The organism is Anaerococcus groningensis (assembly GCF_046365465.1).
Taxonomy (GTDB): Bacteria; Bacillota; Clostridia; order Tissierellales; family Peptoniphilaceae; genus Anaerococcus; species Anaerococcus groningensis.
The window spans coordinates 173,015-230,685 of record NZ_JBGMEG010000003.1; the positions used below are offsets into that span (position 1 = coordinate 173,015).

Annotated in this window: 55 protein-coding genes (2 of these 55 running past the window's edge); 18 read left to right on the forward strand and 37 right to left on the reverse strand. The window is 33.2% G+C overall.

Annotated features, from left to right (window positions below; translation table 11 throughout):
- Positions 1-84: the 3' portion of a DUF3021 family protein gene (locus tag AB9Q04_RS02445; protein ID WP_410023794.1), read on the forward strand. Its footprint begins 381 nt before the window's first position; the window shows 84 of its 465 coding nt (coding positions 382-465); its start codon lies off the left edge, out of view; it ends in the stop codon at positions 82-84.
- Positions 85-96: 12 nt separating this feature from the next.
- Here AB9Q04_RS02445 and AB9Q04_RS02450 read toward each other — a convergent pair whose 3' ends face one another.
- The 5 genes from AB9Q04_RS02450 to AB9Q04_RS02470 form a co-directional block, all read right to left on the reverse strand.
- Entirely contained in the window at positions 97-1,644 is a 1,548-nt protein-coding gene (locus tag AB9Q04_RS02450) for an AbgT family transporter (RefSeq protein WP_410023795.1), read from the reverse strand.
- Positions 1,645-1,816: 172 nt separating this feature from the next.
- Complete coding sequence (locus tag AB9Q04_RS02455; protein ID WP_410023796.1) at positions 1,817-3,364, reverse strand: AbgT family transporter; 1,548 nt, start codon at positions 3,362-3,364, stop codon at positions 1,817-1,819.
- Positions 3,365-3,507: 143 nt separating this feature from the next.
- Positions 3,508-4,140, reverse strand: coding sequence for a CpXC domain-containing protein (locus AB9Q04_RS02460; protein ID WP_410023797.1), 633 nt, complete (start codon positions 4,138-4,140; stop codon positions 3,508-3,510).
- A 7-nt stretch (positions 4,141-4,147) separates the two neighbouring features.
- Positions 4,148-4,567 (reverse strand): PPC domain-containing DNA-binding protein, encoded by a 420-nt coding sequence (locus AB9Q04_RS02465; protein ID WP_410023798.1) that lies wholly within the window; start codon positions 4,565-4,567, stop codon positions 4,148-4,150.
- Positions 4,568-4,609: 42 nt separating this feature from the next.
- On the reverse strand, positions 4,610-5,149 hold the full coding sequence (locus tag AB9Q04_RS02470; RefSeq protein WP_410023799.1) for an ECF transporter S component: 540 nt from the start codon (positions 5,147-5,149) through the stop codon (positions 4,610-4,612).
- Between the two features lie 63 nt (positions 5,150-5,212).
- On the opposite strand from AB9Q04_RS02470, the gene AB9Q04_RS02475 reads away from it, so the two are divergent.
- On the forward strand, positions 5,213-5,875 hold the full coding sequence (locus AB9Q04_RS02475) for a hypothetical protein (RefSeq protein ID WP_410023800.1): 663 nt from the start codon (positions 5,213-5,215) through the stop codon (positions 5,873-5,875).
- Between the two features lie 71 nt (positions 5,876-5,946).
- Positions 5,947-6,147 (forward strand): TrkA C-terminal domain-containing protein, encoded by a 201-nt coding sequence (locus AB9Q04_RS02480; protein ID WP_410023921.1) that lies wholly within the window; start codon positions 5,947-5,949, stop codon positions 6,145-6,147.
- Positions 6,148-6,186: 39 nt separating this feature from the next.
- On the opposite strand, the gene AB9Q04_RS02485 is transcribed toward AB9Q04_RS02480, so the two are convergent.
- The 6 genes from AB9Q04_RS02485 to AB9Q04_RS02510 all read right to left on the reverse strand — a co-directional run bounded on the left by AB9Q04_RS02485 (position 6,187) and on the right by AB9Q04_RS02510 (position 11,574).
- Positions 6,187-7,122: a hypothetical protein gene (locus AB9Q04_RS02485; protein WP_410023801.1), complete on the reverse strand. Its 936-nt coding sequence runs from the start codon at positions 7,120-7,122 to the stop codon at positions 6,187-6,189.
- A 91-nt stretch (positions 7,123-7,213) separates the two neighbouring features.
- Positions 7,214-8,203, reverse strand: coding sequence for a hypothetical protein (locus AB9Q04_RS02490; protein WP_410023802.1), 990 nt, complete (start codon positions 8,201-8,203; stop codon positions 7,214-7,216).
- A 98-nt stretch (positions 8,204-8,301) separates the two neighbouring features.
- Positions 8,302-9,039: a hypothetical protein gene (locus AB9Q04_RS02495; RefSeq protein ID WP_410023803.1), complete on the reverse strand. Its 738-nt coding sequence runs from the start codon at positions 9,037-9,039 to the stop codon at positions 8,302-8,304.
- A 105-nt stretch (positions 9,040-9,144) separates the two neighbouring features.
- Positions 9,145-10,155, reverse strand: coding sequence for a CAP domain-containing protein (locus AB9Q04_RS02500; protein WP_410023804.1), 1,011 nt, complete (start codon positions 10,153-10,155; stop codon positions 9,145-9,147).
- A gap of 79 nt (positions 10,156-10,234) precedes the next feature.
- Entirely contained in the window at positions 10,235-10,744 is a 510-nt protein-coding gene (locus tag AB9Q04_RS02505) for an FUSC family protein (RefSeq protein WP_410023805.1), read from the reverse strand.
- Complete coding sequence (locus AB9Q04_RS02510) at positions 10,741-11,574, reverse strand: nucleoside hydrolase (RefSeq protein WP_410023806.1); 834 nt, start codon at positions 11,572-11,574, stop codon at positions 10,741-10,743. The genes AB9Q04_RS02505 and AB9Q04_RS02510 overlap by 4 nt, the downstream gene beginning before the upstream one ends.
- 98 nt (positions 11,575-11,672) lie before the next feature.
- Here AB9Q04_RS02510 and AB9Q04_RS02515 point away from each other — a divergent pair, with 98 nt between their 5' ends.
- Complete coding sequence (locus tag AB9Q04_RS02515; protein WP_410023807.1) at positions 11,673-12,581, forward strand: TDT family transporter; 909 nt, start codon at positions 11,673-11,675, stop codon at positions 12,579-12,581.
- Positions 12,582-12,700: 119 nt separating this feature from the next.
- On the opposite strand, the gene AB9Q04_RS02520 is transcribed toward AB9Q04_RS02515, so the two are convergent.
- From AB9Q04_RS02520 to pepF, 10 genes are all read right to left on the reverse strand, one after another.
- On the reverse strand, positions 12,701-12,874 hold the full coding sequence (locus tag AB9Q04_RS02520; RefSeq protein WP_410023808.1) for a hypothetical protein: 174 nt from the start codon (positions 12,872-12,874) through the stop codon (positions 12,701-12,703).
- A 48-nt stretch (positions 12,875-12,922) separates the two neighbouring features.
- The gene (locus AB9Q04_RS02525; protein WP_410023922.1) at positions 12,923-13,924 is read right to left on the reverse strand and encodes a sigma-70 family RNA polymerase sigma factor; all 1,002 of its coding nucleotides are present in this window, start codon (positions 13,922-13,924) and stop codon (positions 12,923-12,925) included.
- A gap of 110 nt (positions 13,925-14,034) precedes the next feature.
- Entirely contained in the window at positions 14,035-14,559 is a 525-nt protein-coding gene (locus tag AB9Q04_RS02530; protein ID WP_410023809.1) for a YacP-like NYN domain-containing protein, read from the reverse strand.
- Entirely contained in the window at positions 14,546-15,250 is a 705-nt protein-coding gene (rlmB, locus tag AB9Q04_RS02535; protein WP_410023810.1) for a 23S rRNA (guanosine(2251)-2'-O)-methyltransferase RlmB, read from the reverse strand. Before rlmB ends, AB9Q04_RS02530 begins: the two co-directional genes overlap by 14 nt.
- Positions 15,250-16,671 (reverse strand): cysteine--tRNA ligase, encoded by a 1,422-nt coding sequence (gene cysS, locus AB9Q04_RS02540; RefSeq protein ID WP_410023811.1) that lies wholly within the window; start codon positions 16,669-16,671, stop codon positions 15,250-15,252. The genes rlmB and cysS overlap by 1 nt, the downstream gene beginning before the upstream one ends.
- A gap of 1 nt (position 16,672) precedes the next feature.
- The gene (gltX, locus tag AB9Q04_RS02545; RefSeq protein ID WP_410023812.1) at positions 16,673-18,154 is read right to left on the reverse strand and encodes a glutamate--tRNA ligase; all 1,482 of its coding nucleotides are present in this window, start codon (positions 18,152-18,154) and stop codon (positions 16,673-16,675) included.
- A 163-nt stretch (positions 18,155-18,317) separates the two neighbouring features.
- Complete coding sequence (locus AB9Q04_RS02550) at positions 18,318-19,742, reverse strand: alanine/glycine:cation symporter family protein (RefSeq protein ID WP_410023813.1); 1,425 nt, start codon at positions 19,740-19,742, stop codon at positions 18,318-18,320.
- 234 nt (positions 19,743-19,976) lie between these two features.
- Positions 19,977-20,639: a formate/nitrite transporter family protein gene (locus AB9Q04_RS02555; RefSeq protein WP_410023814.1), complete on the reverse strand. Its 663-nt coding sequence runs from the start codon at positions 20,637-20,639 to the stop codon at positions 19,977-19,979.
- Entirely contained in the window at positions 20,623-21,924 is a 1,302-nt protein-coding gene (locus AB9Q04_RS02560; RefSeq protein WP_410023815.1) for a M20 metallopeptidase family protein, read from the reverse strand. Before AB9Q04_RS02560 ends, AB9Q04_RS02555 begins: the two co-directional genes overlap by 17 nt.
- The gene (pepF, locus tag AB9Q04_RS02565) at positions 21,924-23,723 is read right to left on the reverse strand and encodes an oligoendopeptidase F (protein WP_410023816.1); all 1,800 of its coding nucleotides are present in this window, start codon (positions 23,721-23,723) and stop codon (positions 21,924-21,926) included. The genes AB9Q04_RS02560 and pepF overlap by 1 nt, the downstream gene beginning before the upstream one ends.
- A 90-nt stretch (positions 23,724-23,813) precedes the next feature.
- Between pepF and AB9Q04_RS02570 the strand changes: the two genes are divergently transcribed.
- The 5 genes from AB9Q04_RS02570 (at position 23,814) to AB9Q04_RS02590 (ending at position 27,732) form a co-directional block, all read left to right on the forward strand.
- A complete protein-coding gene (locus tag AB9Q04_RS02570) occupies positions 23,814-25,046 on the forward strand; it encodes an aminopeptidase (RefSeq protein WP_410023817.1) in 1,233 nt (410 codons plus the stop codon).
- Between the two features lie 132 nt (positions 25,047-25,178).
- Positions 25,179-25,652: a PTS sugar transporter subunit IIA gene (locus AB9Q04_RS02575; protein ID WP_410023818.1), complete on the forward strand. Its 474-nt coding sequence runs from the start codon at positions 25,179-25,181 to the stop codon at positions 25,650-25,652.
- A gap of 1 nt (position 25,653) precedes the next feature.
- Positions 25,654-25,938 (forward strand): PTS sugar transporter subunit IIB, encoded by a 285-nt coding sequence (locus tag AB9Q04_RS02580; RefSeq protein ID WP_410023819.1) that lies wholly within the window; start codon positions 25,654-25,656, stop codon positions 25,936-25,938.
- Between the two features lie 10 nt (positions 25,939-25,948).
- Complete coding sequence (locus AB9Q04_RS02585; RefSeq protein ID WP_410023820.1) at positions 25,949-27,310, forward strand: PTS galactitol transporter subunit IIC; 1,362 nt, start codon at positions 25,949-25,951, stop codon at positions 27,308-27,310.
- Positions 27,311-27,360: 50 nt separating this feature from the next.
- Complete coding sequence (locus AB9Q04_RS02590; RefSeq protein WP_410023821.1) at positions 27,361-27,732, forward strand: hypothetical protein; 372 nt, start codon at positions 27,361-27,363, stop codon at positions 27,730-27,732.
- Positions 27,733-27,774: 42 nt separating this feature from the next.
- Here AB9Q04_RS02590 and nagB read toward each other — a convergent pair whose 3' ends face one another.
- Positions 27,775-28,497 carry a glucosamine-6-phosphate deaminase gene (gene nagB, locus AB9Q04_RS02595; protein WP_410023822.1) on the reverse strand — a complete coding sequence of 241 codons (723 nt, stop codon included), beginning with the start codon at positions 28,495-28,497 and terminating at the stop codon, positions 27,775-27,777.
- A gap of 23 nt (positions 28,498-28,520) precedes the next feature.
- A complete protein-coding gene (locus AB9Q04_RS02600; protein ID WP_410023923.1) occupies positions 28,521-29,045 on the reverse strand; it encodes a mannitol dehydrogenase family protein in 525 nt (174 codons plus the stop codon).
- 40 nt (positions 29,046-29,085) lie between these two features.
- On the opposite strand from AB9Q04_RS02600, the gene AB9Q04_RS02605 reads away from it, so the two are divergent.
- Together AB9Q04_RS02605 and AB9Q04_RS02610 are read left to right on the forward strand one after the other, a co-directional pair.
- Entirely contained in the window at positions 29,086-29,286 is a 201-nt protein-coding gene (locus AB9Q04_RS02605) for a hypothetical protein (protein WP_410023823.1), read from the forward strand.
- 16 nt (positions 29,287-29,302) lie between these two features.
- The gene (locus tag AB9Q04_RS02610) at positions 29,303-31,213 is read left to right on the forward strand and encodes a PTS mannitol transporter subunit IICBA (RefSeq protein ID WP_410023824.1); all 1,911 of its coding nucleotides are present in this window, start codon (positions 29,303-29,305) and stop codon (positions 31,211-31,213) included.
- Positions 31,214-31,269: 56 nt separating this feature from the next.
- Here the strand turns inward: AB9Q04_RS02610 and rbr are convergent, their stop codons facing one another.
- From rbr to galE, 3 genes are all read right to left on the reverse strand, one after another.
- Positions 31,270-31,860 carry a rubrerythrin gene (gene rbr / locus AB9Q04_RS02615; protein WP_410023825.1) on the reverse strand — a complete coding sequence of 197 codons (591 nt, stop codon included), beginning with the start codon at positions 31,858-31,860 and terminating at the stop codon, positions 31,270-31,272.
- Between the two features lie 174 nt (positions 31,861-32,034).
- Complete coding sequence (locus tag AB9Q04_RS02620; protein WP_410023826.1) at positions 32,035-32,952, reverse strand: sugar phosphate nucleotidyltransferase; 918 nt, start codon at positions 32,950-32,952, stop codon at positions 32,035-32,037.
- On the reverse strand, positions 32,949-33,983 hold the full coding sequence (galE, locus tag AB9Q04_RS02625; RefSeq protein ID WP_410023827.1) for a UDP-glucose 4-epimerase GalE: 1,035 nt from the start codon (positions 33,981-33,983) through the stop codon (positions 32,949-32,951). The genes AB9Q04_RS02620 and galE overlap by 4 nt, the downstream gene beginning before the upstream one ends.
- 186 nt (positions 33,984-34,169) lie before the next feature.
- On the opposite strand from galE, the gene AB9Q04_RS02630 reads away from it, so the two are divergent.
- Both AB9Q04_RS02630 and AB9Q04_RS02635 read left to right on the forward strand, forming a co-directional pair.
- The gene (locus tag AB9Q04_RS02630; protein ID WP_410023828.1) at positions 34,170-35,453 is read left to right on the forward strand and encodes a glucose-6-phosphate isomerase; all 1,284 of its coding nucleotides are present in this window, start codon (positions 34,170-34,172) and stop codon (positions 35,451-35,453) included.
- 104 nt (positions 35,454-35,557) lie between these two features.
- Positions 35,558-36,460: a lactate/malate family dehydrogenase gene (locus AB9Q04_RS02635; RefSeq protein WP_410023829.1), complete on the forward strand. Its 903-nt coding sequence runs from the start codon at positions 35,558-35,560 to the stop codon at positions 36,458-36,460.
- A gap of 57 nt (positions 36,461-36,517) precedes the next feature.
- Here the strand turns inward: AB9Q04_RS02635 and AB9Q04_RS02640 are convergent, their stop codons facing one another.
- The 5 genes from AB9Q04_RS02640 to AB9Q04_RS02660 all read right to left on the reverse strand — a co-directional run bounded on the left by AB9Q04_RS02640 (position 36,518) and on the right by AB9Q04_RS02660 (position 42,509).
- Positions 36,518-37,744, reverse strand: a complete 1,227-nt coding sequence (locus AB9Q04_RS02640; RefSeq protein ID WP_410023830.1) for a dicarboxylate/amino acid:cation symporter — start codon at positions 37,742-37,744, stop codon at positions 36,518-36,520.
- Between the two features lie 232 nt (positions 37,745-37,976).
- Positions 37,977-40,532 carry a glycoside hydrolase family 38 N-terminal domain-containing protein gene (locus AB9Q04_RS02645; protein WP_410023831.1) on the reverse strand — a complete coding sequence of 852 codons (2,556 nt, stop codon included), beginning with the start codon at positions 40,530-40,532 and terminating at the stop codon, positions 37,977-37,979.
- The gene (locus AB9Q04_RS02650) at positions 40,529-41,758 is read right to left on the reverse strand and encodes a PTS fructose transporter subunit IIC (protein ID WP_410023832.1); all 1,230 of its coding nucleotides are present in this window, start codon (positions 41,756-41,758) and stop codon (positions 40,529-40,531) included. The genes AB9Q04_RS02645 and AB9Q04_RS02650 overlap by 4 nt, the downstream gene beginning before the upstream one ends.
- Positions 41,759-41,767: 9 nt before the next feature.
- Positions 41,768-42,085 carry a PTS fructose transporter subunit IIB gene (locus tag AB9Q04_RS02655; RefSeq protein ID WP_410023833.1) on the reverse strand — a complete coding sequence of 106 codons (318 nt, stop codon included), beginning with the start codon at positions 42,083-42,085 and terminating at the stop codon, positions 41,768-41,770.
- A gap of 1 nt (position 42,086) precedes the next feature.
- Positions 42,087-42,509, reverse strand: a complete 423-nt coding sequence (locus tag AB9Q04_RS02660; protein WP_410023834.1) for a PTS sugar transporter subunit IIA — start codon at positions 42,507-42,509, stop codon at positions 42,087-42,089.
- A 218-nt stretch (positions 42,510-42,727) separates the two neighbouring features.
- On the opposite strand from AB9Q04_RS02660, the gene uraA reads away from it, so the two are divergent.
- Complete coding sequence (gene uraA / locus AB9Q04_RS02665) at positions 42,728-43,996, forward strand: uracil permease (RefSeq protein WP_410023835.1); 1,269 nt, start codon at positions 42,728-42,730, stop codon at positions 43,994-43,996.
- Between the two features lie 43 nt (positions 43,997-44,039).
- Here the strand turns inward: uraA and AB9Q04_RS02670 are convergent, their stop codons facing one another.
- Positions 44,040-44,966 (reverse strand): CPBP family intramembrane glutamic endopeptidase, encoded by a 927-nt coding sequence (locus tag AB9Q04_RS02670; RefSeq protein ID WP_410023836.1) that lies wholly within the window; start codon positions 44,964-44,966, stop codon positions 44,040-44,042.
- Positions 44,967-45,048: 82 nt separating this feature from the next.
- Positions 45,049-45,708: a hypothetical protein gene (locus AB9Q04_RS02675; protein WP_410023837.1), complete on the reverse strand. Its 660-nt coding sequence runs from the start codon at positions 45,706-45,708 to the stop codon at positions 45,049-45,051.
- Between the two features lie 67 nt (positions 45,709-45,775).
- Between AB9Q04_RS02675 and AB9Q04_RS02680 the strand changes: the two genes are divergently transcribed.
- The 3 genes from AB9Q04_RS02680 (at position 45,776) to AB9Q04_RS02690 (ending at position 49,618) form a co-directional block, all read left to right on the forward strand.
- Positions 45,776-46,639 carry a hypothetical protein gene (locus tag AB9Q04_RS02680; protein WP_410023838.1) on the forward strand — a complete coding sequence of 288 codons (864 nt, stop codon included), beginning with the start codon at positions 45,776-45,778 and terminating at the stop codon, positions 46,637-46,639.
- Positions 46,640-46,749: 110 nt separating this feature from the next.
- Positions 46,750-48,297 (forward strand): N-acetylglucosamine-specific PTS transporter subunit IIBC, encoded by a 1,548-nt coding sequence (gene nagE, locus AB9Q04_RS02685; RefSeq protein WP_410023839.1) that lies wholly within the window; start codon positions 46,750-46,752, stop codon positions 48,295-48,297.
- 397 nt (positions 48,298-48,694) lie between these two features.
- Entirely contained in the window at positions 48,695-49,618 is a 924-nt protein-coding gene (locus AB9Q04_RS02690; RefSeq protein ID WP_410023840.1) for a DUF7916 family protein, read from the forward strand.
- 64 nt (positions 49,619-49,682) lie between these two features.
- Here AB9Q04_RS02690 and AB9Q04_RS02695 read toward each other — a convergent pair whose 3' ends face one another.
- A complete protein-coding gene (locus tag AB9Q04_RS02695) occupies positions 49,683-51,065 on the reverse strand; it encodes an MATE family efflux transporter (protein WP_410023841.1) in 1,383 nt (460 codons plus the stop codon).
- A gap of 138 nt (positions 51,066-51,203) precedes the next feature.
- Positions 51,204-53,126 carry a threonine--tRNA ligase gene (gene thrS / locus AB9Q04_RS02700; protein WP_410023842.1) on the reverse strand — a complete coding sequence of 641 codons (1,923 nt, stop codon included), beginning with the start codon at positions 53,124-53,126 and terminating at the stop codon, positions 51,204-51,206.
- 326 nt (positions 53,127-53,452) lie between these two features.
- Between thrS and AB9Q04_RS02705 the strand changes: the two genes are divergently transcribed.
- Entirely contained in the window at positions 53,453-55,123 is a 1,671-nt protein-coding gene (locus AB9Q04_RS02705; protein ID WP_410023843.1) for an FAD-dependent oxidoreductase, read from the forward strand.
- Positions 55,124-55,349: 226 nt separating this feature from the next.
- Here AB9Q04_RS02705 and AB9Q04_RS02710 read toward each other — a convergent pair whose 3' ends face one another.
- Entirely contained in the window at positions 55,350-56,708 is a 1,359-nt protein-coding gene (locus AB9Q04_RS02710) for a hemolysin family protein (RefSeq protein ID WP_410023844.1), read from the reverse strand.
- Positions 56,709-56,802: 94 nt separating this feature from the next.
- On the reverse strand, positions 56,803-57,671 hold the 3' portion of the coding sequence (locus tag AB9Q04_RS02715; protein ID WP_410023845.1) for a Na+/H+ antiporter NhaC family protein. The gene runs 736 nt beyond the window's last position; the window shows 869 of its 1,605 coding nt (coding positions 737-1,605); the start codon falls outside the window, past its right edge — the gene reads right to left on this strand; it ends in the stop codon at positions 56,803-56,805.

The following is a 57,671-nucleotide window of genomic DNA, read 5'->3' on the forward strand; positions in this document are numbered from 1 at the left end:
TTTATTTCCTGGTTAAAATCTTATAAGTCTTATAAAGAAGATATAAAAGAAATCAATAAAAGGCTTAAAAAAACTGGCAATTAAGCCAGTTTTTTATTATACATATAAGCCAGCGCCAGGACCTAATGGTAGGCCTAGCAATATCCAAATAATCAATAACAGTGCCCAAAATATTAAAAATGCAATTGAATATGGAAGCATGGTAGAAATAAGGGTTCCAAGTCCGCTATCCTTATCATATTTTTGCATAAATACTACTACCATTGCAAAGTAGCTCATAAGTGGGCTGATAATATTAGTAGATGAATCTGCAATCCTATATGCCATTTGAGTTAGTTCTGGTGATAGACCTAGCTCAAAAAACATTGGCACAAAGATTGGTGCCATAATCGCCCATTTTGCTGAAGCAGATCCTATAAATAGGTTTAAAAATCCTGTTAATATTATAAATAAAATTACTAAAGGAATTCCTTTTAAGCCTATAGAGTTTAGGAAATTTGCTCCATTTACAGACAATATAGTCCCTAGATTTGTATAGGAGAAAAGTGCTATAAATTGAGAAGCAAAAAATGCTAGTACTATATACCCACCCATGGCCTGCATAGAATCTGTCATAGCCCCTACAAGTTCTGTGGTATCTTTTATAGTTCCTACAGTTTTACCATAAATGTAACCTGGGATTAGGAAAAGTAAAAATAAGGCTGGGATAAGTCCGTGAAATAAGAAGTTTGTTAGGTTAACTTCCCCTGCGCTATCTGCTTCTTTAAAGATAGCATTTTCTGGAAACATTAAAAATCCTAAAATTATTGCATAAATTAATAAACCAATTACTGCCCTATTAAGACCTTTTTTCTCAAGTTCTGTAATTTGAGATCCTGTATTATCTATTTCTGTATTTTTATATGTACCTAGGTTTGGTACAACTACAAGCTCTGTTACAAGAGTACCTACTATAGTTAAGAAAAATGTAGATGTTATTATGAAATACCAGTTACCAGCTATATCAATAACCACATCTATGTTTGCAGCGCTTAATGATTCATTTGTAAGGCCTGATAAAATTGCATCTGTTGGTCCAAAAAGTAAATTCGCAGAAAATCCTCCAGACACTCCTGCAAAGGCTGCAGCCAAACCTGCAATAGGGTGTTTACCTGCACTTAAAAATATCATTGCGCCAAGTGGAACCACTACTACATAACCAGCATCAGTTGCAATACTTGAAAGAACCCCTACAAAAACTACTGTTGCAGTAAGAACTACTGATGGGACATTTGATAAAAGTTTTTTAAGTCCTGCATCAAAAAATCCAGAGTACTCAGCTACCCCTACACCAAGCATAGTTACTAAAACTGTTCCAAGGGGTGCAAAGCCTGTGAAGTTTGTGACAGCTGTTTGGAAAATATGTCTAATACCATCAGCATTTAAAAGCGGGATTGCTTCTATAGTTACATCTTTGCCTTCCCTAGCATCAAAAAACTCAACTGATACCCCATTTAAATAACAAATTTGTGCTACAACTGCAAGAATTGCAATTAGTATTACAAATATCATAGTTGGGTGCGGTAATGAGTTACCAACTTTTTCTACCCACGCTAGAAATCCTGAGGATTTTTTAGCCTGAGTTTGCTTGTTTTTGTCAGTCATAAGACCTCCTTATTCTTTATTGAATTAATATAAAAATATTTTTATATTAATTCATACTTTATCACAAAAAAGTAAATAGTCAAGTGTCAATTTAAAAATTTTCTCTTAATAATTTTTAGCACAAAAAAACAGGCTTTCAATAATGAAAACCTGTGTATCTTATAGTCTAGATTTAAACGAATAAACTTGCTCCTGGACCTAGAGGTGCCTTAAGTACCATCCAAGCTATTAATAAAGCTGTCCATAAGATTAAAAATGCAATAGAATAAGGAAGCATGGTTGAAACAAGGGTTCCTAAACCGCTTTTTTTATCATATTTTTGCATAAATACTACAATCATTGCGAAATAGCTCATCAATGGACTTATAATATTTGTAGATGAGTCTGCTACCCTATAGGCCATTTGTGTTAGTTCTGGCGAAAGTCCCAACTCAAAAAACATTGGTACAAAAATTGGCGCCATAATTGCCCATTTTGCTGAGGCTGATCCCATAAATAAGTTTAAAAAGCCTGTTAAAAATATAAATATAACTATAAGTGGGATACCTTTTAGACCTATACTATTTAAAAAGTTTGCCCCGTTTACTGATAAAATTGTTCCTAAATTTGAATAAGCAAATAGTGCCACAAATTGAGAAGCGAAAAATGCTAGTACTAGGTATCCGCCCATTGACTCCATGGATTCAGTCATAGCTTTTACTAAATCATTTGAATCTTTAATGGTACCGACAGTCTTACCATAAACTAGACCTGGGATTAGGAAAAGTAAAAATAAGGCTGGAATAAGGCCGTGGGATAGGAAGTTATTTATATTTACATCCCCATACTTATCTGCCTCTTTTAAAATGGCGTTTTCAGGAAACATCATTAAGCCTAAAATTACCAAATAAATAATTAAGGCAATTAGAGCTCTTCTAAGTCCTTTTTTCTCTAGATCTGTAACTGTTGATTCTGTATCGTGGGCATCAATATTTTTGTACTCACCTAGGTTTGGAATTACAACCATTTCTGTTACAAGGGTACCTATAAGAGTTAGAAAAAAGGTAGAAACAATCAGAAAATACCAGTTGCCTGTAACATCAATAGTCGCATCAATGCTTGCGGCCCTAAGTGCTTCATTGGTTAACCCTGATAAAAGTGCATCAGTTGGACCAAAAATTAAGTTTGCTGAAAATCCTCCAGAAACTCCTGCAAAGGCTGCTGCAAGACCCGCTATTGGGTGTTTACCAGCTGTAAGAAAAATCATAGCCCCAAGTGGAATTACAACTACATAGCCTGCATCAGATGCAATATTTGAGATAATTCCTACAAAAACAACGGTAGCTGTAAGTACTACTGATGGGACATTTGATAAAAGCTTTTTAAGGCCTGCATCAAAAAATCCTGCATATTCAGCAACTCCAACCCCAAGCATAGCAACTAAAACTGTTCCTAAAGGAGCAAAACCTGTAAAATTTGTAACGGCCGATTGGAAAATATGCCTAATTCCTTCAGCATTTAATAAAGGAATAGCTGCTATTTCTACAACCTTGCCCTCTCTTGCATCAAAAAAGTCTACAGATACATTGTTCATGTAACAAATTTGTGCGATTACAGCTAGTATTGCAAGCATAATTACAAAAATCATAGCTGGATGCGGCAGGGCATTGCCCACCCTTTCAACCCACGCGAGAAAGCCTTTGGTTTCATTAGCTTGGGTATTTGTTTTTTTATTATTCATAATACCTCCATATAAATGTATTTTTATAAAATATATTTATATTTTATAAAAAAAATTTGTAATAGTCAAATAATAATTATTATTATTGATATATTAAAACTAAACATAAAAAAACTAGCCAAAGGCTAGTTTGTGTTTTTCTGCTATTTTAAAAATTGGTAGGCCCAATTCTTATCGATTTTCTCAGCCCTTTCGCTTGCAAAAAGACCTTCATATTGGACGATTATCTTATCATAAACTTCTCTTACAAAAGCTAGGGTATATTCGCCACCATCTGTGGTTTTGATTAAAAATGTATTGCCATCTACTAGTCTAAACGAAAGTACATCATCGTGGTTAAAGGCTAGCTCTTCACTTTCTAGTAGGATATATTTCATAATTTCAATGGCCTTATCAGATAAGTAATTTTCAAAAATCACAATTTTTTCACGTAATTCCTCGATATCACTAGTCATCCTTGTAAGATATTTTTCTTGCTCTTCTTTATGGTACTCATCAAGTAAGGATAAACTTGATACAAAGGCAAGTCTAGCTTTTTTATCTACAAATTGTGGGTCATTCACTATCATGAATTTGATTTCATCATCAGTATAGGCAAATCTATAATTTAATATAAATTCATGGCCACAATTTGGGCAATGCTGGATGCCAAATTGGTTAGTGAGTATTAATTCTCTATCAGTTGTAGCAGCAAATACTGCAGTGTTTAGTTCGTTTTCAAAAGATTGGCCGCAAGCTGGGCAAGTTATTCCAAATATTTTTTCTCTAGTTTGCATATTCCACCTAAAATTCTATAATTTGTATTCCAAGTTCAGGATCTGTCTCTTTTTCTAATTTAGTATCTATAATATCTATAAATATTTCAGCTGTAAATGAGCAAGTAGCTTCTCCTAGGTGACCACCTATGACCTTTGAATCCTCATTTGCACAGGTAATGTGGGTGTGAACCACTGGCTTACCTTCAAAGACAGTGATATTTCCTATTAATGAAGTTATTTCTAAATTCTCTTTATAAATATCCCAAGTATAGTCATCATCACCGGGCTTCATTAAACCAATTTTTAATTCATTTACAGCACCTATTCCTTGAAAGTGAGCTGCTGAGATATTTGCTTCATTGGCAAGTTTTTCTAGGGATTCTATGATTTTTTCACCTTTTTTAAGCCTAAGTACAATTTTATTATCAAATCTCCTATAATCCATAAAGTCACCTCTTAAGAAAATAGATACCCAATAATAAGTTAACTACTCAAATTTGACTGCCTTTAATAGTGGAATGGCTACTATTGATGCAAAGATTACAGATATTATTCCATTTGTAAAGGATACACCCGCTTTTTGAACCAGCTCTACCATGCTAGCTTCATAAGTTAGGTTAAGGATGTAATAATTTTTGATAAATGTTTTTGCTAGATAAAGCACAATATAGGTTAATTGGCCCAAAATAGATGCTAGAACAATATTTGCTTTGCTTTCTCTATTGGCTCTTTTATTAAAAATAAGGCCAGCAACAGCAGCCATAGCAAATTTATTTATAAAAGTAGTTGGAGCAGATGTAAAATAAACAGGATCAAATAAATCAAATAAAGTTGGTCCAATCCCTGCCGCAAGTCCACCATAAAGCGGTCCTAAAATAATACCGGATAAAAGACAAAATACATTCCCTAGGTGAAAACGAGTATTTCCAAAAGGAGTTACCAAGGGAATTTGTAAATAGTTAGATACAAAGGTAAGGGCAGCAAAAAGCCCTACGTAGGTAAGTTTTTTTGTTGTTAATTTTTTCATAAATCCTCCTAAGTTAATAGTATAACACATAAACTTCCGGTAAAATCAATATGAGGTGATACAATGAGCGAAAATTTAGGACCAATACATTACATGATGTATGAGAAAATAAAATTTCAAGATGAGATTACAAATTATTTATTAGAAGGTGATACCAGTGAGGTTGATAAATTAAATAAACCAGTATCAAAAGAACCTTTAGAAAATCTAATTGACCAAGCTAATATCCATGGGTGGTTAGATTCAAAAATAGATGTAGTTGAAAATAGATTAAACTACGCCTTAAATAATAGCGAGAATACCAAAGAAAAAATGTATGAATTTGGTAAAGAAAATGCTAAAGGCAAAAATTTTGATGATTTTAATAGCGTATTTAGTGATTTAAATATGCTTTTACTAGACGGTATGCCTTGTGATAGAGGCTTATCTGCTCAAGTTGATGAAAAAGGTGATTTATATCTAATTACCAATACCAACCTTCACAGTAAATATGAAAATCAAAATATAAATCCAGAAGATGCAAGGGACAATACCTGTGCTGGAGGCCATGACCATGACCACCACGAAAGTTTTGAAGTAGCCAACAATGATAATATTAATTTAAAAGAAGAAAATTCTAGCTACCATGATTATAGGTATGAATTTTTAAAGGGATATTTTTCTGATAGCCCCTATGATGTAGAAATGATAAATGGTATAAATTATCGTATTTATCCAAAAAATTAATTTAAAAGGATAAAAACCTCCTCATAAGCCATGAAAAAGATTTAGCCGACTACTCAATCATAGAATATCCTATAGTTGATGGACTAGATGTGATTGATAAGAAGCTAAGAGAAATAAAGTTTCCAGCCTATGTCCTAGTTATATCTATTGAAAGAGACAATATGGAATTTATCCCAAGTGCAGACGATAAAATTTTGCTAGGGGATAAAATTACAGTACTAGTCAATGCCAGGGACACTTTCCAAATAGATGCGTACTTAAACCATCAATAATTAATTTATACAATAAAAAACGAGCCTAGGCTCGTTTTTTTATCTGCCATTATTTCTTAAAATACTTTGGGCCTTTCTTATAGTGTTTTCTTGATTTTGGATTAAGCTATTAAGCTTGTAACTATTTTCCCTTGCAAATTGGGGCATAGTTCTCATTAACATCCTAGCACCTGCTATGGTTTGCTCTGCTTTTTTGATTGCCATCTCTAGCTTGTCTAGTTTGCTTATTGAGTTGTCATTATAATTCTTATTCCCAAAAAACATGGTATAGGAGCCATAATAACCTGTTACCGCTTGGCTTAAGTTCGTTTCTCCCCCAGATATTATTGCGTAAGAATAGGCTTCTTCTCCCACTGGTTTTACTTCAGCAAAACCAAATTCTACCCTGCTAGGATCAATTAAAAGTCTTAATTCATTTTTAAGCTCAATAGTTTTGTAATAAGGAATAGTCATATCTCTAATGATATCAAAAATTTGACTGGTAGCTATACTATAACCATCAGAATAGTATCTAAATTCCATACCTGGGTGCTTTATTTTTGCAGTACCAGCTTTAAGATATGATGAATTATCTGGCCTGCCGTTTTCAGTATCCTCCATAAGATTTTCATAGGCTCTTTGGATAGCAATTTTTTCGTATTCGGTGTTCCAATACACATTATTTATGTATTCTTCTTTTGTAAAACCTTCTTCTGCTGCTATGGTCTGGATGGTTGATGTCGGGCTCCATGTTCCATCATAAGTAAAGTAGAAATTACCTTCCCAAGCTTCCTTTCTAATTTTTCTAACACCTTCTAAAAAATCATTTTTTAAAACATCATCTTGGCGAAGCTCTACTTCATCTTCTATATATGGACTATTTGGCATATTTACTTGTAAGTCCAAGATAGGAGCATTGCTACTTGCTAAACTGGGATTTGCCTGCAAAAAGCTAAAAGCAAGGGCGAGAGTGGCAATTTTAAAAACTTTTTTCATAAAACCTCCTTGTGTATCACACTTCACTATATTAATGCCCTATAATATTTTTTTATAACAAAAAAAGCGAGAAATTTATCTCGCTTTTATCCTATCTACCATTAGCCCTTAAAAAAGCTTCCGCCTTGCTAATAATTTTCTTTTGATTCTCAATTAATCTACCAAGCTCATATCCATATTTTTCTCCAAAGTTTGGCATGCTATTAGTTAAAATTTCAGCACCAGCTATGGTTCTTTTAGCTTCTTTAACAGAATTTTCTAGTTTGTCCAAAGTTTCTTTAGATGCTTTTTTAAAGTTTGGATTACCAAAACTCATTGTATATTCGCCTACATAATTTTCTTCGTCAGCCCATACATATGGATCTAAGTCAAAAGCTACAACAGCAAAACTTCTTCCTGTTTCTTTGTTAGTAACTTGACCATAGCCTATAGATAATTGAGTCGGCTGATACATAACAAGAGTTTCAAGTATAGTATTTTCCGTGCTACCTTTTGAATTTTTAAATTCATTATATTTCTTATCCGAAGCAAATATTTCAAAAAATGTATCTACATCAACTTCATTCTCTTCATCAAATACCCAAAAGGTATCTGCATTACCCAAACTATAATCTTCATGATACATTGTGCTATAATGAGATCCATCGGGTCTATTTTGACTATCTCCAGTTAATGTAAGCTCATAGGCCCTTTGTATAGCTAATTTTTCTAATCCATAATTGTAATTAAAAGCATTTTTATACCATTCAGGATCTCCATCACTCCATTGAATATAAATATCCCTAACTGATTTTGTATTTTCACCTTCACCATACCAAGGAACTATTAAGTTGTCATTCCATGCCTTAGTTCTAAGTTCTACAATATGATCCATAAACTGTTGCCTTGTGGCGTCATCTTGCTTTAAAGTAACAACACTTTCTTGATAAGGATAATTAGCTTGGCTAACTCCTAAATCAATCTTTGGAGCAGATTGACTCTGGCTTGCATAGCTGAGATTACTTTCACTAGTGACACTAGCTCCTAAAAATGAAAAGGATATAGCTAGGACCGCTGCGGTAACTTTTTTAATTTTTTTCATAATGTCTCCTTATAATAGTTTATTATAGTAATATAATAACCAATTAAGTTATAAATCAAACATTTTTTATTAAATTGTTTATATACTTTTAAAAATTATTAATCAATTACAATTTCTCTGCCATTAGCTAATAATATTTTTTCTGCTCTTGCTATAATTTGGTTTTGTTTTTCTATTAAATTGTTGATTATTTCTCCATTTTGAGTTGAGAATTTTGGCATGTTTTTGACTAATATTTCTGCTCCAGCTATAGTTGTCTTGGCATTTTTTAAAGATGCTTCAAGTCTATCTAGGTAGTCATTAGGTATTTGATTTTCTACTGGTTCTTCTTCTTTTTCTTCATTAGAGCTAGGGTCTTCTTGTATTTCTTGGTTAGAATCTAGGTCTTCTTCTAAGTTTTCTTCTTCTACTTCTTCCAAGTTTTCTATTTCTTCATCAGTTACTTCTTCTGGAGCTTCTTGATTGTTTTCTTGGTCATTATTTTCTGTACCTGATGAGCTTTCTGATGCTTCTGTTTCATTTTCTCCTACCATGCCATTATTATTTCTATCATCCATAAATGCATATAAATAATTTTGACCCCTTACTATTGGTAGTTTATATTTGCCGTGGGCTTTTACTTCTTTTATAGTTATTTGAGTATTGTTGTTAGTGTTGATGGCATCTATCTCGCGTCTTTGGTCTGCTGTTAGATTCATATAAGCTTGTCTAGTTCTTCTTGACCTATAAAAACCTGAATTTGTATTTACACTACCACTAGCAAAACTTGTGCTGGCAAGCGTTGATGTTAAAATAGCTACTGCTAAGGCTTTTGGCAATATCTTTTTTATTTTCATATCTTCTCCTTTAATATGTATTATTAATAATATTTTAACATATTAATTATTAAAAACATACTTACATTAAAAAAAGACAGATGCAATCTGTCTTTTAAATTGGTCTTAATATTTTGCTAAGATTTTTTCTGCTTGGTCAATTATTTTTTGTGAATTTGCTATTAATTCATTGATTTTGGCCCCATTTTCTTTGGCAAATTTTGGCATTGTTTTCATTAATAACTCTGCCCCTGCTATGGTTCTTTTTGCATTGCTTACTGAAGTTCTTAGTTTTTCAATACTTGCAGCTGATAGCTCTGTTGTTTTTGCTGGTGCTACTGTTTTATTATCTATTTTTGGAGCACTTTTAATATCTCCTGCATAAATATTAAAACTACCTACTAAGTTTGCTGAAGCTTGGTTATTACTTGCAATAGCAAAATCAAATATTCCCACTCCATAGTTCCACTTTGCATTTGTATTTAGGGCTGCATAACCGATGTGCTTTAATTCCGGGTCAAGTATTATGTGTAAGTGTCCGTTATCAGCATTAGAAACTCCGTTAGCTTCTTTTAGCAGTTGATATTCTGACTTATTATTTTTTCTCTTAGATGGTTCAAAAGACCATTGACCAAAAGATTTTTTTGGATTTTGGCTATCTGTACTTGATGCCAAAATTTCTGCACCTGGGTGGATACCATTTACTGTGGCTGCTGTAGCCATACTAGATCCATCTGGTCTTTGGTGGGAAAGTCCTGTTAGGGTTTGCTCGTAGGCTCTCTGGATGGCAATTTTTTCTAAGTCATTTGACCAAGTTAAGCCATTTACATAAGCTTCTTTATTTGCATAACCATTTGCCTTTACTACATCTTGTAGGCGCTCACCACTTGGATTTGCATTAGAATCTAGGGTATATAAAATATTTTCATCCCATAGTCTGGATCTGATAGCACGAGCTTCTGCTAAAACTTGGTTTTTAAGATTTTCATTTTGCTCTAAATTAAAGGTTCCTTCACTAAAACTAACATTTCCTGTATTTACACCCAAATCTAATCTAGTAGCTGCAAAAACTGGATTTGTTCCTAAAAGGGCAAAAGAGATAGCTAGGGATAGGGCTAATTTTTTACTATTTTTCATATGATTCTCCTAAAATATTTATTTTATATATATTATTATATACCATATTCCTAGCAAAATTTATCTATATTTTCATTTTTTATTTCTTATAGGCTTGGTGATACTTTTCTCTCATCTCAAAGTCAGACCAGTTTACAACAATAGCCGATATGACCCCTATCATGGTATCAAGGGTCCTACTAAAGGCAAATATAAAGGGTAAGCTATCTTCTTTGCCGTGGTTCATAGTAATTGATAAAAAAACTATAGCCATAATAGATATGGCCTTGGGTTTATCGGCCATGGCCATCACCCAAATTATAACAGAAGCTAGAAGGCTTATTAACACTAACTCCACAATCTTTGGCAAATAGTCTGCTGGAAATATCAAAAGGTAGATAAGTCCACAAAACCCACCTAAAACCGTACCAATTATCCTGTTTACCCCTATTTCTCTGGATCCTTCAACATCAGATTTTAGGCAAATAATAGCAGCAATGGCGCTATAAAATAGTAAACCATTACCTGGTCGGTAGGCTGAGATAAGCATAGCAATGGTAACTGCTATAAAAGTTTTTATTATTCTTAACCCTGGAGGTTTTATTTTCATAGGCTACCTAGAAGAAAATCGTAAAAGGCTTCTTCATTTACCCTGGTTACCCTATAATTTTTCTTTCTGCTATTGCTTCTATAAAGGCTACCAACTTCCCCTTCAAGGTCGCTGGTAATAACACCAAAACCAGATTCTTCAAAGATAAAGGCTTCTGGAGCTTGGCTTAAATATAAAAGTAGTGGAGCTGCTAATAATCTTTCTTCTAAAGGTTTGTTTTTAAATTCAGTCAAAATTTTATCTAAATTTTTATCTTTACCATAAAGTTTATCAATCATCTCATCTGAAAGAAGTGGATCATTTGCTATTCCTAAAGGTAATAAAAATAAATCTATGCTGGTATTTAATATTTTATCCACAGCTTCAGGATCCTCAATAAAAGTTCCTGAAACTTCTCCATCTGTCTCCCCACCTAGGATAAATATATGGGAAATATAATCTTCTATCTCTGGGGCCTCCTCTAGGGCTTTTGCAATATTTGTTAGTCCACTTGTTGCAATTATATCAAGTTTGCCACAATCCTCCGCCTTATCAATTATATTTTCATAGGCTGGCATGGTTTCTATATAGTCTTTACTAGTTGTAAAAATTTCCTTATCCAAGTGGTGGTAATCACTAAATGGCTTGCCAGCAGCAACTGGTAAAAATAAACCTTCTTCACTAGAAAGTCCTACAATATTTTCTGCCGCTAAGACCGGATTCATTTCACCATCAGCTGTGGATAGACCAAGGATTTCAAAATCATAAGATTTAAAGGCCATATAGGTCATAAGAGCCTCATCTTTTGCAAAATTTGTATCTATATATATAAAAGGTTTTTCGTATTCCATAATTCCTCACTTTTTTCTACTATACTAAGATGCACAAATTTTACCATAAACGCCATATTTTAAAGTATAATATTTATAAATAATAATTAGGAGTTACAATGTTTAAAAATTTTATCAAAAAAAATCCCATGGCTATAGGCGGGCTTACTCTTGGTGTAGTATCCCTAGGCAATCTACTAGGTGGAGTAGTAGCACCGATTTTTGCCCTCATCTCAGCTCTTATGGGATTTATATTTATAATTAGGCTATTAGTCTACCCAGAACTTTTAAAAGAAGAATTACATGACCCAGTTGCCATTTCTGTGGCCCCTACCTTTGCTATGGCAATGGTTATGCTATCTAAATTTTACTCAGAATATATAAATTTTACCCTGGGTAAAGTTATTTTTTACCTTGGAGTTTTGCTTCACTTTTTAATAATAATTTACTTTTTAATAAATTATAGGCATTTGCTGACCCGCGAAAAAGTATATGGATCTTTTATGATAGTCTTTGGTAGCTTTGGAGCAGGAGCTGTAGTTGCTTCATATTATGGGGCCCTCAATTTAGGAAAACTTGTTTGGATTTTTGGTATGGTGACATTTTTGCCTCTTTTATACATGGTTTTATATAAGGATAGGCACTTTCCAGAAGAAGACGAATCTAAAATGCCCCTTGTTTGTATAGCTGCAAGCAATGGTGGTTTACTTTTAACTGGATACTTTAATAGTTTTATAGATTATTCATTTGCTTTTATAATCTTTATGATAATTCTTGGCCAAGCAGTATATTTTCTTGCAATTAGTAAGTTGCCAAAATTATTAAAATTAAAATTTTACCCATCCTATTCAAGCTTTACCTTTCCCTTTGTAATAAATGCAACTGCCCTAAAACTTAGCAGGCGTTACTTGGCTTTACAAGGTATTAGCACAGGATTTATAAGCCTTGTCTTATGGTTTGAAACAGCCCTTGCCATTATTTTGGTTTTTTATGTACTATTTTCTTATATTAAATTTTTACTTAAATAAATATTTTTTAATGTTATTAAGAATATTGCATGTAGTAGTGCCTGCCTATTCTACAAATACATTTCTAAAATTAAAAAGCTCAAACAAAAGCACCACAGGACAAATTATTTTCCGTGGTGCTATTTATTTTCATTTTTAGAATTTACTATCATATCTATTAAATAGATAAGGGCAAATCCTAGCATAAAGTATCTATAGTACTTATAAGAATCTTCTACTAAGTATTCGAATGATACGTATATCGCTAGATAAACTAAAGAAATTATCAACATTATTTTACGATTTTTATTCATTCTTACCCTTTCCTTATAAAAAAAGATGCGAATTATCTCGTATCTTTTTTAATTTTCAGCATCTGAATATTCTTTTAATTTACCTAGGGCTTGGTTTTCTATTTGCCTTATCCTCTCTCTGGATAAGTCATAGATAGATCCTATTTCTTCTAAGGTTTTTGGTTTTTCATTATCTAGGCCATAGCGGTAGATAATTATTTGGCGTTCTCGTTCTGTAAGCTGGTCTAGGGCTTGCATTAGGAAGTTTTCCATATCGCGTTCTAGAATTAGCATATCAACTGGTGTTGACTCATCGCCTACCATATCCATTAGCTCATCTCCTGTAGAGTCTTCACTATCTAGGTTTATATTTAGTGATGTAGAATTTACTTGGTTGCGGTTGATTAAAAAAAGATCGTCTGCTTGCTTTTTATCTATACCTTCTTTTTCCAAAATTTTATAGATTTCTTCATCACTAGCTTCTGGGTTGGCCTTTAATATTTGCTTTAATTTATTAAGTTTTAAATATTTTCCTGCTGGTATCCTTATGGTGTGGCCTTCTTTGTTGATTGCTTTTCTAATGGCTTTATCTATCCATTTATAAGCATAGGTTGTAAATTTGTAACCTAGGGTTAGGTCAAATTTTTCTGCTGCACGGATCATACCAAGCATACCAGATTGGACTAGGTCTTCTAAGTCAAGATCATTACCATGGGACCTATAAAAGTATGAAGCTCTTGATCTAACTAGCCCTTGGTTTTTCTCTACTAGGGCTGCTAGGGCGTTTTGATTACCTAGTTGGAATTGTTCTACGATTTCTTCATTGGTTAGGTCTGACATTTTCATCATGTCACTGCGAGTTATTGGTGTGATTGCTGTGGATTCGTTTCGTTTAACTTTCGTTTCCTCCTCATCATCATCTTCATCAATATCTTCTTCCTGATCGATATCGTCTTTTTCTTCGTATTCTTCATCTTCTTCGATTTCTTCTTGATCGATAAAGTCTACTAATTCTTCTTTTTCTTCTTCGGATAGCTCTTCTAGGACTGTTGCAATCTCTTCTACTCTCATATCTTCTGAGTTAAAGAAATCGCGTATCCTATCCACTACCCTTTCATCTTTTAAATTTATTTTATCCATATGTCACCCTTATTTGAATTTATTTTACCTTGTATATCTATTTATTTATCCAAATCTTCTTTGATTTGGTCAATTTTTTCCATCATTTCTTTGGATAAGGGAAATGAATTGAAATTTCTATTAAAATCTTGTTTTTTCTTACGATTTATTTTTCTTTTATTGTTAAATATTTCTGCTTTAAGTTCAGTTGATGTCATCCTGGTAGCGCCCTTGTTTGAAGCTAGAACTTGGATTTGCCCATCATCTGTTACTACTTTTAGGTTGTGCTTGCGACCTATTTTTAAAATTTGCTTTTCTATATAGGTATCTGCTGTCTGGAATCTTTTTGTATAGACAATCTTCATACCAAATTTTTCGCTAATAGTTTCTTTAGGCCTATCGAGGTTATAGGCATCAAATACTATTACAAGCTCTTCACCAGACATAGACTTATATTCTGCAAGCTCATCTATCAATTTTTCTCTAGCTGTTTCTAGGGATGTTCTTGAAATATCAGATAAATTTGGCCAAGAATTTATAACATTATAGCCATCTATTATTGTGATATTTCTCCTATTCAAAGCCATTTTGCCTTAAAACCTCATACATACTTAAAGCTGATGCTACTGATGCATTTAGCGAATTTACTTTCCCTAGCATTGGAATTTTTACTAAAACATCACAATTTTCGCGAACTAGTCTGCTAAGTCCATCACCCTCATTTCCTACAACTAGGGCAACTTTGCCGGATAAATTTGCATCTGCAATAGTCTCACTTGCTTCTCCAGCTAAGCCATAAATCCAAAAACCATTTTCTTTTAACAATCCTATGGTTTGGTTTAGATTTGTTACCCTAGCTACTTTGATATTGTTTATAGCTCCAGCACTTGTTTTATAAACTGTTGGGTTTACTTTTGCTGAGCGGTGTTCTGGGATAATAACCCCATCAAAACCAAAACTTTCGGCAGAGCGGATTATAGCTCCAAGATTGTGTGGGTCTTCAATTTTATCTAAAAGTATTAGTCTTTTGGCATCTTCTAGGTCATCAAGACTTGCGTACTTGTAGCTATCTACTTCAATCATGACACCTTGGTGGTTCATGTCTACATTTTCAAAAAAACTTTTGTCAACGTATTTGATTGGTATATTTTTTTTGTTTAATTTACCAATTATTTTTGCTACAATTGGAGTTTTTTGATCCATTATGTAGGCCTTATGGATTTTAAGGCCTGCATCAATAGTTTCTAAAACTGGTTTTCTGCCATAAATCTTATCCATTAGATAAGCTCCCATTTGACCCCGTCACGGGTATCTTTGATTGCTACGCCCATAGCTTTTAGCTCATCACGGATAGCATCTGCTTTTTCAAAATCTTTTTCTTTTTTGGCAATATTTCTTTGCTCGATTAAATCTAAGATTTTTGCTTCATCTATATCTGCATTTGTTTTTTGGCGGTTTTCTATACCTAAAACTTCTTCTAATTCTAGAAGCTTATCTAAAACTGCTTTTATTAGTTGCTTGCTGTTTTCTGATGAAACCTTTGTGTTAGCAAATTTTACTAGCTCAAATAATACTGTAATGGCATCTGCTGTATTTAGATCATTATCCATTACTTCAATAAATTTATTTTCAAATTCAGCAAGTTCATTTAATAGATTTTGCTCATCATCAAATAACTCAGTTTTACTAGCATTTTCTACTAAGTCTTCTAGCCTAAATACTGCGTTGTTAATTCTTTCTAATGATTTTGCTGCACCTTCTATGATTTCACGAGTGAAGTTAATTGGTTGACGGTAACTTGTTGTTAGAAGCCAAAAACGAATAATCATTAGGTCATATTCTTTTTTAATATCATGGAGGGTAAAGAAGTTTCCAAGTGACTTACTCATTTTTGTACCATCTACTTGGATCATGCCATTGTGCATCCAGTAATTTGCGAAAGTTTTTTCGTTTAGTGTTTCTGATTGGGCAATTTCGTTTTCGTGGTGAGGGAATTCTAGGTCTTCCCCACCAGCGTGAATATCAATTGTTTCTCCAAGTATTTTTTTATTCATAGTTGAGCATTCTATATGCCAACCTGGACGTCCAGCTCCCCATGGAGAGTCCCAAGAAACTTCCCCATCTATCTTTGTTTTTTTCCAAAGGGCAAAGTCTGCTGGACTTTCTTTTTTACTGGCTTGATTATTATCTAGTCTATTACTTGCTCCATGGACTAGATCTTCTAAATTTTTACCAGATAGTTTTCCGTAATTATCTGCTTTTTCTACTCTAAAGTAAACATCTCCATCAGATTCGTAAGCTGCACCTTTTTCTACAAGTCCTGCTACAAATTCTATAATCTCATCCATCACTTCTGTAGCTCTTGGGTGGATGGTGTTAGCCTCATCAAGGTTTAAATCATTAGCATCTTCCATATAAGCCTTGATATATCTTTCAGTTACTTCTTTGGTAGTAATATTTTCTTCGATGGATTTGTTAATTATTTTATCATCAACATCTGTAAAGTTTACTACATAGGTAATGTCAAAGCCTCTATATCTAGCATATCGTCTAAAGGTATCAAATACTACTAGAGGTCTTGCATTTCCAATGTGCATATAATCATAAACAGTGGGCCCACAGACATACATCCTGATTTTGTTTTCTTCTATCGGTACAAATTCTTCTGTTTTTCTTGTGAGCGTGTTATGAATTTTCATTTTAAAAATTTTCCTTTACGTAATTTAATCTTTCTGCTACTTTTTCTTTGCCCATTAAAATCATCACATTTGATAAGTCTGGGCCGTGTACTGATCCTGTGATAGCTGCTCTAATTGGGAACCATAGGCTCTTTCCTTTGATTCCTGTTTCTTTTTGCAGAGTTTTCATGATTGATTTGGCAAAATCAGCATCAATTTCATCTACTTCGTCTAATTTTTCTAAGTAAGCATCTACTAACTTTTTGCTATCTTCTTCTTTTAATACTTCACTTGCTTCTTCTTCCCAATTCACTTTATCATCATCTAAGAAGAAGTTTTGTGATAATTTTGGTGCATCAGAGAATTTATCAATGGCTGATTGCCATGTTTCTGCAAGTAAATTTAAATTTTCATCTGAATAATTCTCATCAATCATTCCAGATTCTACCATAAAAGGTTTGATTTCTTTTGCAAGTTGTTCAACTGATAGATCACGCACATAATGACCGTTTACCCAGTCTAGCTTTCTCTTATCAAAAACAGCACCAGTTTTATTTACCCTATCAAAATCAAATTGTTTTGCTAATTCTTCTATAGTAAAGATTTCTTCTTCACTATCTGGTGACCATCCTAATAAGCTTAAGAAGTTTATAAGTCCTTCTGGTGTATATCCTTCTGCTATAAAGTCTTCTACCATACCATCACCATTACGTTTTGAATATTTTTTGTGGTCTTCATTTAGTACGGTTGGTAGGTGGATATATTCTGGTGCATCCCAGCCGAAGGCTTCATATAGGTAAACGTGTTTTGGAGTTGATGAAATCCATTCGTCACCACGAACTACATGGGTAATTTTCATTGCATTGTCATCTACAACTACTGCAAAGTGGTAGGTTGGGTAGCCATCACGTTTGATAAGAACTTGATCATCCATATCATCTGTATTAAAGGTAATCTTACCTTTTATTTTATCTTCAAATGAGATGTCACGGTTTTGTGGAAGTTTTAGTCTAACTGTATATTCTTCTCCATTTGCCACTCTTTGTTTTGCTTCTTCTAGTGGAATAGATCTACAAAGTCCGTCATATCTTGGTGTGAGACCATCTGCTTTTTGTTGTTCACGTACTTTATCGATTCTTTCTTGAGAGCAGAAGCAGTAGTAAGCCTTATCTTCTTCGATTAATTTTTCTATATATTCATTGTAAATGCCTGCTTCAACCCTTTCAGATTGGATGTATGGACCGTATTCACCTTTTTCGGTTACATTTCCATCTTCATCAAGCATTACACCCTCATCTATTTCGACACCTGACCAGTCTAGGGCCTTTAATAAGTTTTCCAAGGCTCCTTCTACAAATCTGGTTCTATCAGTATCTTCTATTCTTAAAATCATTGTTCCATCTGTATGTCTTGCATATAAATAATTAAATAATGCAGTTCTAAGTCCACCGATGTGTAAATATCCGGTTGGAGATGGAGCAAATCTTACTCTAACATCACTCATGTTAACTCCTTATTTTCTCAAATTTTGTCATTTTTAAAATTTATTTTAGATAATGAAAGGGAGTGCAAAACACTCCCTTCCCAACTTAACTTATTTAAGTATAACACGGTATACTCTAAAAATCAACTTTGTCAATAAATATTTTTAATAAGTCCTATATTTGCTATATATTTTCTGATGGATTATCCCACGCAGTAATTTCATCTAAATATGGCCTTAGTTCTTTTATATCACTTGGATTAAATACTGGGTCCTTGCCCTGTTTTAATTGCTTTTGATAGTCATAATAAGTAGCGACCGCACATCTACCAATTACCATCAAGATAAATAGATTTATAATAGCCATTATCCCCATAAAAATATCGCCTGTATTCCAAACTATAGAAAAGTCTCCTATTGATCCTAAAAATACAAAGCTTAGTACCATAAACCTATAAATAGCTAGCTCTTTTTTACCTAAATTCATGGATAATATATTATTTTCTCCATAATAGTAATTACCTATTATAGAAGAAAAAGAAAACATCAGCACACAAAAAGTTAGGAAATGTTGGGCCCATGGACCTATTTCTGTAGCCAAGGCTGCTTGAGTTATGTCAAGGCCTTGTAAGTTAGGATTCAAATAAACTTCCTCTCCTGCTAGGATAATTACAAAGGCTGTTGCTGAACAAATTAAAATACTATCAAGGTATACGCCAAGAGCTTGGATAAGCCCTTGCTTAGCTGGGTGGGAAACATCTGCAACCGCTGATGCATTTGGTACAGCACCCATACCGGCTTCATTTGAAAACAAGCCACGCTTTACCCCATTTAAAATTGCAGTTCCAAAAAGACCGCCAAAGCCTGCCTTTAAATTAAAAGCATCTTCAAATATTATAGTAAACATAACTGGGACTTTTGTAATATTCGTAATTAAAACAAATATTACAAGGCCTATATAAGCTATAGCCATAACTGGTACTACAAGAGAAGTAATCTCTGAAATTCTTTTTATCCCACCAAATATAACAAAACCAACAACAACCATAACAATAAGGCCAAGTATCCACGGACTTGTACTAAATGAATTTGCAAATCCTGATGCAATAGTATTTGATTGCATGGCATTGAACATAAAACCATAAACTATACATATAATTATAGAAAATAATTTTGCTAGATGGGGTCTCTTCATTGTTTTATTTATGTAAAAAGCTGGTCCACCCTTAAAGGCTCCGTCTTCACTTTCTTCTTTAAAAATTTGTCCTAAGGTATTTTCTACAAAGGCAGATGCCCCACCTATAAGAGCTGTAATCCACATCCAAAATATGGATCCAGGCCCTCCTACAGAAATTGCTGCTGCAACTCCAACTACATTTCCTGTTCCAATGTGACTAGCTGCAGAAATAGTAAAGGCCTTAAAGGGCGAGATTGCATTTTCATCCTTAGGTTTTGCAGTAATAAGATTTTTGGCATGGCCAATATTTGTTATCTGTCCAGCCTTTATTTTGAAGGTAAAATAAATACCTAGTCCCAGTAATAGGGGAATGAGTATCCATGTGTAAAGTAAGTCACCAGCTAAGCTGGTAAGTTTTCCAAAAGTTTCCATAATTCTCTCCTAAATTCACCTATCTTACGCTTTTCTAAAATAGATTGTTAACAATTTACAATGTTTAAAATAGATTAGCCTATATTATATCAATAAGTTTTATAAAAATACAAGCACAAATTTATTTTAACCTAAGTCTTCGCTATGTAATCTTTTATCTAAAATGAGCGGGATTTTTAACAAATAAAAAACTCACAAAGACAAAAGTTTTCGTGAGTTTTTTATTATTTAATATTAACCTGCAATACTAAATGTATCATCATACATCAATGATAAGGATGGGATAACCAATCCACCTAATATATTTGCCACTAGAATTATAAAGAAATTTCTAAGGGCCATAAGGTTAAATTCTCCTGCTAAAAAGAAGAAAAAACTATCCGCGATACTATGTTCAAATCCTGATAATACGAATGTCATAATTGAAATAAATATTGCTAAGTATTTACCTACTTGATAGCGATTATATTTAAACTGATGAACTGCATTTGTAACAAACATATTACAGAAAAACGCCAATATAAATAACGATTGTGGCGTATCATTTAATTTTACACCTGTTTTTAGCTGGGCTTGTTGAATCAAAGCTGGTCCAAATCTTGTTTGGCGCATAAGCATAGCTATTGCAAAGGTTCCTATCAAATTTCCTATTAGAGCTATAAATAATTTTTTAGTGTACTCTTTTTTATCATAGTAGAAAAGATATCCTACCATTCCTGTAAATAAACTATATTGTAAACTTAAGATTATAAAAAGAGCTCCAGCAAATAAAAATGCTCCTAGATAAGGGTTGTCTACAGATAATAAAACTGTTCCACCAAAGCCAACCATTACACCACCCATGATGGCATAAATTATTGATTTGTGGTCATAAGTTCTTTTACGAGATGTGCTCATATATTTCCTCTATTTCTTCTTGTGACCTATTTTCTTCTATAAATAGGCCTTTAATATTATTTTTATAAGGGCCGTCTTCTACTTTTATATTACTATTTAAATATTCTACCACATATCTAACTGTAGCTGCCACCCCATTTTTAAGTGCGTTTTCATCTAAATCAAACATGGTACTATGCAAGGCTGCACCTGAACCTAACTCTTCATTTTTTATTCCAAGCATTAAATAAAGTCCTGGCCATTGGGCAGTGTAAACTGCAAATGAATCTGAGCCCATGGAAGGTTGTGCGGTTACAACAAATTCATCTCCCAGCTCATCTCTCATTACCTCTTTAGCAAAATCTGCTAATTTTTCATCATTTATAATTGGAAAATGTGGTCTTGTATAAGAATTAAAAACTACCCTGCAATTATGGGCTTTTACTTTATTAATTATTAGTTGTTGAAATTCTCTATAAAATTTATAGCCAACTTCTTTTCTATCAAAAAATCTCACACTTCCCTTAAACCTAAGTTTGTCAGGGATTTGGTTAAATTGATTACCCATTTCCACTACTCCTATAGAATAGGTCATAGGTTCAAATGGGGAAAATTTATTCATACGAAGTGATTTTAACTCATTATAAATGTCTACAAAACAATCTAGGGGATTGTTTGCCTTATAAGGGCGAGACCCGTGGCCACTTTCTCCCTTGATTGTTATATCAAACATCATTGATCCAGCATTTATCCCGCCAGATTTGATGGCCATTACTCCAGAATCATAATCTGGAGCAACGTGGATGGCAAAGCTAGTATCTATATCTATTTCATTTTTACCCAAATATGCCATTAAATATTTATAATTAGCTCCTGTTTCTTCACCACGTTCAAAGCAAAATATAACTCTTCCTGCAAAATCATCCCTGTTTTCATATAAAATTCTAGCTGATGTAAGGGCCATAGATGTATGTCCATCATGACCGCAAGCATGCATAACGCCAAAATTTTTACTTTTTACAAGACGTTCGTTTTTTAAATTTTTGTCAGGCTCTATAAATGGTAAAGCATCTAAATCTGCCCTGATTATAATAGTTTTTGGATCATCAGACTCTTTATTTCCTTCTATAAGTCCTAGGATGCCACCATTTTCTATTTCTACATAGTCGATACCAATTTTTTCTAGTTCATCTTCTACAAGTTTTACTGTTTGGTCTTCTAGGCTAGATAACTCGGGATTTTCGTGCATCCTACGTCTGATATTTACTGTATAATCAAAAAGTTCTTCGGCTTTCTTTTTATACATTATTTATACATTCCTAATTTTTCTGCTAATTCATCTATTTGATCAATTAGTGAACCTATAAAGGCAACTGTTTCAGAAATTGGTTTTGTAGTTGTCATATCAACTCCAGCAGCACTTGCAAGTTCTATCGGACTTACTGATCCACCAAGTTTTAGAACTTCTATCCAATTTTCACGGTCTTTGTCCGTTCCATTTACAATTTTATCTGAAATGATTGTTCCTACAGAAAGTCCAGCTGAATAAGTGTAAGGATAAAGTCCCATGTAATAGTGTGGTTGGCGCATCCAAGTTAGCTCTGCTCCCTCTACTAATTTTACAGAATCTCCCCAAAATTCTTCTAATTTTTCAGTAAATAATTGGTTTAAATCATCTGTGCTTAGATTTTCACCAGCTTCTACTTTTCTATAAACTTCACGTTGGAAAGCTGCTTCTATAAAGTGAGTTACAAAATTATGGTAGTAAGTTTTTGAAATCATGGTTGATAAAACCCAAAGTTTTTCACGGTCATCTTTGGCTTTATTTAATAAAAATCTTTCCATAGTGATTTCATTAGCAGTTGATGGTGCTTCTACAAAGTACATGGACATATCGTTGTTTAAGGCATTTTGAGTATTATTTGAATAGTAAAATTGTCCAGCATGACCTAATTCGTGAGCTAAAGTCATTACTTGACTCATTTTATTATTGTAAGTTGTCATTATAAATGGATGTGATCCATAAGGTCCTGCTGCAAAGGCTCCAGTTCTTTTTCCAATATTTTGCGCATAGTCTATCCATCTTTCATCAAAGGCACGGTTTAAAACTTCTACGTATTCTTCGCCAAGATTTGAAAGCCCTTCTACAATATATTCACGAGCTTGGTCAATAGAAACTTCTGGTTCATATTCTGGATCTATAGAAAGTTTTAAGTCAGCATAAGTCATTTCATCTAGACTGTAGATTTTTTGAATGATTTTTGCATACTTTCTCATATGAGGAGCCAGTTCTGCCATAATTGTGTCGATGTGGTTATCATAAATTTCTTTATCTATATCTTGGCGGGATAATAAATAGTCAAAAACCGAATCATAACCTCTAATATCTGATAGGCGTTTTTCATTTTCCACGTGAGTTACATAAACAGATGCATCTGAGTTTTGGTATTTTCTTAAAACATCGTGGTATCTTTTAAAAGCATCACGGCGCAAATCATCCCTAGGGTCAGCTTCTAAAAACTCTTCAAAAGTATTGTGGTTTAAAATTATTTTTTCACCATCATATTCAAAATCTTCAAAGGCCATATCTCCATAGCGGATATCAGCATAAGATTTATATGGAGCATCAAAGGTTGGCACAAGATTTGCCAAAACTTTTTCTGTTTCATCAGAAAGTAAATATTTTGAATTAGCAATTACTCTTTCTAGGTAATATTTATATTCTGGATGGTTCTTTTTAGCTTCTTCTAGTAAATTTGTATCTGTTTTTGCAAGCATTGATTCAAAAAAGCTTAGATTTGCATCAATTTTACTCATTTCATTTACAAAATTTGCAAATCTTTTCATAACTTTTCCATCAGTTGTATCAACCTCTGTTGTAATACTTGCAAAAGTTGCTAGCCTATCAGTTAAGGCTCTAATCTCACCGTAGGCTTCTAGGGCCTCATAGATTTGATCAGCTGAATTTAAAGATTTATATTTATTTGTAAAATCATCTGATAGACTCTTTAGCTCATCTAAGCTATCTAGGAAAACTTCATCATTTTCAAAAAGTTCTTCTATAGCCCAAGTTTCATTTATATTAACTTCATGTCTATTTTTCATGATTACCTTCCTTAATAATTATTTATACATTTATATGTATTTTATTTTACCCTAAAAATGCTAAAGGTATAATGACATAAGGAGGATATTATGAATAAAAGAATAGAAAACTTTGCAAAACTTGCAGTGGAATTTGGTGTAAATGTCAAAGCTGGTGAAGATGTAATAATCAATGCTCCAGTAGAGAACCCAGATTTAGCAAGACTTATAACCAAAGCAGCCTATGAAAAAGGTGCTAGAAATGTATCAATTGATTGGCGCGATGATGCTATTACAAGATTAACTTATGAAAATCAAGACCAAGAAACTCTAAACGAAGTTCCAGATTGGAAAATAGAAAAATTAAGATATCAAATAGCCAATAAAAAATCAAATAGAATTTCAATCTATGCTGAGGACCCAGACCTACTAAACGGCCTAGATGAGGCTAAAATCTCAGAAGCTATCAAGGAAAATTCTATAAAAACCAAAGAATTTGTAAAATACTCCATGAATGATATAGTAAGTTGGCTAGTAATCTCAGTTCCAACAAAAAAATGGGCAGCAAAGGTATTTCCAGATTTAAGCGAAGATGAAGCCTACAACAAATTATGGGAAACCATCTTAGATGTCAGCCGTGTAGAAGAAACTTGGGAAGAAACCAAGTCAAATTGGACAAAACACATTGAAACTCTAAACGAAAAAGCAACTTATTTGAACGACCACCAATTTGATAAAGTTCATTACGAATCTAAAAATGGTACAGACCTTTGGGTAAAACTTCCAAAAGACCATATTTGGACATCAGCAGGATCCAAAAATGAAAAAGGCGATCCATTTATTCCAAATATGCCAACAGAAGAAGTATTTACAGCTCCCCAATATGATGGCGTAGACGGAACACTTTTTGCAAGCAAACCATTAGTTTACAACGGCGTAGTCATAGATGAATTTAATTTTACTTTTGAAAATGGAAAAGTAATAGACTTTGATGCTAAAAAAGGCAAGGACACACTAGCAAAAATGCTAGAAAGTGATGAAGGTAGTAAGTATTTAGGAGAAATTGCCCTAGTGCCTTTTGATAGCCCAATTAGCAATTCAAATATATTATTTTTTAACACCCTATTTGACGAAAACGCCTCCTGCCACTTTGCTTTAGGAAAAGCATATCCAACATGTGTAGTAGGTGGAGCAGATCTTAAAGATGACGAATTAAACAATCGTGGAATAAATGATTCCCTAATCCACGAAGACTTTATGGTGGGAACAAGTGATTTAAAAATCACTGGCTACAAAGATGATAAAGAGTTTCCAATCTTTGAAAACGGAAATTGGGCAGTATAAGATTTTATAATATAAATGGCTTAGATAATACTCTAAGCCATTTTTTATATGCAGATTTTCATGGATTTGTTATACTTATTTATAGATATTTTATTAAAAGATAAAAATTTATATACTTAGGGGGTAAGGAAAATGACAAGTGAAAGTGACATAAAAATTATAGGAAGAAAAACTGATGAAAAGCTAAAAGATAATAACGATGCTTTAGAAAAAACCGCTCAAATTCTATTGGATGAGGGCTTGGTAAAAGATTCTTACATAGAGGCGATAAAGGAGCGAGAAAAAGCTTTCCCAACAGCTTTAGAATTTGAAAACTACTCCATAGCCATACCTCACACTGACCCATATCATGTCAACTCAGAAGCTATGGTAGTTAATATTCTAGAAAAATCTGTTAAATTTGAACAAATGGCTACTGAAGGACTTTATACAGATGTAGATATAATTGTTATGCTTGCTATAAAAAATAAAGAAAAGCAAGTCCCATACCTTAAAGCACTTATAGAAACATTCCAAGATAAAGAAAAGGTTAACACATTATTAGAAAGTGAAAATAATGATATAATAGAGGAAAGATTTAAAAATTATTTAAAGGAGAGTATATAAAATGAAAAAAATCTTAGCAGCATGTGGAGCAGGAATAGCAACATCAACAACAGTAATTTCAAAGATTAAAAATCTTTTGGATGAAAACGGCTATCAAAACCAATATTCTATCAAGCAAATCAAGGTAAGTGAAGCTCCAGGCTTATCTAGTGATGCGGACTTTTTAATATCTACTACTGCAAAACCTAGCAACCTAGAATGCGATTTTGTATCTGGCATTCCTTTTTTAACAGGTATGGGCAAAGAAGCTGTTGAAAAAGAAATCCTAGATTTAATGGAAAAATAAGGAATAAAATATGACCTATGTAGTTGGATTTTTTGACTGGCTCCAAGGACTTGGAGTCTCTGTATTTATGCCTCTTGTAATCCTTATTTTGGGTTTAATCTTTGGGCTAGGTTTTTCAAAGAGTTTAAAAGCAGGACTTACAGTTGGTATTGGCTTTGTCGGGCTAAACCTTGTTATCAACGAATTACTAGGTACTTCCCTATCTCCAGCTGTGCAAACCATGGTGGAAAAATATAATTTAGCCCTATCTGTAATAGATGTAGGTTGGCCAGCAGCTGCAGCCATTGCTCTAGGATCTAGGATAGGGGTTTTAATCATACCACTAGGAGTTGCTGTCAATTTTATTATGCTTCTAACAAATACAACCCAAACTCTAAATGTAGACATCTGGAACTACTGGCACTTTGCCTTTACTGGAGCATTAGCAGCCATTTATACAGGAAGTTTTGCTGTTGGTATAATTACTGCAATTATAAATATGATTATTATAATGGTTTTAGCAGATATTACTGCTGGTAAGGTTGAAGAATCTCTAGGCATACCTGGCGTATCTCTACCTCATGGTTTTTCTACTTCTTATGCACCAATTGCTATGGCTTTTAACTGGCTAATAGATAAAATTCCAGGAGTTCGTGATATTGATTTTAATTTTGAAAATTTAAGAGAAAAAATTGGTATCCTGGGAGAGCCAATGATGATAGGTACTATAATTGGTGTAGCCATCGGAATAGTTGCAGGCTATGACCTTTCTGGTATCTTAGGCCTTGGAATTTCTCTTGGAGCAGTTTTAGTTTTAATTCCAAAAATGGCAGCCATGCTTATGGAAGGACTTGAGCCAATTAGTGAGGCTGCTGGGGAATTTATCAAAAAGCGTTTTTCAAACAGGGGAAAAATGTATATTGGTCTTGACTCAGCAATAGGAGTTGGCCACCCAGTAACCTTGACTGTTGCTTATTTACTAATGCCTCTTGCCCTAATCCTTGCAATAGTGTTACCAGGCAATAAGGTGATGCCATTTACAGACTTATCAGTACTACCATTTATGATTCTTTTAATAGCGCCAATTGTAAATAATAATGGTTTTAGAACCTTATTAATAGGTATAATTTTTCTAGTATTCGGTTTATACATATCAACAGATCTTGCTCCACTCATAACCCAAGCGGCTATGGATGTTGGCTTTCAAATGCCAGATGGAGCTAATATGATATCCTGTTTAAGTGATGGAGCAGGACCTTTGACATGGCTTTTGGTAAATATAAATCATTTTGGCATCCTAGGTATAGTACTTGCATCTATACTTGCAATTATTCTAGCTATTTGGAATAGAAAAAGAATTATAAAAGAAGCTAGCTTATTAGAAAATAATTAATTATGTGCTTTAATTATAAACCCAAAAATTATAACTTTGATATTAATATAATGGGATATATTTACCTAATCTTTGCTATTATATCTTCGTTTTTAATTATAAATCAGATTTATATAATTCTTGCTATCTTGGCCTTTATAGTTTCTATTTATAATTTTTATAATAGAATCATAGGCAAGAAACATCCCTATAAGATATGTTTTAACCAAGATTCTATAGAATTTTATGCCAAAGATAAGATAGATAGCTTTGATTATGAAGAAATAAAAAAATTCTACTTAAAGCAATATTCAATAGACGTTGAAACTTACCTGTGGATTCAAACTATTGATAATCAAAAAAATAAGTTTTATATTAACTTATCCAAATTTGAAAATAATAAAGAATTGCTAGACGAGTTACTTAAATTAAAAACTAACTAACAAAAAACCAGCCCTAGTGAGGGCTGGTTTTATTTTCATATTTTAGCCATTGTAAGCTTCTTCATCTACAAATAAATATACATTTGGATGTAGGTGAAGGAAACTTGCTGGGAATTCTGGATAGATTGTATCTTCTTCTAATAGTCTTTTTACAGCTTCATGTTTATTTTTACCACTTGCCATTACTACTAGAGTTTTTGCATCAAAGGCATCGGCCATTCCCATTGATACTGCATATTTTGGCACGTCATCTTCACTTTCAAAGAAACGTGAATTCGCTTTAATTGTTTCATCTGTTAGTTTGATAATAGATGTTCTTTGGTTTAGTTTTTGATCTGGCTCGTTAAAGGCTAAGTGGCCATTTGGTCCTATACCTAAAATTTGAACATCACGTGGACCAAAGTCATCTAGTAATTGGTCGTATTCTTTGGCATATTTTTCATCTGCTTCTGGGGCAAAAGGCAAGTGAGTTTTACTTTTGTCGATGTCAACGTGGTTAAATAACCTGTCATTCATAAAATATTGGTATGACTGGTCATTGTCTTTATCAATGCCTACATACTCATCAAGGTTTACAGAACTTGCATATTTAAAGCCAATTTCACCATCTTTATTTGCTTTTATTAAATTTTTATATAAACCTTCTGGTGTAGATCCTGTTGCTAGGCCAAATTTTAATTGTGGTTTATCTTGCATTAGGCTTATTACGAAGTCTGCTGCTTTTCTACTCATTTCATCATAGTCTTTGCTTACTATTACTCTCATTTTTCCCCCTAAATATTAATTTTCTAATTAATATTTTGATACTCTGCTACAATTTTGTCAAATAATTTTTCGCGTTCCGCTTTTTTTATACCCGTATATTTTTCGATTGCTTTTTCAATTGAATTTTGATTTATAAATTCTTTGATTTCAAGAGCCTTATCATCGCTTTGCTCATCGTATTTAAAAGCATAGGCGATGGCTTTGGCAAGATTATCAAATGGCATATCATTGTCGTAAGCTTTGATAGCAGGTGCTACTAGTCTATCTTTTTCTCCTAGTTTTCTAACTGGATCACGCCCCACTCTCTCAATTGTATCGTGGGATGCTGTTTTTATAAATCTATTTAGTTTGCTTTCTTTAAAGCTTTCTAACTCATCTTTATCTAGGCCATATTCTTTGATTAAAACATTACCTGATTCTGTCATAAGATTTTTTACATCTCTAAGGATATTTTCATATTCAAAGGCTTCATTCATCATTGTATAGCCTTTATTATAACCAAAGTAACTTGTTGCAGCATGAGCTCCATTTACTAGAACTAGAAGGATAGGTACGCTTTTAGGTCGTGGTTATACTTACGAAAAAGCTATGGAAGAATTAGCTGGAGTAACTTTAGAGTCAGTTGTCATTGCCAAAAGAATGGGAGAAGCTATTACAGTTTTAGCTGATAAAGGAGAGGTGGAAAAAGACCAGTTCCCACTTTTAATGCATATCTATGACATAATTGCCAATGGTGCTAAGTTAAATATTCCATGGGATAAATTTAACCAAGAAGACTTAGATAACTAAGTTAAAAGAGGAAGAAATGGAAAAAACACAAGTAAATACAAAAAAATCTTCTGGATTTCAAGCTAGATTTCAGAAGTTTGGGGGCTACCTGTCGAGGATGGTAATTCCAAACATCGGTGCTTTTATAGCCTTTGGTCTTATCACAGCAATTTTCTTAGAAACTGGCTGTCATCCAAATGAAAGAATAGCCCAATTAATAGACCCACTTTTAAAAAGCCTTTTACCAATCCTAATAGGTTATTCTGGTGGAGAGCTTGTCCATGGTAAAAGAGGGGCTGTCGCAGGAGCTCTGGCTACTTTTGGTCTAACAGTAGGTTCTGATGTAGCAATGTTTTTAGGAGCTATGATTATAGGTCCATTAGGTGGATGGATTATCAAAAAATTTGACCAAGCTATAGATGGCAAGGTAAGAGAAGGTTTTGAAATGATAGTAGATAACTTCTCCCTTGGTATTATAGGTGGGATTTTTTGTATCCTATCATTTTTATTTATAGAGCCAATTATGGAAACTATAACTGCAGGCCTTGCAAGTGGTGTGATCTGGGTAATGGACCATAAATTACTTCCTTTATCAGCAATTTTTATAGAGCCTGCCAGAGTTTTATTTTTAAATAACGTAATCGACCATGGGATACTTGCTCCAATCGGCCTAGAACAAGTAGCAAGCCAAGGTTTTTCACCATTATTTATGATTATTCCAAATCCAGGGATCGGTCTTGGAATCTTACTTGCTTATTGGTTTTTTGGTAAAGGAGAGATGAAAGAAGCAGTACCAGGAGCTTTAATCATCCACTTTTTTGGAGGAATCCACGAAATATTTTTCCCATATGTATTAGCAAATCCACTTTTAATCCTAGCTGATATTGCAGGTGGTATTGCAGCAATCATTACCATGCAAATTACAAATTATGGACCAGTATATACTCCATCACCTGGATCTATTATTTCAGTTATTGCTATGACTCAAAAAGGAAAATATATAGGAGCATTCCTCACAGTTGGTGTCAGCGCCTTAGTAACCTTCCTTGTAGCATCTATCTTTGTAAAAAGATATTATAAGGGTTATGTAGAAGAAGCACCTAGTGGAGCGGGTGTATTTAATATCAATAAAATAGAAAATAATGGTACTATAAGCGGTCCAATTAAGAAAATAGTTGTAGCATGTGATGCTGGCATGGGATCCTCAGCTATGAGTGCGTCATCTCTTAGAAAGAAATTAAAAGAAGCAGGCTATAATATAGAAGTAGTTCACACAGCCCTACAAGATATACCAAATGATGCAGATATTGTAGTAACTCACAAAGAACTTACAAATCTTGCTATGAAAGCAAAACCAGAAAAATATCATATGTCTATCTCCTCCTACATAAACCCACCAGAATTTGCTGATGTGGTAGATGTAGTTAGAAAAAATAATGACGGGGTCCAAAAAACTGTCTCAGAACAAGAGATTACAAGTTATCAAACAAAAGATATAGATACTGCTAAAAATACAAATGAAGTCCTAGCCTTAGAAAACATCATAATCACTGATGATATAAAAACTCGTACTGAGGCTCTAGAAATTATTAATGACCACTTTGTAGCAGGTGGCTATGCTACAAAAAGATATCTTGAAGGCATGATAAAAAAAGAAAAAGAATTTGATACAAATATAGGCAACGGCCTAGCTATCCCACATGGATCAGTTGATTATAAAGACGAAATCTTAAAAACAGGGCTAGTAGTCCTAGTCTGCAAAAATGGTATCAAATGGAATGATGAAGATGTTAATTTAATTATAGGTATAGCAGGTAAAGGCGACGAACATCTAGATGTACTTGCTAAGCTTGCAACAGAATTTGATACAAAAGAAAAGGTTGATCAATTTATAGCCCTTAATGATAGGGTCAAAATGAAAAACATCCTAGAAAATACTGAAAATTAAATATTAGTTTACAAATAAAAAAGCAAACCAATAAGGTTTGCTTTTTGTTATTTATTTTAGTAGTTAAATCTTGCTAGTTCGAAGTAGTCTTGTGGGTGAGCACATGCTGGACAGATTTTTGGTGCTTCTTTTCCTTCATATAGGAATCCACAGTTACCACACATCCAAACAACTTCTTCGTCTTTTTTGAATACTTTATCATTTTCGATATTAGCTTTTAGTGCTTTGTATCTTTCTCTGTGAGCTTCTTCTACTTTTGCGATGTTTCTAAATGCGCTTGCGATTTCTGGGAAACCTTCTTCTTCAGCAACATCTGCAAATGATGGATACATATTTTCTGCTTCATCATTTTCTCCATCGATAGCACCTTGAAGGTTTGTAACAGTATCGTGCCATACTACTGGCCATTTTGTATAGTTTTCGTTTAATTCGATATCTTCTAATTTGTATTCTTCTCTTAAAAATTTAAAGAATCTTGCAGCGTGTTCTCTTTCATTCATAGCTGTTTCTTCAAAAATTCTTGAGATTTGAACGTATCCTTCTTTTTTAGCAACTTTTGCTGCTAATGTATATCTCATATTTGCTTGGCTTTCACCAACAAATGATGTTATTAAATTTTGTGCTGTTTTTGTTCCTTTTACTGACATATGTATATCCTCCTGGAATTATATTTTTTATGTACTTTCTATAATGATTATATAATTAGAAACAATCTTTGTCAAATTTTATATAAAATAATTTAGTTAAGTAAATAATGATTATCATTATTAAATGATTTATCTCACTAAACTAAAACCTCTCTAAGATCAGAGAGGTTTTAATTATCGCCAGATATTTGCTGGATATTCTTTATTTTTTAACATTTCTTGAAATTCTTCTTGGGCTGGCACTAAGTCTTCCTTATAGGTAATTCCTATCCACTTATCATTGGTTGGAAGGATAGTCACATCTGCCTTATTTTCTTCTAAAATTTTAGCTATCATTTCTGGTAGAACATATTCTGCTGTACTTAAGTTTTCTTTATTTTCTTCCAAATACTTTTCAAAGTATTTTTCACACATATCTAAAAATTCAGGAAAAGTCGCCCACATATTCATAGAAACTATGGTATCTAAGTTTAATAAATCACTAGCTAGATTTTCTTTGCTGGATATTTTGCCATCTTCTCCTAGTGTTATTTCGTGGGTTTCTATTATTTTTACTAGTTTATTTTCTTCATTACCTACAGAAACTCCACGGGTTACGCTACCATTGTCTGATAGGGTATTTTTTAGTTTATAGCCTGCCATAGCAATCTGAAGCTTATCTGGTGTTTGATTTTCTGGGTTATTTAAAAACTCATAAAAGTCTTTAAATACTTGTTTACCATAATAATCATCTGCATTTATTATTAAAAATGGCTCATCTACCAATTCTTTGGCAGCTAAGACTGCATGGACTGTCCCCCATGGCTTAGTGCGATCTGCTGGTACTTGATAATCTTTAGGTAAATCTAGGGTCTGATAGGCATAGTCTACTTCGATTATTTTTGAAATCCTATCACCAATTACTTCTTTAAAATCTTTTTCTATGTCTGGTCTTATAATAAAAACAACTTTATCAAAACCAGCTTCTTTGGCATCATAGATAGAATAATCGATAATGGTATAGCCATTGTCATCCATTTTTGCAAGCTGCTTAATCCCTGCTCCATACCTTGATCCTATACCCGCTGCCATAACTACTAATGTGGTTTTCATATTTTTTCCTTTCCTTCATAGCCTTGAGGATTCATTTTTTGCCATCTCCAAGTATCCTGGCACATCCTGTCAATATCGTATTTTGCCTGCCAATCTAATACTTTTTTGGCCTTGGAGGCATCTGCAAAGGACTTATCTATATCACCTTCTCGTCTGCCCTCTATTTTATAAGGGATTTTTCTGCCAATTACTTTTTCAAAGGCTTTTATAACATCTAAAACAGAGTATCCTCTGCCAGTAGCAAGGTTTACTATCTCAACTCCAGCTAATTTCTCAATATTTTCCACAGCTTTTACATGGCCACGGGCTAGGTCTACTACATGAATATAGTCTCTTACTCCTGTACCATCATGAGTTTTATAATCATCACCAAAAACGTGGACACAATCAAGCTCACCCACTGCCACTTGAGAAATATAAGGCAGCAAGTTATTTGGAATCCCTTGTGGGTCTTCCCCAATCAATCCTGACTTGTGAGCTCCTATTGGATTAAAATATCTTAGCAAAACAACTTTAAAATCTGGATCTGCTGTATGTAGGTCTGTCATTATTTGCTCCATAAAAGACTTACTCCATCCATATGGATTGGTACAAAATCCCTTTGGAACATCCTCTGTAATTGGAGTTTTTTCTGGATCGCCATAAACAGTTGCTGATGAGCTAAAAATGATATTTTTGCACCCTACTTCTTCCATGGCATTTAATAAACTTAGGGTACCTGTAATATTGTTGTGGTAGTATTTTAGAGGATTTTTGACAGATTCTCCAACAGCCTTTAGGGCTGCAAAATGTATTACAATATCTATTTTTTCATCTATCAAAACTTTTTTCAAAAATTCTGTATCAAGTATATCAGCCTTATAGAAAGTAAGCTTTTTGCCAGTTATTTCCTCTACCCTATCTAGGGCTATCTTTGAAGAATTGGATAGGTTATCATAAACAATTACATCATAGCCATTTTCTAAAAGCTCAACGCCTGTATGACTACCAATATATCCTGCTCCTCCAGTTAATAAAACTCGTTTTTTCATAAATTCTTCTCACTTTTTTTGCATATTTTCCAAACTTATCCTTATTATAGGTATTATAAAATCTTATGTCAACAAAGCCAAAAGTCTACTATATATTAGTATACGATATTTATTTATAAATATTTTAACAATGATGCAACTGGGTATATAATAGTAGTGAAGAATAAAGTTTTAGGGAGGAATATAATGAAAGTTGATTACACAAATATAGGCTTAGAAAACCTTGATAAGTACGAAGAAAAAGCTCTAAAATCATTTGATACTCTTATGGATGGATCAGGAGAGGGAGCAGACTTTCTAGGATGGGTTGATAGACCTATTAATTATGATAAAGAAGAATTTGAAAGAATAAAAAAAGCCGCAGCAAAAATCCAAGCTAACAGTGATGTTTTAGTTTCAATAGGTATAGGTGGGTCTTACCTAGGTATAAAAGCAGTTGACTTTGCCCTTGATAATTACTTTGGCTCAAATAAAAAAGTAAAAATTATCTACGCTGGCCACCAATTATCAGGCCAATATATGTCAGAGCTTTTAGATTATCTAAAAGATAAAGACTACTCCTTAAATGTAATCTCAAAATCAGGAACAACAACAGAACCTGCTATTGCCTTTAGATTTTTAAAAGAAGCCTTAGAAGAAAAATACGGTAAAGAAGAAGCCAAATCTCGCATCTACGCTACTACCGATAGACAAAAGGGAGCTTTAAAAGATTTAGCCACAAAAGAAGGCTATGAAACTTTTGTAGTACCAGATGATATCGGTGGCAGATTTTCAGTTATATCTGCAGTAGGGCTTTTACCACTAGCAGCAAGCGGAGTAGATATTGACGAGTTTATGGCAGGATTTGAAACAGGCCGTAAAAAATATACTAACCGTAATTTTAATAATAACGATGCTATAAAATATGCTGCAATTAGAAATATGCTCTATGAAAACGGTAAAGATATAGAAGTTTTAGTAAACTATGAGCCAAAGCTCCAGTATACAGCAGAATGGTGGAAGCAGTTATTTGCAGAATCAGAAGGAAAAGATGGAAAAGGTATCTTCCCAGCATCAGTAAATAACTCTACAGACCTGCACTCCCTAGGACAAATGATCCAAGATGGAAAAAGAAATGTATTTGAAACAGTCTTAGAGATTGAAAACTATGACAGAGATATAGATATAAAAGAAGATATAGATAATCTAGATGGACTAAATTACCTAGCAGGCAAGTCTTTAAACTATGTAAATAAACAAGCCATGGAAGGAACTACCATTGCCCACGTAAAAGGTAATGTACCAAATATTCGCTTACTTATAGAAAATGTAAGTGCTAAAACTTTGGCAGAGCTATTTTACTTTTTTGAAATTACAGTTGGAGTAAGTGGTTACATGCTTGGTATCAATCCATTTAACCAACCAGGAGTAGAAGAATATAAGACCCAAATGTTTAAATTGCTTGGCAAACCAGGCTATGAGGAAAAATGATTTAATAAAAAGGATCCATTAGGATTCTTTTTTGCTGTTAAAATTTACCTATATGCCTTATAATTAATTTGATAATGTTTTAAAAATAGAAGGGAATAGAAATAATGAAAAAAGTATCAATAATAGGTTTAGGAAATGTGGGAGCAACAGTTGCCCATACCCTAGTTGAAAGAAGACTAAGTGATAGTATTGCTTTATTTGATAAAAAAGATGGCCTAGTAAATGCTGAAATCAATGACTTCAGAGATGGTATGGTAAGACGAGATGGCAATGTAGAAATAACTGCAGGTAGCAAAAAAGACCTAGCAGATAGTGACATTATAATATTTGCCCCAGGTGATATTAGTATCTTACAAAATAATAGCGATAGGTTAGAAGAATTTAAGTACACAAGAACTTGTGTAGAAGAATGGGCTCCAATCATAAAAGATTCTGGTTTTGAAGGGATAATTGTATCTATAACAAATCCATGTGATGTTATTGCAGAATACCTACAAAAACTAACAGAACTTCCAAAAGAAAGAGTAATTGGTACAGGAACTATTATCGATACAGCAAGAATGAAAAATGCTGTAGCAAAATATGTAGGCCTTGATCCAGATTCCATAGATGGATATGTAATTGGCGAGCATGGAAACAGCCAATTTGTAGCTTGGTCAAAAGTTTCAATCGCAACCCAAGCTTTAAATAAAATCTTAGATGAGAAAAGCTTCGATCAAATAGAAGAAGCTGCTAGAATGAAGGGATTTGAAATTATCCAAGGCAAAGGCTACACATCATATGGTATAGCAAATGCTGCTACAATTATCGTAGAAACTATATTTAACGATAGCAAAACTATCCTGCCAGTTTCTTCATATTCTAGTGAAGCCGGCTGTTATATTGGCCATCCAGCTGTAGTAGGTAGACAAGGTATTATAAGAGATTTTCACTTAGAATTAGATGAAAAAGAACAAGAAAAATGGAATCACTCAGTAGAAACAATAAAAAACACTAGGCCAAATTAGTAAAAGAAAAACAAGCCCAGATAAACATAAAGGGCTTGTCTTTTTTTTTTGTAAAAATTATGCGATTTTTCCTTTTTTTCTAAGTCTAGCTGAGTTTATAAGAGCTGCAGTAGCATCACCTGTAATATTTAAAGTAGTCCTACCCATATCAAATATTCTATCAATACCTGCAACAAGGGCAATTCCTTCAACTGGAAGGCCAACTGATTGTAATATCATAGCAAGCATTATCATACCAGAACCTGGTACACCTGCTGTACCAATTGATGCAAGAGTTGATGTTAAAACAATGGTTAGAGTTTGGCCTAAGGTTAAGTCAATACCATAGCAAGCTGCAATAAATACTGCACAAACCCCTTGGTAAATTGCTGTTCCATCCATATTTATGGTAGCACCAAGTGGCAATACAAAGCTTGTTACATCATGGTCAGCACCCATCTCCTCACAACATTTCATATTAATTGGTAAAGTTCCCATGCTTGATGCCGAAGAAAATCCAAACATCATAGCTGGCGCCATAGTTTTAAAAAATTCTGATGGTTTGATACCAGCCATAGTTTTTACTGTAAATGAGTAAACAACAAGTATATGGAAAGCATAAGCAATGTATGCAACTAAAAGCACACTTGCAAGAGAGCCAATTATCATAGGACCATTTTCTGCTATAACTGGCATTAATAAAGTGAAGACTCCTATTGGAGAAAGTTTTAAGATAAGCTCCATAGCTTTCATATTTATATCATTTATAATATCAATCGCTTCAATAGCCTTAGCCTGTTTGCTTTTATCAATTAGAAGTATAGCAAATCCTAGGATAATGGCCATTACTATGATTTGAAGCATATTTGCCTCAACTATAGGAGCCAAAAAGTTATTTGGAAAGATATTTACCAAAGTATCTATCATAGATACTTCATTTTCAATAGCATACTCTAAGTCAGTAGTAGCAATAAGTGGGAAAAATCTTTTGGCAATATTGGCAAAACCTAGGCCAATTACAATTGCAAAAGCAGTTGTGAAAAAGTAATAAATTATTGTAAATATTCCAACTTCCCCTACTTTTTTAATATCTCTCATAGAGATTATTCCACCCATAATAGAAAATAAAACAATTGGTGTAACAATAAATTTCAATAAATTTAGGAATATATCTCCGATTGGTTTTACATAAGCATTTAAAATTTCAGCTTGGCTTTGCAAGAGCAATCCAAGAACAATAGCTAAAATTAGGGCAATAAAAATGTTCCTAGTTAGCTTTGATTTTTTTCTAGGTTGTTTTTCCATAAATATCTCCTTATCTTTATCTTTTCTCAAATTATATCTATTTTACTTTTTAGTATTTATTTTGTAAAGCACAAGTTAATTCTATAAGAATATAAATTATAAAAAATCGACTTCAAAATACTGTAATATATTTTGAAGTCGATTAATTAATTATCTTTATATTTATGTTATCTGAAATAGTTTTATAAATAGTATTAATGATGGTTGTTAATTTTTTATCTAATCAGCTTTATTATAAAATTTTTAAAGTTTTTATTCCGCACGGTTCTATTAAATTTAATTCCTCATCCTTAGTAAGTTCATCTGCTTTAACATATTCAAAATTATTTAAGCTAGATTTAAAACTGATATTTCTTTCTCTATACGGATTATATAGTCTTAGAATTAGACTTTCATTCTTATATGACTGTTTTAAAGTTGAAAACACAGCTTCTTCTATTTCTAAAAGAGAATAACTTTGAGGATATGAGTTATTTTTACTGATTACAAAATGATCTGTATTATCGTATATTTCTCCCCCTTGGTAAGAAATAGGCCTATTTAAAACTTCTTTTGAAAATTTATGCATTTTTAAATAATCATTTTCCAAATCGCAAATATATAATGTAGTTTCTATTTCCTTATCTAAAAGTGCATGACCCATTTGGATTTCATATACTCCAGAGGCTCTTCCAGGTCTATCATTTAAATCTGGTTTTCCTAGATAAGGAATTGACCTAAACATAGTAAAATCAATTTTATTATTATCTAAAATCTCATATTCTCTTACACCATCTGATACACCGCAAACAGTTTGATTTGACTCAAGGGCAGCAAAAGAGATCATGGGTTCAATTCCTCTAGGTTTTTCATCCCAGCCGTCTTTGATCCAATTTTTATATTTGCTATAATCAACTTCTCTAACAATTGTACCGAATTGTTGGTCTGCTATAGAATTTTTAGCTTCAATTTTAGTATCTACAACAACCCTATCCCTATGCTCAATAGCATTATTTTTTGTTTTATAACTTAATTCTATATATTTTTTAGTCTTATAGAGAGTTAATGATACATGAGAAATCAATTCTTTATCTAAAATATTAGATAATCTATTTTCTAGATTAGACGGTACTTTTCTTGCTAATTTATAACTTATATTTTGATATAAATCATTTTTGATAACTTTTATATTTGAAACTTTTCCTTCTGAAATAAATAAGTCTTTATCAGGTGAAGAATAATCATAGCTATCACCCTCATCTCCATTATCTTCAAGATATATTTTATTTATATTCGAATCACCTTCAACAATAATTTGACCATTATCTCTTATGTGAATCTTGTAAAATTCATTTTCTATAAAATTATCATTGCTTGGAACATTCCTTTTAAAGCCTTCAGAGCTTTCTTTAATATCATAGGTTTGATAACCCATAGGAAGAAGTTTATCCTTGATCAAGATCTTAGCACCATATATTTTTTTGTAAGTCTTTAAATTACTAGATGCCTCATTATTTACACCTATCTCTTTTATTGATTTAGCCAAATTTGTTTTATCTTCTTCTATTTTTATTAATTCAAAATCAACAGGCTCTCCATCTCTTTCGATAATGAAATTTTCAAATGGTGTTAGGATATTGCATGTTATATATTCTTCTCTTGTGTATGGAAGAGCATTATAAACTTGAAAACTAAATTGACTTAAACTTATTCCATCACCAATCCTTCTCATTATAGAATCAGCAAGATTTCTTGAAATATCGTCAACCTTATCGTATCTATATTCTATAAAATTATTGGTCTTATCAGAATTACACATGCCAATACTATCGTGAGCTGAGTTAAGCAACATTAATTTAAAGCATTCTTCTATTAATTCTTTTTCATATCTTAAACCAAGTTTGTAGGAAATAGCACTTAAAGGTTCTAGAAACTCTGATAGATATCTTTCTAGTCTGTTATGTTTAATTTTCAAGTCTGCTCTTGTAGAAAATATACTTTTATGAGTTCTTGAATGTTGGCCAAAGGTAAATTCTCCAGTGTAATCTACAAAACCATCTGCATTTGCAAAAACTTCATCCAATGAACTTTCTAATGAGTCTATCTCTATATCATAATTGCTATTTTGAATTATTTTTGTTATATTTTTTCTGATTGGTTTTTGATCTTCACCGTTAAATAAAATATATGGTTTTCTATTCCCAAATTTTTTTAATTTATCTACAAGTTCCTCAATGTATGATCCATCATCTTCATTCGGTGGATATGCCATAATTCCATAGTGATATAAATTAAACGCTTTAATACTTTCACCACTTGGACTAATCCAGTTAAACTCTCTATCTTTTAATAAATGATCAGCTATTCCTCTTCTAAAAAAAGCATACTTTAATCCCATTTGATTATAAATTAATGGCATTTGTTCACTCATACCAAAGCTATCTGGAAGATAGCCTATGGACTGATATCCTCCTAAATTTTTAGATTGATTTATACCAATTTGTAGATTTCTTATTAAACTTTCTCCAGAAATAACTAATGTATCACTTTGTGTATACCATGGACCTGTAATTATTTTTTCTTTAGATATAAGTTCTTTAATCTGATCTTTTTTTTCAGGTCTATAGCGTAAATAATCTTCGATTATAGACGTTTGACCATCAAGCAAAAACGTACTTATATCATCATCACTAGATAAGTAATCGATAATTTCATCAAAATCAATTAAAGAATAAACCATTGATCTATTATCAGTAAAATACCATTCCTTATCCCAATGGGTGTGAGCTATTACTTTTATATCAGTCATTCTTGAACCACCAATTTTCCCTTTTTAATTTGATTGTTTCTATAAAGCACATTTACAATAGCAATAAATAAAGATCCAACCAAAATCCCCACCACATATGGCACTATATTTTCAACTAGGGGCCATGCCCAAATAGCAGATTCTGGGAACCATTGAACTGCACCAAAACCGACACCAACTAAAGCTCCAATCAATGCTCCAACCATATAGAGAGGAATAGTAAATGCTGGATTTTCTAAGGCAAATGGGATAGCACCCTCACTTATGCCCATAAAAGCTAAAAATATAGATGTTTTGGCAGCTTCTCGCAATTGTCTATCATAAACTCTTCTTTTTACAATATATTTATCTAATAGTGCACTTAGTCCAAGACCAATTGATGGAGTTACTATTGCAATAACTCTTGCAGTAAGTGGCATTATTCTATCTACTGCAAGACCTGTTGCAACAAAGCCTGCAGCCTTATTAACTGCGCCTCCTAAGTCAAATGCAGTAGTTAGAGAAAGCAATATTGCATAAACAATTCCTCCACTTTTTCCAGCACTTGTTAATAATCTTTCTACAGATTGATTTAATGAAGCTCCGATTGGAGTAATTACATAAATCATTAAAATCATTGTAGCCAATACTGATATTAGAGGTATTAAGAACGTTGTTTTAAAGGCCATCCAATTGTGGCTTACTTTGATTTTTTTATTCAAAAATTTAACAAAATACCCTATTAAAAAAGCTATTAATAGACCACCAAAAAATCCTGATGGTGCTGGAGCTACAGGCTCATATGCTCCATCTATGTACGTTAAAGTTTCTATTGGATTGTTCGCAACTACCCCTCCAATAAATCCACAAATAAGAGCTGTCTTTCCACCAATAGATTGAGCGGCAAAAGCTGCGAATATAGGTATAGCAAAACCAAATAGCTTAAAGCCAAAAGTTTGTAATATATAAGCAAACTTTAGTAAATTCTCTGAACTATCAGTATAAGAACCAGAATTTAGTGCATCCACTATCGATATTGCAGGATCAATTCCCATAAACATATAGGGTATTAATTGTGATAAAGCGCCTAATAATCCACCCATTATCAAAACCGGAATCATGTAGCTAATACCAGTCATCAAGTGCTTTTGAAATTGATTGAATTTTGAATTAGAATTTTTACTCGAAACTGTAGATTTTTTTACTGTACTATTAGCATCTCCCACTTTTCTTTTAGTAACCGGCATTTTTTCCTCCTAGTTATCAGCTAAGTCTTCTTCTATATCATCAAAAACAGTTTCAATATCTTTAATAGCTTCAGCTAATGAAACTTCATAAATTTCATATCCTTCAAACCTCTCCATATTTTGTGGAGTAATAGCTGTAGATAATAAAATTATATCTGCATCGGCGATATCTTCTGCTGTCAACTCATTTTGAATCCCATCTGATCCTTGTGTTTCAACTTTTGTTTCATACCCTCTTTTTTTAGCTTCATCCTCCATTGACTGGGCTGCCATAAATGTGTGAGCTAATCCCATTGTACAAGCACATAAACCAACAAATTTTCTCATATTATTCTCCTACTCCCTTTAAATTTTCATAAATTTCATCTTTACTTGCTGTTTGTAAAAATTTTAAAAATTCTTTATCAATTAATTTTCTTGATAGATTTGCTAGAGTATTAATATGCTCTCCACCTTCTTCTTTACTAAAGATACCAATTATAATCTTAACTTTAGATCCAGACCAATCAATAGTGTCATTTAATCTTAAAAATATAATTGTATTTTTTAAGACACTTTTGCTTTTAGAATGTGGTATAGCAAGAGGCTCTACCAAAGCAGTACTCATTTCTTTTTCTCTGTTTATCAAGTCAGCTTTAATACTATCTGCATTGCTAGCAATTTCTAACTCATAAGCTTTTTTAGATAAATATTCTAAAACTTCCTCTTGATTTTTTAGATCCAGGCCTATGATAACGTTTTTCCTATGCATAGATTCTCCTTTCTAAGTTTATTATAGCATAATTATTTACATAAATTAACAGTTATACGTTAATAATTACTTAAATAATAATAAGAGCTTTAATATTATATATTAACGTTTTCTTCAAAACTATAAATTTATAATATAAATAACATTATAATTATTTGACAAAATCCTTAATGTGGTCTAAAATATTGAAGATTTGGAAATTTTTAAAGGAGGTTTTGATGGAAGATAATAAAAGAATTTATAAAGTAAATGATGATGTTCCTAAAAAGTTGCTTGTTCCTTTAGGCTTACAGCATACTTTTGCTATGTTTGGTGCTTCTGTTCTGGTTCCTATACTATTTGGCATCAATCCTGGCATTGTTCTTTTGATGAATGGTATTGGTACTTTACTTTTTATTTTGATAACTAAGGGCAAGGCTCCAGCGTATCTTGGATCTTCATTTGCCTTTCTTGCACCAGGTATTGCTATAATCCAGTCTCAAGGATTTGAATACGCCCAAGGAGCTTTTGTAGCTGTTGGGATTTTGGGATGTTTACTTTCTTATATAATTTATAAATTTGGCACATCTTGGATAGATGTGGTGCTGCCACCAGCGGCCATGGGTGCGGTTGTAGCTTTAATTGGTTTTGAGCTGGCAGCAAATACTGTTTCTGGTGGATCTATCGGTGCAAACCTTATGACTGATACAATTTCATCTGGGGACTGGTTAGTATTTTTAGTAACACTTTTTACAGCGATTTTAGGATCTATAATGTTTAAAGGATTTATGTCTACTATTCCTATTTTGATTGCCATTATTGTAGGTTACATAGTAGCTTATTTCAATGGTCAAGTAGATTTAACTCCTGTTCGTGAAGCAAGTTTTTTCACCCTTCCACAATTTCAGTTAGCAAAATTCTCACCAGAAGCAATTTTTGCCATGCTACCAGTATTACTAGTAATTGCAGCTGAACATATCAGCCACCAAGTTGTTACTAGCAATATTATTGGTGAAGATTTGATAAAAGAACCCGGCCTCCACCGTTCTATATTTGCAGATAACTTTTCAACTGCAGTTTCTGGATTAATTGGGGGTGTTCCAACTACAACCTATGGGGAAAATATTGGTGTTATGGCTATAACTGGAGTTTATTCTGTAAAAGTAATTGCTACTGCAGCTGTAATTTCTATCCTAATGGCCTTTATAGGGCCCCTATCAGCGCTTATTTCTACTATCCCAGGCAATGTAATTGGTGGAGTGACATTTTTGCTTTATGGAATGATTGGTACAAGCGGGATAAGACTTTTAGTCGACCAACAAGTAGACTACTCAAAAAGTGATAATTTAATTTTAACTTCTGTAATATTTATAGCAGGTCTTAGTGGCCTAGCAATTCAATTTGGATCAATAGAACTAAGCGGAATGGTGCTTTCTTCTGTAGTAGCGGTTATTTTATCACTTATGATTTACCTAATTAAAAAAGCTGGCTGGTCTAATTTAGAATAGAATTTATTTAAAAACAAAAATAAAAACTGATTTATAGGTTTTCCTATAGACCAGTTTTTTTATTTATTGACTTATTCTCTTTTTCTTTTGATTTGTTTTTGACCCCTCCTAGTAAAACCCCAACTACTATTACTTCTATCCAAAAGGTTATAAAGCCACCTTCTACACCAAAGGCTCCTCCCGTTAGAAATGGATTACCTGTTAGCTGAGTTTTTATTAGACTTATATTTGATTGGGTGATGCCTGAAACGTTGATGCCGTATACATTAGCTTGGGCAAAGTTCCAAAAAGTATGGGCTGCTGCTGGTAAAAATATATCATCTGATAGGTAAAATAATAAGGAAAATATTACTCCCATTAGAAAAATATTTATAAAAGGGAATATACCAAAGCCATCGTTGCCAAGGTGTAGGATAGCAAATATTAAACTGTTGGTAATAATTGCTGATTTTACCCCATTAAAAGCTGCAAAATAATTCATCAAAATAGACCTACACATTAACTCCTCGTTAAAGCCTTGTATTATCCAGCCTATAAAAAAGACTAGAAAAACCCCTGCCGGTACATTTGATATATTTAAACTTATTTGGGATTGGTTGTATATTTTTAGCTGCAAAAATACCCCACTTATCATTACAAGACCTATAAGGGCGCCTTTTAGGTAGTTTTTAATTTTATCAGGGCTAGAAAGTCCCAAGGATAAATTATTTCTATTTAGATATTTTTTGGCAAATATGTACATTAAAATGCTAGAAATAGCTGTTCCATAAAGCATGGTTAAAATAAACCTATCATTAGGTGCTAAGTTTTTAATAGCATTTATGTTATTTATTGATTTAAGGATAAAAATATCTTCAAACAATAGTTTAGGAAAGATTAGTAGAAAAATAATTGCTAGTACAACTAACACTGGATTTCTATTTTTCTGAATTTTTTTAGTCTCCCTAATAGTTAAATTATCTTCAAACATTATAATCTCCGTTATATTTTATACATTGATTATAACTTTATTTTGATTTTATGCTAATAAAAAAACACGGAAATCTACCGTGTTAGTTATCATTATTTATCGCATCATCCATGGTATCTGTTACATTTTGTGAGCTATCATCCTTATCAAAGTCTTCAGCGTATTCCAGCGCTCCACCTAAGATTGCATTTATAAAGTCTCTTGATTCGTTGGTATCATAGCCACTTATAGTTCTTTTTAAAAAAACTGTTGCTTCCCTAGTATTTTTCTCCTGGTTAGGATCAGCTAAAGCTGCCATGTAGTCGTTGTGGATTTTTTGATCATCCTCACTATCATCTATTTTTTCGTAGACATCTATGTAGTTTACATTGCTTATTTTTAGTTTTACTTCCTTGCCACGAGATTTTTTTTCCTGGCTTGCTACTTCAATTTCTAAATTTTCGAAATTATTGTTATAAAATTCTTCCTGTTTTTTGCTATTATCCGAGTAGGAGGTCCTTAACACTTCTAGAATAATAGGAAGCCTGTCAGTTTTTTGATCTATATACTCTGTATCATAAGTTTTGATGGCTTCTTCTAGACCTTTTATAGTCCTATCTACATTAGATACATAAAACTGGTATATAGAAAATGGTATCCCAACTATCAATAAAGCCATAATCACATAAGGAAATATGAAAAGTCTACGTCTTTTTGGTTTTCTACGATTATTTCTTTGAACTCTTTTTGCTTTTTTTGCCATAATTTTCACCTTGCTTTTAATTATACCATCTATTATACAATTTTAATAAATGTGATAAGATAGGGTTATGAAAAGTTTTAGAATTAATTTGATGGATTTGCTAGCCTTAATACTTTTAGTCTTCTCATTTTTTCTACCCTTTTTAGGAGAAAATTTAGCTATAAATAGAGAAGTTTTGCTTATGCTTATCAACTGCTACTTGGTAGGCTACTTGGCATACATAATTTCATTTATAGATACAAAAAAAGTTTTGCTTATGGCTATCCCCCTCATAATATATAGTGGATTTTTAATATTTTTTATGCGAGATTTTAAGTTTATTTTTGAAAAGCAAAGGCTTGAGGACTTGGTATATGTGCTGACAAATTTATATGATGTAATATTTGTAGTTTTTTGCTTTTTTATTATAGAAATCATCCTATCTCGCATCATTGGAGCAAGAGCTACTTTAGGATTTGGGGTAGCAAGTCTTATCCTCTACCTTGTTATGCAAAATAGTGTTATCTTGCCCTTTGATTTTTATTACAAGGATCTATTGGTATATTTTTTCTTTTATATAATGGCCATCAGGATAAAACCCGCCATCCAATTTAATAATTTTTTACTAGTCCTAGCCATCCTATTATTAGCAGGTGAAATTTATTTGTATATGTACTTAGACTATTATCCAGGCTTTTATTTTTCTACAATAATACTAACCTACCTCATTTTAAAGCAAAGCCCAGATGTCCAGTTTGTAAATCGTCAAAGATACCTATTTTTCACCTACCTTTATCCATATAAAGTAAACTATGTTTTACTAAAGGCTGTAGTAAATGCTAGTCCTTTGGTAGTTACTCTTATGAGTGTACTTATTTCATTTATTATAGGAGAATTTTTGTATAAGCTTAGGGTAAAATTCTTAGATTATATCTTTGTGGGTATTCATTAGTATATATGCAAGAAACTGTTTTATAATTGCATAAATTGTGATATTATAAATATGTAAACGATTTTGTTTATCTAGTTAATGTATATTAATAATTTATAGGAGGGTAGTTTATGAAAGAAAAACTACAAAGATTAGGTCAATCCCTAATGCAACCGGTAGCGGTTATGCCTTTGGCAGCCTTGCTACTAGGCCTTGGTTATCTAATTGACCCAGATGGTTGGGGTGCAAGCTCACCTATAGCAGCATTTTTAATTTCTGCTGGTGGAGCTGTTTTAGATAATTTAGGTATTTTATTTGCAGTTGGTGTTGCCTTTGGTATTGCCAAAGAAAACCACGGAGCAAGTGCTCTTGCAGGTCTAGTTGCATTTTTGACCCTATCAAAAATGTTATCACCAGAAACAGTTGCTCAATTAAGAGGCTTAGATATAGAAGCGTGGCAAGCAGCTGATCCTTTCCAATACTCAGCTTTTGGCAAAATAGGAAATGGCAATGTCTTGATAGGTATTTTATCAGGTATTTTAGGTGGAAAGGCTTATGATAGGTTCCATGGAACACGCTTGCCAGATTTTCTAGCCTTCTTCTCAGGTAGAAGACTAGTACCAATTATGGCATCTGTTTATGCTTTGATTTGTTCAGTTATTTTAATGTTCTTATGGCCAATTATTTACTCAGCTCTAGCAAGCTTTGGTGAATTCTTACTAGGTCTTGGTGCAGTAGGTGCAGGTATCTATGGTTTTGCCAATAGACTATTGATCCCAACAGGTCTTCACCACGCCTTAAACCAAGTATTTTGGTTTGACCTTGTTGGTGTAAATGATATACCAAACTTCTTAAATAATGCAAAAGATACAATCACAGCTACCTACCATCCAGGCATGTACCAAGCAGGATTTTTCCCAATAATGATGTTTGGTTTACCAGGTGCAGCCCTAGCTATGGCCCAAAGAGCAGATGAAAAAAATAAAAAAACTATCAAGGCTCTAATGTTTGCAGGAGCGCTAGCTTCTTTCTTAACAGGAGTTACAGAACCACTTGAATTTGCCTTTATGTTTGCAGCACCACAGCTATATTTTATCCACGCACTACTTACAGGTATTTCTGTGTTTGTAGCAGCAAAACTACAAGCTTATGCAGGTTTTGGATTCTCAGCAGGACTTATCGACTTTTTCCTATCATCACGAAATCCTATGAGAAACAATATGCTACTTCTAGTTATAATGGGCATTGCATTCTTTGCAATATACTACTTTATATTTAGAACATTAATCGATAAATGGGATATAGCTACCCCAGGTAGAAGTTCAAAATCTCATAAGTCAACAGTAATAGAAACAGAAGATAAGGGAAGAGTATCAACAGCTGATAAATCAGCAGCAGAAGAGCGTGCAGAACAAAATGCAAGTGTAAAAGGCTCCTACTCTGATACAGCAAGAGAAATCCTAGAAGGTCTAGGCGGCCCAGAAAATATTGATACAACCAGCTACTGTACAACAAGATTACGTCTTACAGTAAAAGATCCAGCAAAAGTTGATGAAGAAAAAATAAAACAAGCAGGAGTAGCAGGACTAATCAAACCAGGACCAAAAGCAGTCCAAGTAATAATAGGCCCACAAGTTCAAGCAGTCCATGATGAATTTGTAAAGCTATTAGGTAAATAAAATCGAAAGTAAAAGAAAGATCAGCAGGCCGTGCTTGCTGATTTTTTAGTGAAAACTTATGCTATAATTAAATAGCCACTTAACTAAGTGGTGAAAGGGGGTGATATGAAATGTTACCATCAGTAATGGAAAATTTTATTTTCCCCTTGCTAGTTGGAATTATACTTTTGATAATATCAAAGTATATAAACTCAGAAAACTAGCAAAGAAAAAGACAGTAGTTCGCGGCTACTGTCTTTTTTAGTGAGTAATACTACTCTATTACCATCAGTTTTCCTTGTTGCCAAGGGCTTTGTTAGAGGTGGCTTCTCTTACATATATTATATGTCACAATTTGTGACTTTTCAATTAACTACTAATAAGTAATTATGGGTAAAAGCACTAAAAGGAGTAAAAAATGAAAAGACTATTAAACTTTCAAGGAGCAGACTTTTTAAATGCAAGTCCTCTAGAATTAAAACAAGCAATTCTAGCCAGTGAAGGTAGGGTTATAGTTTCAGAATCTGTCGTAACCTACCAACCTTATGTAAATGGACTAACAAACGCTGAGATAGAAAAAGCCTTTGGCGCTGATATATTATTATTAAATGTTCTAGACTTAAATAATCCAAAGATAGAAGGAGTACCAGAAGGTGAAAAAAATCATATTGCTTGGCTTAAAAAAGCTACATCAAGACCACTTGGAATAAACCTAGAACCCGTAGATGAAAATGCAATTATGACCCAAGGTAAGGAAGAAATAGCAAGTGGCCGTAAAGCCAGCATAGAAAACTACAAAAAAGCCAATGACTACGGCCTAGATTTAATATGCCTAACAGGTAACCCAGCCACAGGAGTGACAAATGATGCAATTTTACAAGCAATTAAAGAAGCAAAAGAAACCTTTAATGGCTTAATTATAGCCGGCAAAATGCATGCAGCAGGTACTGATGAATTTGTAATGAACCTAGAAATAGCCAAAGATTTTATAAATGCAGGATGCAATATCCTCTTATTACCAGCCCCATACACTATTCCCCATTTTAATGAAAATGACCTAAGAGAAATAGCCGACTACATTAGAGATTATAATCAGGACAAAAAAATAGATAAAAAAGTCCTAATAATGTCAGCCATAGGTACCAGCCAAGAAACCGCAGACAAAGATACCATAAGGCAAATAGCCCTAGCAGCAAAAGCAAACGGAGCCCACCTCCAACACATAGGAGATGCCATGAATGGTATATCATTGCCAGAAAATATTTATACCATGGGAGTCGCCATTAGAGGAGTAAGGTGGCAAATTTATCAGATGAGTTCTTCTATTAGGAGGAATAGGTAAGATTAGGAACTCTTACTTATATATAGAAAAAACCCAAAATTTTTCCCGAAAAAAAGATAGTAGTTTATGCTACTGTCTTTGCTGGTTCTAGAGTGTCTATCTTATTCCTTACTTCTTTTCTTAGCATCCATGTACATAGGATTGAGTTTAGGGATTCTGCTATTACGAATGCCCACCATGCTATGTTTAGATTGCCTGTGCGGCTTAGGGCATAAAATATTGGGATTAGGATTATTAATTGTCTTAGGAATGATTGGAAGATAGCTATTTGCCAGTTTCCTAGAGATTGGAAAACTCCTCCTACTGCTACTATTGCTGGGACTGCTGTGATGTAGGATAGGGAAACTATTCTCATCATTGGCACTCCTATTTCCATCATAGATTCTGTTGCATTAAAAAATCCTAATAATTGTCTTGGGAATATCCACATTATTAGTACTGCTATGGCCATTAATATAAATGAGCTTTTCATAGATAGCCCTATGGATCCTTTTATCCTATCTTTTTTTCTAGCCCCATAGTTATAGGATACTATGGTTGTCAGCGCATTTGATATACCAAAAACTGGTAAAAAGGCAAAGGATTGAAATTTAAACATTACCCCAAAGGCTGCGATGGCACTTGCTCCAAAGTCTCTTAGGATTAAGTTTATGACAAAAACTACTATAGATCCTATAGTATTCATAACGGTGGTTGGTAGGCCTATCATAAAGATTTGCTTTACTATATCTCCATGGAATCTAAATTTTTTTGATTTAAAGTTGATATCTTTATTTTTTGTTTTATTAAAATAAAAACCTATTAGTGCCCCACCTAATTGTCCTATTACTGTTGCAATAGCAGCTCCTTTTACTTCTAATCTTGGAAAACCAAATAGACCAAATATTAAGATTGGGTCAAGTATAAGATTTATGATTGCCCCTGACATTTGAGTTATCATTGTATATTTTGTAAGGGATGTGGCTTGCAATAGTTTTTCTGCTAGTACTTGGAAAAATATTCCTATACTGAATATGGTTACTATATAAGTATATTCTTTAGTATACGCTGTAACTGCAGCACTTTGTCCTTGGCCATCAGCAAAGGCGCTTGTAAATAGTAAGCCTAAGAGAGCAAAAACTACATAGGTAATTGTTGAAATTACGATACCGTGGATGGCTACTGATCCTACCCTGTCACGGTTATTTTCTCCCAAAAACCTAGATAAAAGGGCTGAAGCCCCTACTCCTATACCTACTGCAAAAGCAATTAAGATATTTTGCACTGGAAAGGCAATCGAAACTGCTGTTAGTGCTTCTTCTGATATCCTTGCTACAAACATTGAGTCTACTATATTATAGATTGATTGAACTAGCATTGAAATAACCATTGGTATTGCCATTTCTAGCAATAGTTTATCAATTGGTAATGTTCCTAGTTTATTTTCTGTTATCTGTATTTCTTCCATAAACACTCCCTAAAAAATAATTATATATTATATTTAAGCTTATATAGTAAACCCGACTTGCAATTTTATGTCAATGGTGGCCTGCTAAAGCAAAAAAGCCTAGGTATGTTTTCCCAGGCTTTTTTTATATTTATTTGCTTAGAAAGAAGGATTTACTGATTTGCTATCTCTTTCTTCGCTTAATTTTTGAATTAAGCTTTCTACTGAAACTTCTGGTGTTTCTTCACCATCTCTATTTCTAACTGTAAGAAGTTTTGATTCTTCTTCCTTTTCCCCTACTACTAGCATGTAGTTAGCGCGCATTAGTTGGGCTTGTCTGATTTTATAGCCTACCCCTTCGCTTCTTTTATCAACAGATACTCTAAAGCCAGCATCTTTAATTTCTTTTTGTAATTTTTCTGCTGTATCTAAGTATTTATCTGATACTGGAATGATTACTACTTGCTCTGGGTTTAACCATAGTGGGAATCTGCCTGCAAAGTGTTCTGTTAGTACACCGATAAATCTTTCTACTGAACCTAGTAGGGCACGGTGTAGCATAACTGGTCTTTGTTTTTCTCCATTTTCATCGATATATGTTAAATCAAAGTTTTGTGGTAGTTGGAAATCTAATTGGATAGTACCACATTGCCAGGTACGTCCAGCTGCATCTTCTAAATGGAAGTCAATTTTTGGACCGTAAAATGCACCATCGCCAGGATTTAGTTCATAGTCCATACCACGTTCTTCTAAGGCTGCCTTTAATTGGTCTTCTGCAAAGTCCCAATCTTTGATTTCTCCCATGAAGTCATCTGGTCTTGTTGATAATTCTAGTGAATATTTAAAACCAAATGTAGAATAGAGTAGGTCTGCTAGGTCTATCATTTTGTAAACCTCATCTTTGATTTGGCTAGGTAAGCAGTAAACGTGGGCATCATCTTGGGTAAATGTTCTTACTCTAAATAATCCGTGAAGAGTACCTGATAGTTCGTGTCTGTGAACTTGACCAAATTCTGCAAGTCTAATTGGTAAATCTCTATAAGAATGTTGGTTTGATGCGTATGTTAAAACTGATCCTGGGCAGTTCATTGGTTTTATAGCATAATCTTCATCATCTATTTTTGTAAAGTACATATTTTCTTTGTAGTGGTCCCAGTGGCCTGATCTGTGCCATAGTTCTTCGTTCATGATTAAAGGAGTTTTGATTTCTCCATAACCACGTTCTTCTAGAACTTCTCTCCACCAACCAAGTAATTCATTCATAAGAATCATGCCGTTTGGATGGAAGAATGGGAATCCTGGTCCTTCTTCATGGAAGGCAAATAAATCCATTTCTTTACCAATTTTTCTGTGGTCACGTCGTTCAATTTCTTTTTGTAACTCTTGCCATTCTTCAAGTTGTTTGGCTTTTTCAAAAGAAATACCATAAAGTCTTTGAAGCATTTGTCTATCAGAGTCACCTCTCCAGTAGGCGCCAGCTATAGTTTTTAGTTTCACTGCCTTAATTTTTTTTGTAGATTCTAAGTGTGGGCCACGGCATAAATCTACAAAGGCATCTCCCATTTTATAAAGGGTGATTAGTTCATCTTCAGGCAAATCATTTATAAGCTCTACCTTATAGTCTTGGCCTTCTTCTTCAAACATTTTTAAAGCTTCAGCACGAGAAATTTCAATTCTTTCCATTTTGTGGTCAGCTTTAGCTATTTCTAGCATTTTTTTCTCAATTTTTTCAAAGTCCTCTGGAACAAATCTGTGGTCTAGTTCCATATCATAGTAGAAACCATCAGCTATTGCTGGTCCTATGGCAAATTTTGTATCAGGCCATAAAGCTTTAATTGCTGCTGCCATTACATGGCTTGATGTATGCCAGAATATTTCTTTACCTTCTGGATCATCAAATTTTACAACTCTAAAGTCACTATCTTCATTGATTGGTTCCATATATCCGCGTGTTACACCATTTACAACTGCACCAAGGGCTTGTCTATATAGTCCTTCAGAAATGTCTTTTGTAACTTGGCCAACACTTACGCCAGCTTCGTATTCTTTTACCGAATTATCTGGTAATGTAATTTTTATCATAATCTCTCCTTTTAATCCACAAAAAAACCGCCCTTATCGTTACCGATAAAAGGACGGGTTGATTCCGTGGTTCCACCTAAAATTTGTGCTCATTAAGGTCTTAACGCGACCAACGTTTTAATCTCTTAAAAAACTCCAGGGTGGTTTTTCATAAAAACTTGTATAAGACCTCTCAGCACCAGCCTTTCTCTGTGGATACTCATAATTACTACTTTTCCTGTCATAGTTATATATTATATTTTTAATTTACCACGATAAATTTTTTTTGCAAATCATAATTGGGTAAATATTTAAAAAGTGTTGAGTAAATAGTAAAGGATATACATATGAAAGTAGTAATTGTAGGAGCGGTAGCAGCTGGGGCGACTTTTGCAGCTTCTCTGCGCCGCTTAGATGAAAATGTAGAGATAGTAATGTTTGAAAAAGATAGGGATATGAGCTTTGGCAACTGCGAGCTACCTTATTATTTGTCTTATGAAATAAAGGACAGCACCCTTTTAGTCCACAGGGACAGTGAAAAATTTAAAAAAGGCTACAATATTGATGCTTACAATTATCATGAAGTTATAAGTATCAACCGTGAAGAAAAATATGTCTCAGTCCTAGATAAAAGAAGTGACAAAGAATTTAACGAAACTTATGACTACCTAGTTTTAGCACCAGGCGCCCACCCAAATGTTCCAAAATCTATAAAGGGTACTGATAAGGACCATGTATTTAGCATCCGTAATGTCATGGATGTAGAAAATATCAGAGCCTACTATGAAGATCATGATGCAAAAAATATTTTGGTAGCTGGTGGTGGTTTTATAGCTCTTGAGGCAGCCCATGCCTTAAATGAGTTAGAAGATACAAATGTCTCTATGTTTGTCAGAAGCAAGGTTTTAGGCATGATAGATGATGAACTGACACCTTTTATTGAGGAAAATATAAAAGCAAACAATGTAAATATCATCCACGAGAAAGAACTAGTAGAAATTCGCGACAATGAAGTTGTTTTTGATTCTGGCAAAAAAGTAAAGGCTGATATGGTAATCCTTGCCCTAGGTATGGCTGCCAATAATAAACTAGCAGTAGATGCTGGGCTTGAAATCACAGATAAGGGATCAATTGTAACTAATGAAAATTATCAAACCACCGATCCAAACATATATGCCATAGGTGATGCCATTGATATTACAAACTTTATTACAAATGAAAAACAAAATTTAAAACTAGCCTGGCCAGCCCATAGGCAAGCCAAATTTTTATCCAAGCATTTATTAGGCAAGGACGCAGAGCCTTTAAAATATATAGGCACATTTTTAATCAAGTCTTTTGATTTAAATATCGGTATGACAGGATTAAATGAAAAATCCTTGCAAAAACTAGGCTACAATTACGATGTAACCCTCATCTCCCACTCGGATAAGGTAGGGATTATGCCAAGTTCAGAAATGGTTTATATGAAATTGCTCTTTGAAAAAGAAACTGGGAAAATTTACGGGGCTCAAGCTCTGGGTAAGGGAGTTGTAGATAAAAGAATAGATGTAATTGGCACTCTTATAAAAATGGGTGGTACAATTTCTGATTTATACAACTTAGAACTAGGTTACCAGCCATATTATTCTACCACCGAAGATATAAATAATGTCATAGCTAGCCAAGCTATAAATATTTGTAACGGTCGTTTACCTCATGTCAAATTTTCAGATTTTTGTGCTACAAAAAATGAGTATGAGATAATTGATATCAGAAATGAAGCAGCTTTTAAAGAATGCCATATCAAGGGTGCCAGACTTTTTGAAGGAAAGAAATTAAGGGATGAACACGAGAAACTTCCTAGGGATAAAAAAGTTTTATTTTACGATGAAACTGGTGTTCTAAGCTCAAATATGATAAAAATGCTCCGCAACCTAGGATTTAACAATATCTATATGCTAGATGGAGGCCTCCTTTATTTTAGAAAGTATGATGAATACTTTAAACTAGGTATGCTTTGCGATGGAGATGAGTAGGAATGTATCCCCATTAAGACAAAATAAAATTTTAAAAAGTCTTCTGTTCGTAAAAAATTGCCATAAATTCTAATTGAATAGATTCGCTAAAAAATTGCACTGTTTGAGCGTATGCGAGTTTGCAATTTTTAGAATTTTGAAATTATGAATTTATCAATTTTTGGAGTCAGTTTTGCTTTTTAAAATTTTTATATTGACATAAAAAAATCACCCATATCGGGTGATTTTAATTTTCAGAATCTTCGCCAATTATTACTTCATTCTCATTAGCATTTATTTCTTCTTTTAATTTTCTTATCCTACAAGCCTTTATCCTATTATCCTCAATATATAGGATTTTTATTTCATAGCCATTATAAACTAGAGTCTCATTGACTCCTTCTTCTGGAATATATCCTAGGGAGTCTATTATAAATCCACCTAGGGAATCGAAGTTTTCGTTATCCTCATCTATATCTATAGGAATTTTTTCGTTTAAATCTTTGATATTCATTGAAGCTTTTACAACATATACTCCCTTGCGATTTTCTCTAAATTCGCTAGAAATATTAATTCCCTCATCTAAATCTCCTACAATTTCTTCTAGGAGGTCATCTACGGTTACTACACCTGCAAATCCACCGTATTCGTCTATTAAAACTGCCATGTGGATATGATTTATCTGCATATCGGCAAATAATTTATCTGTTTCAATCTTATCTGGGGCAAAATATGCAGGTTTTATCAGGCTTTTGACATGGACATTTTTCATCCCAACTCTAGTTGCTTCTAAAAGGTAATCTTTGGTATAAAGAATACCTAGGATATTATCTACTTCGTCTTCATAAACAGGGATACGGGAATGTTTTATCTTTTCAAATTCTTCCAACCAAGTTTTTTCCTCATCATTTACATCTATCATAAAAACATCAGTTCTTGCTGTCATTATTTCTTCAGCAATGAGATCATCAAAACCCATGATAGAGTGAATCATTTTTGATTCCATAGGGCGAATTATCCCTTGGTTTTCTCCAACTTGGACAATGGATTTGATTTGCTCACTGGTTACTGCTTTTTCTATTCCTTTAGCTTCTATGCTAAAGATTCCCATCAAGAAATTTGTTACAGTTGTGGTTATAGAAACTAAAGGCTTAGTCAAAAACATTATAAACTTAGTAATAGCTACAGTAGATCTAGTTATCTGCATAGGAAATCTTACGCCAATTCTTTGGGGAATCTTATCTACAAATATAACTTTTATTATTGTATATATAACTATCACAATAAAGGTCATCCACCCTAAAGAAATAATTCCATTAAAGAAAAATCCATCAGTAGTTAACTCACTTAATCTTTTTGTAAAATAAGCAATCGTTAGAAGGGAAAATATTATATTTACTATGCCAAAAGATTGATTTAACCTATCCTGATCAGATATAATCTTTAGGATAGCCCTTGTTTTTGCATCATTTTCTTTATCTTCCTCTAATCGCATTGGGTTTAATGTAATTAATCCTGTATGAATAGCTGTAAAAGTACCATTAATTATTAAAAGTAATATTACAACAAGGCTTGTAATTAAGATATGGTAGGGCCCTTGGTCCATTTATATTCTCTCCGTTCTTTTCTATCTTAAAATGAGTATATACATTATTTTGGCTATTGTCAAAACAATTTTATAAAAAAGAGCTCAGCTCATATTATATACTGAACTCTTTTTTATTTTTTAATTTTAATACATACATCAAGGCAAAAATTACTATCACTCCAAAAGATAAAGGTATAAGAGCGGAATGAGTAAATCCTGCTATGATATATGCTGCCGCAGATATAGCTGCAACACTCATACCATATGGTAGCTGAGTTTTAACATGGTCAATATGAATACAACCTGCCCCTGTAGATGACATTATAGTTGTATCAGATATAGGAGATAGGTGATCTCCACAAACTGCCCCTGAAAGAGTAGCTGATATTCCTATAAAAAATAATGGATCTGTCGGTTCAAACATAGATACTACAATCGGTATCAAAATTCCAAAAGTTCCCCAGCTTGTTCCTGTGGCAAAGGCAAGAAATATTGCAACTATAAAAATTACAACTGGTAAAAATGAATTTAAGCTTCCTGCCACATTTTCCATAAGTCCACCTACATATTGGGTCGAACCCAATAAATCGTTTGATATATTCTTTAAACTTGTAGCCATTGTTAAAATCAAAATAGCTGATACCATAGAAGAAAATCCTTCTGAAATAGCATCCATTGACTTTTCAAAGCTTATAGATTTTTTCACTACAAAAAATACTATATTTATTATTAGCGCAATAATAGACCCCATGGCAAGAGCTACCGATGAATCTGTGTTGGCAAAAGCATTTACAAAATCATGATAATACGGGCTTGCTAAATCGAAAAATCCTCCTACATTAATTAAGCTAGTAACACAAGATATAATTAAAATTACTACAGGAAAAATTAAATCAATTATAGACCCATTTAAGTTTTGCTCTAAACCACTTGTAGAAACATCTTCTCTAATACCCAGATATCCCTCCTCCATGGCTCTTT

Coding starts and splice junctions, on each gene's coding strand:
- AB9Q04_RS02450 (WP_410023795.1), bottom strand. CDS start 1,644: ATGACTGACAAAAACAAGCAAACTCAGGCTAAAAAATCCTCAGGATTT.
- AB9Q04_RS02455 (WP_410023796.1), bottom strand. CDS start 3,364: ATGAATAATAAAAAAACAAATACCCAAGCTAATGAAACCAAAGGCTTT.
- AB9Q04_RS02460 (WP_410023797.1), bottom strand. CDS start 4,140: ATGCAAACTAGAGAAAAAATATTTGGAATAACTTGCCCAGCTTGCGGC.
- AB9Q04_RS02465 (WP_410023798.1), bottom strand. CDS start 4,567: ATGGATTATAGGAGATTTGATAATAAAATTGTACTTAGGCTTAAAAAA.
- AB9Q04_RS02470 (WP_410023799.1), bottom strand. CDS start 5,149: ATGAAAAAATTAACAACAAAAAAACTTACCTACGTAGGGCTTTTTGCT.
- AB9Q04_RS02475 (WP_410023800.1), top strand. CDS start 5,213: ATGAGCGAAAATTTAGGACCAATACATTACATGATGTATGAGAAAATA.
- AB9Q04_RS02485 (WP_410023801.1), bottom strand. CDS start 7,122: ATGAAAAAAGTTTTTAAAATTGCCACTCTCGCCCTTGCTTTTAGCTTT.
- AB9Q04_RS02490 (WP_410023802.1), bottom strand. CDS start 8,203: ATGAAAAAAATTAAAAAAGTTACCGCAGCGGTCCTAGCTATATCCTTT.
- AB9Q04_RS02495 (WP_410023803.1), bottom strand. CDS start 9,039: ATGAAAATAAAAAAGATATTGCCAAAAGCCTTAGCAGTAGCTATTTTA.
- AB9Q04_RS02500 (WP_410023804.1), bottom strand. CDS start 10,155: ATGAAAAATAGTAAAAAATTAGCCCTATCCCTAGCTATCTCTTTTGCC.
- AB9Q04_RS02505 (WP_410023805.1), bottom strand. CDS start 10,744: ATGAAAATAAAACCTCCAGGGTTAAGAATAATAAAAACTTTTATAGCA.
- AB9Q04_RS02510 (WP_410023806.1), bottom strand. CDS start 11,574: ATGGAATACGAAAAACCTTTTATATATATAGATACAAATTTTGCAAAA.
- AB9Q04_RS02515 (WP_410023807.1), top strand. CDS start 11,673: ATGTTTAAAAATTTTATCAAAAAAAATCCCATGGCTATAGGCGGGCTT.
- AB9Q04_RS02520 (WP_410023808.1), bottom strand. CDS start 12,874: ATGAATAAAAATCGTAAAATAATGTTGATAATTTCTTTAGTTTATCTA.
- AB9Q04_RS02525 (WP_410023922.1), bottom strand. CDS start 13,924: ATGAGAGTAGAAGAGATTGCAACAGTCCTAGAAGAGCTATCCGAAGAA.
- AB9Q04_RS02530 (WP_410023809.1), bottom strand. CDS start 14,559: ATGGCTTTGAATAGGAGAAATATCACAATAATAGATGGCTATAATGTT.
- rlmB (WP_410023810.1), bottom strand. CDS start 15,250: ATGGATAAGATTTATGGCAGAAAACCAGTTTTAGAAACTATTGATGCA.
- cysS (WP_410023811.1), bottom strand. CDS start 16,671: ATGAAAATTCATAACACGCTCACAAGAAAAACAGAAGAATTTGTACCG.
- gltX (WP_410023812.1), bottom strand. CDS start 18,154: ATGAGTGATGTTAGAGTAAGATTTGCTCCATCTCCAACCGGATATTTA.
- AB9Q04_RS02550 (WP_410023813.1), bottom strand. CDS start 19,742: ATGGAAACTTTTGGAAAACTTACCAGCTTAGCTGGTGACTTACTTTAC.
- AB9Q04_RS02555 (WP_410023814.1), bottom strand. CDS start 20,639: ATGAGCACATCTCGTAAAAGAACTTATGACCACAAATCAATAATTTAT.
- AB9Q04_RS02560 (WP_410023815.1), bottom strand. CDS start 21,924: ATGTATAAAAAGAAAGCCGAAGAACTTTTTGATTATACAGTAAATATC.
- pepF (WP_410023816.1), bottom strand. CDS start 23,723: ATGAAAAATAGACATGAAGTTAATATAAATGAAACTTGGGCTATAGAA.
- AB9Q04_RS02570 (WP_410023817.1), top strand. CDS start 23,814: ATGAATAAAAGAATAGAAAACTTTGCAAAACTTGCAGTGGAATTTGGT.
- AB9Q04_RS02575 (WP_410023818.1), top strand. CDS start 25,179: ATGACAAGTGAAAGTGACATAAAAATTATAGGAAGAAAAACTGATGAA.
- AB9Q04_RS02580 (WP_410023819.1), top strand. CDS start 25,654: ATGAAAAAAATCTTAGCAGCATGTGGAGCAGGAATAGCAACATCAACA.
- AB9Q04_RS02585 (WP_410023820.1), top strand. CDS start 25,949: ATGACCTATGTAGTTGGATTTTTTGACTGGCTCCAAGGACTTGGAGTC.
- AB9Q04_RS02590 (WP_410023821.1), top strand. CDS start 27,361: ATGGGATATATTTACCTAATCTTTGCTATTATATCTTCGTTTTTAATT.
- nagB (WP_410023822.1), bottom strand. CDS start 28,497: ATGAGAGTAATAGTAAGCAAAGACTATGATGAAATGAGTAGAAAAGCA.
- AB9Q04_RS02605 (WP_410023823.1), top strand. CDS start 29,086: ATGGAAGAATTAGCTGGAGTAACTTTAGAGTCAGTTGTCATTGCCAAA.
- AB9Q04_RS02610 (WP_410023824.1), top strand. CDS start 29,303: ATGGAAAAAACACAAGTAAATACAAAAAAATCTTCTGGATTTCAAGCT.
- rbr (WP_410023825.1), bottom strand. CDS start 31,860: ATGTCAGTAAAAGGAACAAAAACAGCACAAAATTTAATAACATCATTT.
- AB9Q04_RS02620 (WP_410023826.1), bottom strand. CDS start 32,952: ATGAAAACCACATTAGTAGTTATGGCAGCGGGTATAGGATCAAGGTAT.
- galE (WP_410023827.1), bottom strand. CDS start 33,983: ATGAAAAAACGAGTTTTATTAACTGGAGGAGCAGGATATATTGGTAGT.
- AB9Q04_RS02630 (WP_410023828.1), top strand. CDS start 34,170: ATGAAAGTTGATTACACAAATATAGGCTTAGAAAACCTTGATAAGTAC.
- AB9Q04_RS02635 (WP_410023829.1), top strand. CDS start 35,558: ATGAAAAAAGTATCAATAATAGGTTTAGGAAATGTGGGAGCAACAGTT.
- AB9Q04_RS02640 (WP_410023830.1), bottom strand. CDS start 37,744: ATGGAAAAACAACCTAGAAAAAAATCAAAGCTAACTAGGAACATTTTT.
- AB9Q04_RS02645 (WP_410023831.1), bottom strand. CDS start 40,532: ATGACTGATATAAAAGTAATAGCTCACACCCATTGGGATAAGGAATGG.
- AB9Q04_RS02650 (WP_410023832.1), bottom strand. CDS start 41,758: ATGCCGGTTACTAAAAGAAAAGTGGGAGATGCTAATAGTACAGTAAAA.
- AB9Q04_RS02655 (WP_410023833.1), bottom strand. CDS start 42,085: ATGAGAAAATTTGTTGGTTTATGTGCTTGTACAATGGGATTAGCTCAC.
- AB9Q04_RS02660 (WP_410023834.1), bottom strand. CDS start 42,509: ATGCATAGGAAAAACGTTATCATAGGCCTGGATCTAAAAAATCAAGAG.
- uraA (WP_410023835.1), top strand. CDS start 42,728: ATGGAAGATAATAAAAGAATTTATAAAGTAAATGATGATGTTCCTAAA.
- AB9Q04_RS02670 (WP_410023836.1), bottom strand. CDS start 44,966: ATGTTTGAAGATAATTTAACTATTAGGGAGACTAAAAAAATTCAGAAA.
- AB9Q04_RS02675 (WP_410023837.1), bottom strand. CDS start 45,708: ATGGCAAAAAAAGCAAAAAGAGTTCAAAGAAATAATCGTAGAAAACCA.
- AB9Q04_RS02680 (WP_410023838.1), top strand. CDS start 45,776: ATGAAAAGTTTTAGAATTAATTTGATGGATTTGCTAGCCTTAATACTT.
- nagE (WP_410023839.1), top strand. CDS start 46,750: ATGAAAGAAAAACTACAAAGATTAGGTCAATCCCTAATGCAACCGGTA.
- AB9Q04_RS02690 (WP_410023840.1), top strand. CDS start 48,695: ATGAAAAGACTATTAAACTTTCAAGGAGCAGACTTTTTAAATGCAAGT.
- AB9Q04_RS02695 (WP_410023841.1), bottom strand. CDS start 51,065: ATGGAAGAAATACAGATAACAGAAAATAAACTAGGAACATTACCAATT.
- thrS (WP_410023842.1), bottom strand. CDS start 53,126: ATGATAAAAATTACATTACCAGATAATTCGGTAAAAGAATACGAAGCT.
- AB9Q04_RS02705 (WP_410023843.1), top strand. CDS start 53,453: ATGAAAGTAGTAATTGTAGGAGCGGTAGCAGCTGGGGCGACTTTTGCA.
- AB9Q04_RS02710 (WP_410023844.1), bottom strand. CDS start 56,708: ATGGACCAAGGGCCCTACCATATCTTAATTACAAGCCTTGTTGTAATA.